This is a genomic window from Pseudoxanthomonas sp. OG2, assembly GCF_014192765.1.
GTDB lineage: Bacteria > Pseudomonadota > Gammaproteobacteria > Xanthomonadales > Xanthomonadaceae > Pseudoxanthomonas_A > Pseudoxanthomonas_A beigongshangi.
The window spans coordinates 1,158,844-1,213,311 of the sequence record NZ_JACHYM010000001.1 but is presented as its reverse complement, the minus strand read 5'-3'; the positions used below and the strand labels follow the sequence as shown (position 1 = coordinate 1,213,311).

The 54,468-nt window shown below is 67.1% G+C and carries 55 protein-coding genes, 5 tRNA genes and 1 pseudogene (1 of these 61 only partly in view); 40 read left to right on the top strand and 21 right to left on the bottom strand.

The genetic code is table 11. The features are described from left to right. The 4 genes and pseudogenes from FHW78_RS05790 to FHW78_RS05775 all read left to right on the top strand — a co-directional run. Positions 1-138: the final stretch of a M1 family metallopeptidase gene (locus tag FHW78_RS05790; RefSeq protein WP_183638777.1), read on the top strand. Its footprint begins 2,568 nt before the window's first position; 138 of the gene's 2,706 nt are visible here — the last part of the coding sequence; its start codon lies off the left edge, out of view; the stop codon is at positions 136-138. A 37-nt stretch (positions 139-175) separates the two neighbouring features. Then, positions 176-1,027, top strand: a complete 852-nt coding sequence (prmC, locus tag FHW78_RS05785; RefSeq protein WP_183638775.1) for a peptide chain release factor N(5)-glutamine methyltransferase — start codon at positions 176-178, stop codon at positions 1,025-1,027. A gap of 71 nt (positions 1,028-1,098) precedes the next feature. Then, positions 1,099-2,040 carry a prolyl aminopeptidase gene (gene pip, locus FHW78_RS05780; RefSeq protein WP_183638773.1) on the top strand — a complete coding sequence of 314 codons (942 nt, stop codon included), beginning with the start codon at positions 1,099-1,101 and terminating at the stop codon, positions 2,038-2,040. A gap of 74 nt (positions 2,041-2,114) precedes the next feature. Further along, positions 2,115-2,324: pseudogene (locus FHW78_RS05775) on the top strand (alkylphosphonate utilization protein); the annotation flags it as partial. Between the two features lie 72 nt (positions 2,325-2,396). Here FHW78_RS05775 and FHW78_RS05770 read toward each other — a convergent pair. Continuing rightward, the gene (locus tag FHW78_RS05770) at positions 2,397-2,876 is read right to left on the bottom strand and encodes a multidrug/biocide efflux PACE transporter (RefSeq protein ID WP_183638769.1); all 480 of its coding nucleotides are present in this window, start codon (positions 2,874-2,876) and stop codon (positions 2,397-2,399) included. Positions 2,877-2,961: 85 nt separating this feature from the next. Here FHW78_RS05770 and FHW78_RS05765 point away from each other — a divergent pair, with 85 nt between their 5' ends. Further along, on the top strand, positions 2,962-3,840 hold the full coding sequence (locus FHW78_RS05765) for a LysR family transcriptional regulator (protein WP_183638767.1): 879 nt from the start codon (positions 2,962-2,964) through the stop codon (positions 3,838-3,840). 11 nt (positions 3,841-3,851) lie between these two features. Here FHW78_RS05765 and FHW78_RS05760 read toward each other — a convergent pair whose 3' ends face one another. From FHW78_RS05760 to FHW78_RS05750, 3 genes are read right to left on the bottom strand one after another with little or no spacing between them, the layout of a single operon-like run. Further along, entirely contained in the window at positions 3,852-4,418 is a 567-nt protein-coding gene (locus FHW78_RS05760) for an NUDIX hydrolase (RefSeq protein WP_183638765.1), read from the bottom strand. A gap of 60 nt (positions 4,419-4,478) precedes the next feature. Then, a complete protein-coding gene (locus FHW78_RS05755) occupies positions 4,479-5,402 on the bottom strand; it encodes a 5'-3' exonuclease H3TH domain-containing protein (protein ID WP_183638762.1) in 924 nt (307 codons plus the stop codon). After that, the gene (locus FHW78_RS05750) at positions 5,392-5,976 is read right to left on the bottom strand and encodes a nitroreductase (protein WP_183638760.1); all 585 of its coding nucleotides are present in this window, start codon (positions 5,974-5,976) and stop codon (positions 5,392-5,394) included. Before FHW78_RS05750 ends, FHW78_RS05755 begins: the two co-directional genes overlap by 11 nt. A gap of 152 nt (positions 5,977-6,128) precedes the next feature. Between FHW78_RS05750 and FHW78_RS05745 the strand changes: the two genes are divergently transcribed. Beyond that, on the top strand, positions 6,129-8,414 hold the full coding sequence (locus FHW78_RS05745; protein ID WP_183638758.1) for a DUF1631 domain-containing protein: 2,286 nt from the start codon (positions 6,129-6,131) through the stop codon (positions 8,412-8,414). A gap of 69 nt (positions 8,415-8,483) precedes the next feature. Continuing rightward, entirely contained in the window at positions 8,484-9,572 is a 1,089-nt protein-coding gene (locus tag FHW78_RS05740) for an NAD(P) transhydrogenase subunit alpha (protein WP_183638756.1), read from the top strand. 27 nt (positions 9,573-9,599) lie between these two features. Here FHW78_RS05740 and FHW78_RS05735 read toward each other — a convergent pair whose 3' ends face one another. The 4 genes from FHW78_RS05735 to FHW78_RS05720 all read right to left on the bottom strand — a co-directional run bounded on the left by FHW78_RS05735 (position 9,600) and on the right by FHW78_RS05720 (position 11,327). Beyond that, the gene (locus FHW78_RS05735; protein WP_183638754.1) at positions 9,600-10,052 is read right to left on the bottom strand and encodes a DUF3106 domain-containing protein; all 453 of its coding nucleotides are present in this window, start codon (positions 10,050-10,052) and stop codon (positions 9,600-9,602) included. 4 nt (positions 10,053-10,056) lie between these two features. Next, positions 10,057-10,416 (bottom strand): hypothetical protein, encoded by a 360-nt coding sequence (locus FHW78_RS05730; RefSeq protein WP_183638752.1) that lies wholly within the window; start codon positions 10,414-10,416, stop codon positions 10,057-10,059. Continuing rightward, entirely contained in the window at positions 10,413-10,919 is a 507-nt protein-coding gene (locus FHW78_RS05725; protein ID WP_183638750.1) for an RNA polymerase sigma factor, read from the bottom strand. The genes FHW78_RS05730 and FHW78_RS05725 overlap by 4 nt, the downstream gene beginning before the upstream one ends. Before the next feature lie 72 nt (positions 10,920-10,991). Beyond that, positions 10,992-11,327 carry a hypothetical protein gene (locus tag FHW78_RS05720; protein WP_183638748.1) on the bottom strand — a complete coding sequence of 112 codons (336 nt, stop codon included), beginning with the start codon at positions 11,325-11,327 and terminating at the stop codon, positions 10,992-10,994. Positions 11,328-11,500: 173 nt separating this feature from the next. Here FHW78_RS05720 and FHW78_RS05715 point away from each other — a divergent pair, with 173 nt between their 5' ends. After that, entirely contained in the window at positions 11,501-11,806 is a 306-nt protein-coding gene (locus FHW78_RS05715) for an NAD(P) transhydrogenase subunit alpha (RefSeq protein WP_141455841.1), read from the top strand. Next, the gene (locus FHW78_RS05710) at positions 11,806-13,263 is read left to right on the top strand and encodes an NAD(P)(+) transhydrogenase (Re/Si-specific) subunit beta (RefSeq protein ID WP_183638746.1); all 1,458 of its coding nucleotides are present in this window, start codon (positions 11,806-11,808) and stop codon (positions 13,261-13,263) included. Before FHW78_RS05715 ends, FHW78_RS05710 begins: the two co-directional genes overlap by 1 nt. A 65-nt stretch (positions 13,264-13,328) precedes the next feature. Here FHW78_RS05710 and FHW78_RS05705 read toward each other — a convergent pair whose 3' ends face one another. Further along, positions 13,329-13,748, bottom strand: coding sequence for a hypothetical protein (locus FHW78_RS05705; RefSeq protein ID WP_183638744.1), 420 nt, complete (start codon positions 13,746-13,748; stop codon positions 13,329-13,331). Positions 13,749-13,856: 108 nt separating this feature from the next. Here FHW78_RS05705 and sufT point away from each other — a divergent pair, with 108 nt between their 5' ends. Together sufT and FHW78_RS05695 are read left to right on the top strand one after the other, a co-directional pair. Continuing rightward, complete coding sequence (sufT, locus tag FHW78_RS05700) at positions 13,857-14,408, top strand: putative Fe-S cluster assembly protein SufT (protein WP_141455844.1); 552 nt, start codon at positions 13,857-13,859, stop codon at positions 14,406-14,408. Positions 14,409-14,458: 50 nt separating this feature from the next. Beyond that, positions 14,459-15,565, top strand: a complete 1,107-nt coding sequence (locus FHW78_RS05695; protein WP_183638742.1) for a branched-chain amino acid aminotransferase — start codon at positions 14,459-14,461, stop codon at positions 15,563-15,565. A gap of 75 nt (positions 15,566-15,640) precedes the next feature. On the opposite strand, the gene FHW78_RS05690 is transcribed toward FHW78_RS05695, so the two are convergent. Then, positions 15,641-16,504, bottom strand: a complete 864-nt coding sequence (locus FHW78_RS05690) for a DMT family transporter (RefSeq protein WP_183638740.1) — start codon at positions 16,502-16,504, stop codon at positions 15,641-15,643. Between the two features lie 125 nt (positions 16,505-16,629). On the opposite strand from FHW78_RS05690, the gene FHW78_RS05685 reads away from it, so the two are divergent. Further along, positions 16,630-18,018 carry a PLP-dependent aminotransferase family protein gene (locus tag FHW78_RS05685; protein ID WP_183638738.1) on the top strand — a complete coding sequence of 463 codons (1,389 nt, stop codon included), beginning with the start codon at positions 16,630-16,632 and terminating at the stop codon, positions 18,016-18,018. Between the two features lie 24 nt (positions 18,019-18,042). Here the strand turns inward: FHW78_RS05685 and FHW78_RS05680 are convergent, their stop codons facing one another. From FHW78_RS05680 to wrbA, 4 genes are read right to left on the bottom strand one after another with little or no spacing between them, the layout of a single operon-like run. After that, the gene (locus FHW78_RS05680) at positions 18,043-18,528 is read right to left on the bottom strand and encodes an asparaginase domain-containing protein (RefSeq protein ID WP_183638736.1); all 486 of its coding nucleotides are present in this window, start codon (positions 18,526-18,528) and stop codon (positions 18,043-18,045) included. Position 18,529: 1 nt separating this feature from the next. Further along, positions 18,530-19,309 carry a hypothetical protein gene (locus FHW78_RS05675; protein ID WP_183638734.1) on the bottom strand — a complete coding sequence of 260 codons (780 nt, stop codon included), beginning with the start codon at positions 19,307-19,309 and terminating at the stop codon, positions 18,530-18,532. After that, positions 19,306-19,644: a DUF2069 domain-containing protein gene (locus FHW78_RS05670; protein ID WP_183638732.1), complete on the bottom strand. Its 339-nt coding sequence runs from the start codon at positions 19,642-19,644 to the stop codon at positions 19,306-19,308. The genes FHW78_RS05675 and FHW78_RS05670 overlap by 4 nt, the downstream gene beginning before the upstream one ends. Then, the gene (gene wrbA, locus FHW78_RS05665) at positions 19,641-20,240 is read right to left on the bottom strand and encodes an NAD(P)H:quinone oxidoreductase (RefSeq protein ID WP_183638729.1); all 600 of its coding nucleotides are present in this window, start codon (positions 20,238-20,240) and stop codon (positions 19,641-19,643) included. Before wrbA ends, FHW78_RS05670 begins: the two co-directional genes overlap by 4 nt. Positions 20,241-20,331: 91 nt before the next feature. Between wrbA and FHW78_RS05660 the strand changes: the two genes are divergently transcribed. The 3 genes from FHW78_RS05660 to FHW78_RS05650 are packed head-to-tail and all read left to right on the top strand — an operon-like array spanning position 20,332 to position 22,447. Beyond that, positions 20,332-21,609 carry a YihY family inner membrane protein gene (locus FHW78_RS05660; protein ID WP_183641165.1) on the top strand — a complete coding sequence of 426 codons (1,278 nt, stop codon included), beginning with the start codon at positions 20,332-20,334 and terminating at the stop codon, positions 21,607-21,609. Next, the gene (locus FHW78_RS05655; protein WP_183638727.1) at positions 21,606-22,181 is read left to right on the top strand and encodes a TlpA disulfide reductase family protein; all 576 of its coding nucleotides are present in this window, start codon (positions 21,606-21,608) and stop codon (positions 22,179-22,181) included. The genes FHW78_RS05660 and FHW78_RS05655 overlap by 4 nt, the downstream gene beginning before the upstream one ends. Next, complete coding sequence (locus tag FHW78_RS05650; protein ID WP_183638726.1) at positions 22,181-22,447, top strand: acylphosphatase; 267 nt, start codon at positions 22,181-22,183, stop codon at positions 22,445-22,447. The genes FHW78_RS05655 and FHW78_RS05650 overlap by 1 nt, the downstream gene beginning before the upstream one ends. A gap of 69 nt (positions 22,448-22,516) precedes the next feature. On the opposite strand, the gene FHW78_RS05645 is transcribed toward FHW78_RS05650, so the two are convergent. From FHW78_RS05645 to hemA, 7 genes are all read right to left on the bottom strand, one after another. Beyond that, entirely contained in the window at positions 22,517-23,221 is a 705-nt protein-coding gene (locus FHW78_RS05645; RefSeq protein ID WP_183638724.1) for a hypothetical protein, read from the bottom strand. A gap of 132 nt (positions 23,222-23,353) precedes the next feature. After that, positions 23,354-24,130, bottom strand: coding sequence for a polyphosphate kinase 2 (gene ppk2, locus FHW78_RS05640; RefSeq protein ID WP_183638722.1), 777 nt, complete (start codon positions 24,128-24,130; stop codon positions 23,354-23,356). Next, positions 24,127-24,477, bottom strand: a complete 351-nt coding sequence (locus FHW78_RS05635) for a helix-turn-helix domain-containing protein (RefSeq protein ID WP_183638720.1) — start codon at positions 24,475-24,477, stop codon at positions 24,127-24,129. Before FHW78_RS05635 ends, ppk2 begins: the two co-directional genes overlap by 4 nt. A 14-nt stretch (positions 24,478-24,491) precedes the next feature. After that, a complete protein-coding gene (gene moaB / locus FHW78_RS05630) occupies positions 24,492-25,010 on the bottom strand; it encodes a molybdenum cofactor biosynthesis protein B (protein ID WP_183638718.1) in 519 nt (172 codons plus the stop codon). Positions 25,011-25,111: 101 nt separating this feature from the next. Beyond that, positions 25,112-25,564 (bottom strand): GNAT family N-acetyltransferase, encoded by a 453-nt coding sequence (locus FHW78_RS05625; protein WP_183638716.1) that lies wholly within the window; start codon positions 25,562-25,564, stop codon positions 25,112-25,114. After that, a complete protein-coding gene (gene prfA / locus FHW78_RS05620) occupies positions 25,561-26,646 on the bottom strand; it encodes a peptide chain release factor 1 (protein WP_183638714.1) in 1,086 nt (361 codons plus the stop codon). The genes FHW78_RS05625 and prfA overlap by 4 nt, the downstream gene beginning before the upstream one ends. Beyond that, a complete protein-coding gene (gene hemA / locus FHW78_RS05615; RefSeq protein WP_183638712.1) occupies positions 26,624-27,904 on the bottom strand; it encodes a glutamyl-tRNA reductase in 1,281 nt (426 codons plus the stop codon). Before hemA ends, prfA begins: the two co-directional genes overlap by 23 nt. A gap of 67 nt (positions 27,905-27,971) precedes the next feature. On the opposite strand from hemA, the gene FHW78_RS05610 reads away from it, so the two are divergent. The 25 genes from FHW78_RS05610 to tuf (FHW78_RS05490) all read left to right on the top strand — a co-directional run bounded on the left by FHW78_RS05610 (position 27,972) and on the right by tuf (FHW78_RS05490) (position 53,914). Then, entirely contained in the window at positions 27,972-29,639 is a 1,668-nt protein-coding gene (locus FHW78_RS05610; protein ID WP_183638710.1) for a tetratricopeptide repeat protein, read from the top strand. Next, on the top strand, positions 29,636-30,277 hold the full coding sequence (gene lolB / locus FHW78_RS05605; RefSeq protein ID WP_183638708.1) for a lipoprotein insertase outer membrane protein LolB: 642 nt from the start codon (positions 29,636-29,638) through the stop codon (positions 30,275-30,277). Before FHW78_RS05610 ends, lolB begins: the two co-directional genes overlap by 4 nt. Further along, the gene (gene ispE, locus FHW78_RS05600) at positions 30,274-31,143 is read left to right on the top strand and encodes a 4-(cytidine 5'-diphospho)-2-C-methyl-D-erythritol kinase (RefSeq protein ID WP_183638706.1); all 870 of its coding nucleotides are present in this window, start codon (positions 30,274-30,276) and stop codon (positions 31,141-31,143) included. Before lolB ends, ispE begins: the two co-directional genes overlap by 4 nt. A 5-nt stretch (positions 31,144-31,148) precedes the next feature. Further along, positions 31,149-31,224 (top strand) — tRNA-Gln (locus FHW78_RS05595). Between the two features lie 81 nt (positions 31,225-31,305). Continuing rightward, positions 31,306-32,265 carry a ribose-phosphate diphosphokinase gene (locus FHW78_RS05590; RefSeq protein WP_141455864.1) on the top strand — a complete coding sequence of 320 codons (960 nt, stop codon included), beginning with the start codon at positions 31,306-31,308 and terminating at the stop codon, positions 32,263-32,265. Between the two features lie 151 nt (positions 32,266-32,416). Continuing rightward, positions 32,417-33,043, top strand: coding sequence for a 50S ribosomal protein L25/general stress protein Ctc (locus FHW78_RS05585; RefSeq protein ID WP_183638704.1), 627 nt, complete (start codon positions 32,417-32,419; stop codon positions 33,041-33,043). A 53-nt stretch (positions 33,044-33,096) separates the two neighbouring features. Further along, positions 33,097-33,678, top strand: a complete 582-nt coding sequence (pth, locus tag FHW78_RS05580) for an aminoacyl-tRNA hydrolase (RefSeq protein WP_183638701.1) — start codon at positions 33,097-33,099, stop codon at positions 33,676-33,678. A 71-nt stretch (positions 33,679-33,749) separates the two neighbouring features. Beyond that, positions 33,750-34,841, top strand: a complete 1,092-nt coding sequence (gene ychF, locus FHW78_RS05575) for a redox-regulated ATPase YchF (RefSeq protein ID WP_183638699.1) — start codon at positions 33,750-33,752, stop codon at positions 34,839-34,841. A 110-nt stretch (positions 34,842-34,951) separates the two neighbouring features. Then, positions 34,952-35,037: transfer RNA gene (locus tag FHW78_RS05570), tRNA-Tyr, on the top strand. Between the two features lie 37 nt (positions 35,038-35,074). After that, positions 35,075-35,148: transfer RNA gene (locus tag FHW78_RS05565), tRNA-Gly, on the top strand. 52 nt (positions 35,149-35,200) lie between these two features. After that, positions 35,201-35,276: transfer RNA gene (locus FHW78_RS05560), tRNA-Thr, on the top strand. Positions 35,277-35,321: 45 nt separating this feature from the next. Further along, positions 35,322-36,512 carry an elongation factor Tu gene (tuf, locus tag FHW78_RS05555; RefSeq protein ID WP_183638687.1) on the top strand — a complete coding sequence of 397 codons (1,191 nt, stop codon included), beginning with the start codon at positions 35,322-35,324 and terminating at the stop codon, positions 36,510-36,512. A gap of 98 nt (positions 36,513-36,610) precedes the next feature. Beyond that, positions 36,611-36,686, top strand: a tRNA-Trp gene (locus tag FHW78_RS05550). Between the two features lie 69 nt (positions 36,687-36,755). Continuing rightward, complete coding sequence (secE, locus tag FHW78_RS05545) at positions 36,756-37,145, top strand: preprotein translocase subunit SecE (protein ID WP_141455869.1); 390 nt, start codon at positions 36,756-36,758, stop codon at positions 37,143-37,145. Positions 37,146-37,158: 13 nt separating this feature from the next. After that, positions 37,159-37,716 (top strand): transcription termination/antitermination protein NusG, encoded by a 558-nt coding sequence (gene nusG / locus FHW78_RS05540; protein ID WP_141455870.1) that lies wholly within the window; start codon positions 37,159-37,161, stop codon positions 37,714-37,716. Positions 37,717-37,912: 196 nt separating this feature from the next. Beyond that, entirely contained in the window at positions 37,913-38,341 is a 429-nt protein-coding gene (gene rplK, locus FHW78_RS05535) for a 50S ribosomal protein L11 (RefSeq protein WP_141455871.1), read from the top strand. A gap of 3 nt (positions 38,342-38,344) precedes the next feature. Further along, positions 38,345-39,043 (top strand): 50S ribosomal protein L1, encoded by a 699-nt coding sequence (gene rplA / locus FHW78_RS05530; RefSeq protein WP_141455872.1) that lies wholly within the window; start codon positions 38,345-38,347, stop codon positions 39,041-39,043. Between the two features lie 462 nt (positions 39,044-39,505). After that, positions 39,506-40,030, top strand: coding sequence for a 50S ribosomal protein L10 (rplJ, locus tag FHW78_RS05525; protein WP_183638697.1), 525 nt, complete (start codon positions 39,506-39,508; stop codon positions 40,028-40,030). Positions 40,031-40,092: 62 nt separating this feature from the next. Next, a complete protein-coding gene (gene rplL, locus FHW78_RS05520; RefSeq protein WP_183638695.1) occupies positions 40,093-40,464 on the top strand; it encodes a 50S ribosomal protein L7/L12 in 372 nt (123 codons plus the stop codon). Between the two features lie 312 nt (positions 40,465-40,776). Then, a complete protein-coding gene (gene rpoB, locus FHW78_RS05515) occupies positions 40,777-44,928 on the top strand; it encodes a DNA-directed RNA polymerase subunit beta (protein ID WP_183638693.1) in 4,152 nt (1,383 codons plus the stop codon). Between the two features lie 113 nt (positions 44,929-45,041). Continuing rightward, on the top strand, positions 45,042-49,268 hold the full coding sequence (gene rpoC, locus FHW78_RS05510; RefSeq protein WP_183638691.1) for a DNA-directed RNA polymerase subunit beta': 4,227 nt from the start codon (positions 45,042-45,044) through the stop codon (positions 49,266-49,268). Positions 49,269-49,503: 235 nt separating this feature from the next. Then, complete coding sequence (gene rpsL, locus FHW78_RS05505) at positions 49,504-49,878, top strand: 30S ribosomal protein S12 (protein WP_141455877.1); 375 nt, start codon at positions 49,504-49,506, stop codon at positions 49,876-49,878. An 18-nt stretch (positions 49,879-49,896) separates the two neighbouring features. Beyond that, positions 49,897-50,364 carry a 30S ribosomal protein S7 gene (gene rpsG, locus FHW78_RS05500; protein ID WP_141455878.1) on the top strand — a complete coding sequence of 156 codons (468 nt, stop codon included), beginning with the start codon at positions 49,897-49,899 and terminating at the stop codon, positions 50,362-50,364. A 170-nt stretch (positions 50,365-50,534) separates the two neighbouring features. Next, on the top strand, positions 50,535-52,625 hold the full coding sequence (gene fusA / locus FHW78_RS05495; protein WP_183638689.1) for an elongation factor G: 2,091 nt from the start codon (positions 50,535-50,537) through the stop codon (positions 52,623-52,625). A gap of 98 nt (positions 52,626-52,723) precedes the next feature. Further along, the gene (gene tuf, locus FHW78_RS05490; protein WP_183638687.1) at positions 52,724-53,914 is read left to right on the top strand and encodes an elongation factor Tu; all 1,191 of its coding nucleotides are present in this window, start codon (positions 52,724-52,726) and stop codon (positions 53,912-53,914) included. The last annotated feature ends 554 nt before the right edge of the window (positions 53,915-54,468 follow it).

Sequence of the window (54,468 nt, the reverse complement as noted above, 5' to 3'; positions counted from 1 at the left end):
CTGTCCCGGTTCGGTGAACGCATGAAGACGGTCGAAGGCGGCCCGCGCGCGCTGAAGCAGGAAGCGGAGAACATCGGCCTGTGCGCCGACCTGCGCGACGCGCAGCGGGCCAAGGGCTTCGGCGGCGCTTTGCAGTAAGCTGCGCGCCCGCGCTGGGCGGGCCGCAGGTCGCGCGATGGGCAGTTCCGGACAACCCGATGTAAGCCAATGCCTGTCACGGGCGGTCGGCCGTCTTCCCGCCGGGGACGGCCGCCATGTCGCCGAGCATCTGCTCTCGCACGTGCTCGGACGGGATCGCGCCTGGCTGTTCGCGCACGCGCGGGATCCGCTGGGTGCGGAGGAGATGGCGCGCTTCGAGGCGTTGCTGGAACGTCGCATCGCCGGCGAACCGGTCGCTTATCTGACTGGAAGGCGCGGTTTCTGGACATTGGACCTGGCGGTCGGCCCGGACACCCTGATTCCGCGCCCGGAAACCGAACTGCTGGTGGAACTGGCGCTGGCCCGCCTGCCGTTGGAAGGCGCGCCGGACGTGGCCGATCTCGGCACCGGCAGCGGTGCGATCGCGCTGGCCGTTGCCAGCGAGCGCCCGCAGGCACGGATCGTCGCCACCGACGCCAGCGCGGGCGCGCTGGCGATGGCCGGACGCAACGCGCGCGAACACGGCATCGGCAATGTCCGCTTCCTCCAGGGGGACTGGTGGCTGCCGCTGGCAGGCGAGCGCTTCGATCTGGTGGCGAGCAATCCGCCCTACATCGCCGAGGCCGATCCCCATCTGGAGCAGGGCGACCTGCGCCACGAACCGATGACCGCGCTGGCATCGGGCATCGATGGCCTGGACGCGATTCGCATCATTGTCGCTGGCGCCCCGCGTCATCTGCGCGAGGGTGGCTGGTTGCTGCTGGAACACGGCTGGGACCAGGGCGCCGCGATCCGCGAGCTGTTGCTGCAAGCGGGTCTGGCCGAAGTTGCCACCGAGCGGGATCTGGAAGCGCGCGATCGCGTCACGCTCGGGCGCTGGCCGGGCTGAGCCGACCCGGCGCGGCAGCGGGAAAAGGCCGCGCCGGCTAGAATGGGCGCCTGTTTTCCGCGGGAATCGCCATGCGCACGCTCTATCCGGACATCGAACCCTACGACACCGGCACGCTGAAGGTCGACGATCGCCACACGCTGTATTACGAGCAGTGCGGCAATCCGGACGGCAAGCCGGTGGTCCTGCTGCATGGCGGTCCCGGCGGCGGCTGCAGCCCGAAGATGCGTCGTTTCCACGACCCGGGGAAGTACCGGATCATCCTGTTCGATCAACGCGGTTCCGGGCGCTCGACGCCGCACGCGGATCTGGTCGACAACACCACCTGGGATCTGGTCGCCGACATCGAGAAACTGCGTGAGCGCCTGGGCGTCGCGCGCTGGCAGGTATTCGGTGGCAGCTGGGGTTCGACCCTGGCGCTGGCCTACGCCGAAGCGAATCCTCAGCACGTCACCGAACTGGTCCTGCGCGGCATCTTCATGCTGCGTCGCTGGGAACTGGAGTGGTTCTACCAGGAAGGCGCCTCGCGCCTGTTCCCGGATGCCTGGGAGCACTACCTGGCGGCGATTCCGCCGGTCGAGCGCCACGACCTGATTTCGGCCTACCACCGTCGCCTGACCTCCGACGATCACGCGGTGCGGCTGGCGGCCGCGCGCGCGTGGAGCGTATGGGAAGGCGCGACCAGCTTCCTGCGGGTCGACGCGGATTTCGTCAGCGGCCACGAGGATGCCGAATTCGCGCTGGCCTTCGCCCGCATCGAGAACCATTACTTCGTCAACGGTGGTTTCTTCGAGGTCGAGGATCAACTGCTGCGCGACGCATCGCGCATCGCCGACATTCCCGGCGTCATCGTGCATGGCCGCTACGACGTGGTGTGCCCGGTGGCCAATGCGTGGGAACTGCACAAGGCGTGGCCGAAGGGCCGGCTGGAGATCACGCCGACCTCGGGCCATTCCGCCTTCGAGGAAGAGAACATCGACGCGCTGGTGCGGGCCACCGACGCGTTCGCCTGAATTCTGCCCCACGGGGCGTTTTGCCGGCGGGCCGCGGCCCGCCTCATGGAGATGAAATGTCGGAAGAAGAAATCGTGGTCAAGGACAGCAATGGCACGGTGCTCGCCAATGGCGACTCGGTCACGCTGATCAAGGACCTGAAGGTGAAGGGCACCTCGGTGACGCTCAAGCGCGGCACCCTGGTCAAGAACATCCGCCTGACCGACGACGAGGAACTCATCGAGTGCAACGTCGACAAGGTCAAGGGCCTGGTGCTGCGCACCGAGTTCCTCAAGAAAGCCTGATCCGGTCCGCCGTGGCGGATGGATCGAAGAAAGCCCGCGCCGGATGGCGCGGGCTTTTCGTTTCAGGCGGGCTCAGGTCCGGCCGCGCGCAGCGGCTTCCAGGTTCGGGGCCGCGTCCCGCGCCAGCCAGCGCTCACGCAGCACGTCGTAGGCCCAGTTGAAGCCCAGCGTGTAGGGCAGGAAGAACAGCAGCAGGCCGATATCGAGCACGAACGCCTGCACCAGCCCGATCGACAGCCACCAGGCGGCCAGCGGCACGGTCGCGACAATCAGACCCAGTTCGAACAGCAGCGCGTGGATGACGCGGACCTTGGGGGTCCGCTCGAAGCCCCAACGCTGCTGGGCGCGGTCGAAAGCCGCGGTGTAGGCCATGTTCCACAGCATCGCCAGGGTCGAAACCGCCAGGGTCAGCGCGCCGGTGTGCAGCAGCGACTTGCCCAGCAGCCAGGCCAGGGCCGGCGCGGACAGAGCAATGGCCAGGCCTTCGAAGGCCAGCGCGTGGAGGACGCGTTCCTTGAGGCTCTTTTCGGGGGCGGCGTGATTCGGGTTCATGGCAAGCTCCTGCAAAACAACAGGCGAGCATTCTCATCGGCTGATAGGATGGGTTGAAGTTGGAATCCATCGGGAAAGCCGATATATGAATCCCTCACCGGAATCCCTGCAGGCGTTTGCCCAGACCGTCGCCCTGGGCTCGTTCAGCGCCGCCGCGCGCCGGCTGGGCAAGAGCCAGTCCACGGTCAGCGAAGCCATCGCCCGGCTGGAAATCGACCTGGGCGTCACCCTGTTCGACCGTTCCGGCCGGCAACCCCGGCTGACCGAGGCCGGGCAGGTGCTGGCGGGCCGGGTCGAGCAGGTGCTGGCCGCGTCCGATCGCCTGCAGCGGGTGGCGGCGGAACTGGCGGGCGGGCGCGAGGCGCGGGTGACCCTGGGGCTGTCCGATGCCTACCAGTCGGCCGGTTACGAAGCGCTGCTGGCGGAAATGGCCGAGCGTTACCCGGACCTGGAGTTCGAATGCCTGCTGGCCGAGCGCGAGGACCTGATCGAATTGGTGGATGAAGGCCGCGCCACCCTTGCCGTGCTGGCCGCCCGCGAGCACTACGCGCCGGAACTGGGCTGGGCGACGGTGGCCGAACGCGCCGAATTCGACCTGTTCGTCGCCCACGATCATCCGCTGGCGAAGTTGCCGCGGGTGCGGGTCGAGGATCTGGCGGGCTGGCGCCTGCTCGCATTGAGCACGGTGGGCCAGCCGGAGGCGCGGGACGATGCGCTGCCCGCGGGCGACGGCCGCTGGACCGCGCCGAACTACCTGCTGCTGCTGGAAATGGCGGTGCACGGCTTCGGCTGGGCCGAACTACCGCGCTGGCTGGTCAACGGCTACGCCGGTGGCCGCCTGCGGGAACTGAAGGTGGCGGGCTGGCCGCGCAGCCAGGCGGTGGACATCATCTGGTCGAGGCGGCGGCCGCTGGGGCCCGCGGCCAGCTGGATGCTGGAACGCCTGCTGGCCGAACCGGCCTGAAACGACCGCGGCTAGCCGCGCGGGGTGCCGTCCAGGTTGTGCTCGATCATCCACAGGCCGGCCCAGAGCTTGGCGTCCAGTTCGTAGCCCTCGCGCAACTTCGCGGTCAGCCAGGCCGCCGCCTGCGCGCGCGGGATTTCGTGGACGGTGATGTCCTCGTCGCCATCGCCGCCGCCCGGGCCGACCTTGCGCAGGCCGGTGGCACGCACGAAGGCGACCTTCTCGCTGCTGCTGCCGGAAGAGGTGGGACCGATCAACAGGACTTCCGCGTGCGCGGCGGTCCAGCCGGTCTCCTCTTCCAGTTCGCGGATGGCCGAGACCTCGATGGATTCGCTGGCATCGATGTCGCCGACCAGCCCGGCCGGCATCTCGATGGTGCTGGCCTGCAGCGGTACCCGGAACTGCTCGACGAACAACACCCGGTCGTCGGGAGTCACCGCGATGATGATCGCGGCCAACCCGCCGCTGTGGGTGCGCTCGGAATACTCCCAGGTACCGCGCTCGACCATCCGCAGGTAGCGGCCTTCGTAGACGGTGCGGGGTGCGGCGGTCTTGCGGTGTCGGGAAGCGTCATCCATGCGGCGATGCTAACGGCTGGCGATGACGTTTTGTAGGCGCCGGAGGGCGCCGCGCCGCGATCAGGCGACCGAAAGGCCCGCCGCTTCCAGCAGGCGCCGCCGGGTCATCGGCCCGAATCGCAGCGCTTCGGCCAGGGCGTGCAACACATCGCCGTCGGCGGCGGCGCGGCCGAACCCGGCTTCCTGCGTGCCCAGCGGCGCGTCCAGCGCGATGGTGGTCAGCTCGCGCCACAGCAGCGCGTGTTCGCGCTGTTCGCGCAGGCGCGCGGCGATGCCGGCGGCGCCACGCAGGCGCAGGAACGGCACCTCGTCGATGCGCGCGAGCAATGTGTCCAGGCTGCCGAAATGGGCCAGCAGCACCGCGGCGCTCTTGGCGCCGATGCCGCTGACGCCGGGAATGTTGTCGACCGCGTCGCCGGTCAGCGCCAGGTAATCGGCGATCTGCCGCGCTTCCACGCCGTGGCGCGCCTTGACCCCGGCCATGCCCCAGCGCTGGCCGCGGGCGAAATCCCACTGCTCGTCGTGTTCCCACAGCAACTGCGACAGATCCTTGTCGGCCGAGACGATCACCCCGCGGAAACCGGTGGGGCGCGCGCCGTGCAGCGCGCTGCCGATCAGATCGTCGGCCTCGTATTCGGCATGCGCCAGCACGCTCAAACCGAGCGCGGCGCACAACGCCTTGCAATGGCCGAACTGCCGGCGCAGTTCCTCGGGCGCCGGATCGCGATTGGCCTTGTAGGCCGGATAGATGCGGTTGCGGAAACAACTGTCGAGCGCTTCGTCGAAGGCGATGGCGATGTGCCGCGGACGTTCCTTCTCCAACAGTTCCAGCAGGAAGCGGGCGAAGCCGTGGACCGCGTTGGTGGGCCAGCCGTCGGCGTCGTGGAACTCGTCCGGCATCGAATGCCAGGCGCGGAACACGTACAGGCTGGCATCGACCAGGTAGAGCGGACGCGCCGGCGCGAGGTCGGCGTCAGCGGCCATCGGGCTGCCAATGGCTGAGCAGGTCGGCCGGATCCGGCCGTTCCCGCTCGGGCGCCTCCATCCGCGGCGTGCCGATATGGATGAAGCCGACGATGCGTTCGTTCGCGCCCAGGCCCAGCAGTGTGGCGACGGCTTCGTCGTAGGCCATCCAGCCGGTCAGCCACTGCGCGCCGAATCCCAGCGCCTGCGCGGCCTGCAGCAGGGCGAAGCAGACGCTGCCCGCGGTCAGCAACTGCTCCTGCTCGGGCACCTTGTGGCCGGGCGTGATCCGGGCGATCACGGTGACGATGTCGGGCGCATGGGAGAAGCGCGCGCGATCCTTCTCCACCGCCGCGGCCGGTGCCTCCGGATCGCGCGCCAGGGTGCGCTCGGCCAGCGCATCGCCCAGGGCGAGCCGGGCCGGACCCGAGATGTGCAGGAACCGGTACGGCACCAGCTTGCCGTGATCCGGCACGCGCACCGCGGACTGCAGCATGCGGCGCAGGGTGGCCGGGTCGGGTCCGGGTTCACCGAGCTGGCGGGACGGTACCGAGCGGCGATCGTCGAGGAACTGGAGGGGGGAGGCGGCAGACATGCCGGCAAGTTTAACTTGTCATTCCCGTTGCACCGCGCCAAAGTGCCGATCTGGTCACGCCAGGTTCGCACTGGATTTCCTACGATGTGTGAGTCGCCTGACCTTAACGGGTCGTTTGCAACTTTCGCCTGCCAAGGCGGGGAACCTTGCGCATGACGAACAGCCCTCACGCCACTGCCAGCAGTGGACACGACCCGCGCCTGCTCGGCCAGGCGCGTGATGCCGTGCTGCCGCCGTTGGCGGATGCGTTCATCCAGGCGCTGGGCCGTTTCGACGACGCGCTGTTCGATCGCGCCGAGCGCGCCGGTCCCTCGCAGATGGCCTTCCTCGACGCGATGCGCGAACTGCGCCGCCGGCGCGAGGAAATCATCGGGCGTTTCCGCAATGCCCTGCTCGAAGCCTGGCGTTCGCTGGAAGCCGGCCAACCGCTGTCCGCGGAGGAGATCCTGATACGCGGCGACAGTTCCGGACTGAGCCTGGTCACCGAGCAGGAACTGGAATCGCGCCTGGCCGCGCGCAATCTGGCGGCGGTGCTGGCGCGTGACTGCAAGCCGGTGCTGAGCCGGCTGGAGCGTCGGCTGTCGGTGCTCGCCAGCGTCAAGCTGGACGGCGAACACAATCCCATCGGCGCCGAACACATCGGCGCGGCCATCCACACCGCCTTCGGCACCAGCGATCTGGCGCTGGAGGTCCGGCTGGTGGTGGTCAAGCTGTGCGAACGCGAACTGGTGCCGCTGGTAGCCCGCATCTACGAGGCGCTCGACCAGCGCCTGGTCCGGGTTGGGGTGGCGCCGGACCTGCCGGCGGGCCCGAAACCGGCCCCGACGCCGGTCCCGCGTCCGGAAACCTTCGACAGCGAGCCGCTGATCCAGGACGAGGAGATGCACGCGCCCGCCTGGGCCGCGCGTTTCGTCAACCGGATGGCCGGCTTCCGCGAAATGCACGGCGGCTCGGGCGGCCGTGCCGAAACCGAAGAGGGCAGCTACGGGCAGGCGCCCGGCACCCAGACCGTGCTGCTGGAAGCGTTGCACCACCTGCTGCAGGAGTCCCGCAGCCAGCGCGGTCCGGAGTCGGCGCGTGGCGCGCTCGGCACCCGCGATCTGTCGCAGCGGGAAATGCTGTCGGTCCTGTCGCTGCTGCAGTCCACCCCGAGCGCGACCCTGCGGGCCGCGATTGGCGACACCGGCGAATCGCTGGCGCAGCGGCTGAAGAACGAAGTACTCAGCAGCGCCACCCAACTGGGCGTGGATCCGTCCACCGCCCGGCTGGCCCCGGTCGACGAGGACGCCATCGATCTGGTCGGCATGCTGTTCGACGTCATGCTGGACGAGCGTGATCTGGAAGGGCGGCCGCGCGAACTGATCGGCCGGCTGGTGGTGCCGTTCGTGAAGGTGGCGCTGCTGGACCGGCGCATGTTCGTGCAGAAGACCCATCCCGCCCGCCGCCTGCTCAATGCGCTGGCCGAGGCCTGCGAAGGCAACAACGGCGAGAGCGCGGCCGAGCGCACCCTGCTGACCAAGGTCGAGGAAGTGGTGGATCGGCTGGTGGCCGAGTTCAACGAGAACCTGGCCATCTTCCTGACCCTGGAGGAAGAATTCCGCGCCTTCCTGGACCAGCACCGCCGCCGCATCGAGATCGCCGAGCGCCGGGCCGCCGAGATCCAGCGTGGCCAGGAGCGCCTGGAAACCGCGCGCACGCGCATGAACGCCGAGCTGTCGGCCCGCGTCGATGGCCGCGAGTTGCCGGGCGCGATCGAGGAGTTCCTGCGCCAGCCGTGGGCCCACCACGTCACCATGACGCTGCTGCGCGAAGGCGAGGACAGCAACGCATTGCGCGACGCGCTGACGCTGGCCGACGGCATCCTCGAGGAACTGACCGAGGCCCAGCGCCAGATCATCGGCAAGCCCTGGCTGCAGGCCTGGCGTCCCGGACTGGTGCAGGTGTTCGCCAGTGTCGGCATGAATGCCGATGCCGCCCACGGCGCCGTGGACGCGCTGCACGACACCCTGCAGGCGATCGCCGCATCGCGCCCGGACCTGCAGAAATCGCTGCCGGAGCTGCCGCAGGTCATCCTGCCCAAGCCGGCGGAGGACGAGAACACGCCGATCCAGATCGTCGGCGGGATCGACACGCTCGAATTCGATCATACCGACGCCGATCACTTCCGCCTGCTGGCCATCGGCACGTGGCTGGATTTCATCGACAAGGACAACAAGGTGCAGCCGGGCAAGCTTTCGTGGGTGAGTCCGATTTCCTCGCGCCTGCTGTTCGTCAATCGCCGTGGCGTGCGCTTCTGCGTGGCCTCGCCGGAAGAACTGGCGGCAATGGTGCGCCTGGGCCGGCTGCGCCGGCACATCGAGGAAGATGCGTTCGACAGCGCCATGCAGGGCGTGATCGATCGGCTGGAGCCGGCCGCCCGCCCCGGCGGCACGCCCTGATCCCGCGCCGCCCGGCCGCGCGCCGCATTTGCTAGCATCGGCTCCGACACAAACGGCACCGGAGTAGGCATGGCGGTCGAGGTTCTGGTCCTGAAGGAAACCGCAGCGGGCGAACGGCGCGTGGCCGCCACCCCGGAAACGGTCAAGAAAATGGTCGCCGCGGGCGCCCAGGTGCGGTTCGACCCCGGTGCCGGACGCTCGGCCGGTTTCCTCGACGAGGCCTACGCCGGCGCGGGTGCGCGTCCGGCCGATGGCGATACCCTGGCCAATGCCGACGTGGTGCTGTGCGTGCAGCCGCCCGCACCGGACACGCTGACCCGGTTGAAGACCGGCGCGGTGCTGATCGGCATGCTGCATCCGCAGGCCGACGCCGCGCGTGCCGAAGCCATCCAGGCGCGCGGCCTGCTGGCCTTCCCGCTGGAGCGCCTGCCGCGCACCACCCGTGCGCAGGCCATGGACGTGCTCAGTTCGCAGGCGGGCATGGCCGGCTACAAGGCCGTGCTCATCGCCGCCCAGCTCGCTCCGCGCTTCTTTCCGATGCTGACCACCGCGGCCGGCACCATCCGTCCGTCGAAGGTGCTGATCGTCGGCGCCGGCGTGGCGGGCCTGCAGGGCGTCGCCACCGCCAAGCGCCTTGGCGCGCAGGTGGAGGGCTTCGATGTGCGCCCGGAGACCCGCGAGCAGATCGAATCGCTGGGCGGCCGCTTCCTGGACCTGGGCGTGAGCGCGGCCGGCGAGGGTGGTTACGCGCGCCAGCTGACCGACGACGAGCGCCGCGAACAGCAGCGCCGGCTGGCGGAACATCTCAAGGGCGTGGATGTCATCGTCTGCACCGCCGCGGTGCCGGGGAGGCCGGCGCCGAAGATCATCACCACCGCGATGGTCGAGGGGATGAAGCCGGGCAGCGTGATCGTGGATCTGGCCGCGGAGACCGGCGGCAACTGCGAGGCCACCCGGCCCGGCGAAACGATCGAGCACCAGGGCGTCACCGTCGCCGGACCGCTCAATCTCGCCAGCATGGGCGCGGTGCACGCCAGCGAGATGTACGCGCGCAACGTGCTGAACTTCGTCTCGCTGTTCCTCAAGGACGGGGCGATCAGCTTCGATTGGCAGGACGAACTGCTGGCGAAGACCCGCTGGCCCGAACCGGCGGCCTGAGGCCGCCGGCGAGGCGTCGCCGCCGGTTCAGGGGCGCGCGGTCTCGTCCTTGGGACGATGTTGTTCCAGCCAGGCGCGGCGCTGCTCCGGGGTCATCTTCTTCCAGTCCTCGCGCAGCTTCTCGCGCTGCTCCGGCGGCATCTCGCGCATGCGCAGGAACAGGGCCCGCGCGCGATCGCGCTGCTCGGGATTCATGTGTTCGAAACGACGCATGCCGCGGCGTGCCTGCGTGCGCTGTTCGGGGGTCATCTGCTGCCAGCGGCGTCCGTGCTCCATCATCCGCGAGCGGCCCTGGGGATCGGCGTTCCAGCGATCCCGCAGCGGCGCGATCAGGGTTTCACGCTGCTGCGGCGTCAGCTTCTCCCATTCCGGCAGCGGCGCGGGCGCCGGGACCGCCTGCTGCGCCAGCGCCTGGCCGGTCCACAGCAACGACAGGCCCAGCAGCGACAACAGGGAACAACGCAGGGTTCGGGTCTTCATCGGTTCACTCCATCGCCAGCGGCGGCGCCTCGGAGGAGGCCAGCCACAGGTACAGATCGGGATTTTCGTCGAGCAGGGTGTTGGCGGGAAGCGCCGCGTCCGGCGTGGCCGCGGTGATCGCCGGTTCCGGGGATTCCGGCGCCGGCGCGGGGGACGACGGCAGCCATTGCAGGCCGATCATCACCGCCAGCACCGCGCTGAACGCGGTGGCGGTCAGCCACGGCCAGGCGCGCCGCTGCGACGCCGGCGCCGAGTGGCGGGCCGCGCGCAGGCGTGCCAGGGTCCGCGGGGACACCTGCGCGAGCGCCGCGGCATGCGCCTGGCGCGCGCGGGCGTCGAAATCATGTTCGTGGGCGGGGTTCATCGGAATTCCTCCAGTTGCTTCTGCAGCGCATCCCGCGCGCGCGACAGATGGGTCTTCACCGAGCCTTCCGAACAGCCCATCGCGCGGGCGGTGTCGGCGACATCGAGTTCTTCCAGCACGCGCAGGGTGAAGGCTTCGCGCTGGCGGGCGGGTAGGCCGCGCAGGGCCTGCACCAGCCGCGCGTAGGCCTCGCGCTGTTCGTGCGACTGCGACGGTCCGTGCGCGGCGTCGGCCCAGTCCAGCGAGGCCTCGCCTTCGCCTTCTGCCTCCGGCCGCAACCAGCGCAGGCGGAAGCGCTGCCGGCGCTGCACGTCGACGATCTTCCGCCGCAGGATGCTCCAGAACAGCGGTGTCCACTCGGCGGCGGGCCGCTCGCGGTAGCCGAGCATCTTCATCATCGCGTCCTGCACCGCGTCCAGCGCGTCGTCGCGGCTGCGCAGTCCGGCCTCGGCGAAACGGAACGCGCGGGTGCCCAGTCCGGCCAGGAACTGATCAAGCGACATTGCCGGCGACGCCGCCACTGGCGGCGTCGCGACATCGGTTTCTTGTCCGGGGCCGGTACTCACCAGCACAGCTTAGCTCCGGCGGTCCCAGCGGCGCTCGATCCGGTCGCCGCGGCGGTCCAGGCGCGCCTCGATGCGATCGCCCCGACGGTCGAGCTGGCGGTCGATGCGCTCGCCGCGCGCGTCCAGGCGGGCGGCGGCGCGCGGGTGGCCGTGCGCGGCGGCCCGATCGGCGCGGCGATCGAAGTGCCGCTCGATGCGATCGCCGCGGACATCGAGGCGATGTTCGATGCGCTCGCCACGCACATCGAGGCGGTGGTTGGCCCGATCGCCGGGATCGGCGGCGAAGGCCGGGGTGGCGATGGCGGACAGCAGTACGGCCAGGCACAGCGGGATGCGGTGGTTCATGGCGGTTGCCTCGTGGCGGGTGGTGGAACGGAGATGCTTGCGACAGGGGAAACGCCCCGCCGGCGCGCGCGTTGACAGGCGCGCGGCGGGGTTCCGCCGGGTTCAGGTGCGGTTATGATGCGGAAACGCCGCGGCGCGACCCGTCGGCGCAACGACAATCTGGGAGTGCGTGGATGAACGACGGTTTCGTGGCCTTGTACATCTTCATGCTGGCGGCCATCGCCGGGCATGTGATCATTTCCCGGGTGCCGGTCATCCTGCATACGCCGCTGATGTCCGGCTCCAACTTCATCCACGGCATCGTGCTGATCGGCGCGATGGTGGTGCTGGGGCACGCGGACACCACCCTGGAGAAGGTCATCGGCTTCATCGCCGTGCTGCTGGGCGCGGGCAACGCCGCTGGCGGCTACGTGGTGACCGAGCGCATGCTGGAAATGTTCAAGTCCAGCAAGCCGCAGCCGGGCAAGGAGGGCAAGTGATGAGCTGGACCCTGCCCGAACTGTTGTCCTTCCTGGTCAAGGCCAGCTACCTGGTCGCCGCGACCCTGTTCCTGCTCGGCCTGCAACGCATGGCTTCGCCGCTGACCGCGCGCAGCGGCATCCGCTGGGCCGGGTTGGGCATGTTGATCGCCACGGTGGCGACGTTCTTCCTGCCGGACCTGCACAACATCCCGCTGATCATCGCGGCGGTGGCGATCGGCAGCGCGGTGGCCTGGGTATCCGGCAAGCAGGTGCCGATTACCGACATGCCGCAGATGGTCGCGCTCTACAACGGCATGGGCGGCGGTTCGGCGGCGGCGATCGGCGCGGTTGAACTGCTGCGCTTCTCCTTCCTGGTCCATCGCGACACCACGCACTGGAGCGAGTCGGCGATCGCCGCGCTGGCCGCGCGTCAGCCGGATGCGACGACCCTCGCGCTGGCGGTGATCGGTTCGGCGATCGGCGCGGTGTCGCTGTCCGGTTCGGTCATCGCCTGGGCCAAGCTCGACGGACGGCTGGACAAGCGGGTGGTGTTCCCCGGCCAGCAGGCGTTCAACCTGCTGGTGTTCATCGCGATGCTGGCGCTCGGTGGCTGGGCGGCCTATACCTTGTCGGTCCCGTACATCATCGCGTTCTTCGTGGTGGCGCTGGCGCTGGGCGTGCTGATGACCCTGCCGATCGGCGGCGCCGACATGCCGGTGGTGATCTCGCTGTACAACGCCTTCACCGGCCTGGCCGTCGCGTTCGAGGGTTACGTGCTGGGCAACGAGGCGCTGATCATCGCCGGCATGATGGTCGGCGCGGCGGGCATCCTGCTGACCCGGCTGATGGCCAAGGCGATGAACCGGCCGATCCGCAACGTGCTGTTCTCCAATTTCGGCGGTGGCGGGCAGGCGCAGGAGATCTCCGGTTCGCAGAAGCCGATCGAGGCCGGCGACGTCGCCGCGATGATGGCCTTCGCCGAGCGCGTGGTGATCGTGCCCGGCTACGGCATGGCGGTGGCGCAGGCGCAGCACAAGATCTGGGAACTGGCGCAGAAGCTGATCGATCGCGGGGTGAAGGTGAAGTTCGCCATCCATCCGGTCGCCGGCCGCATGCCCGGGCACATGAACGTGCTGCTGGCCGAAGCCGGCGTGCCCTACGATCTGATCGCGGACATGGACGACATCAACCCGGAGTTCGCCAACACCGACGTGTCGCTGGTGATTGGCGCCAATGACGTGGTCAACCCGGTGGCGAAGACCGACCCCGCCAGCCCCATCTACGGCATGCCGATCCTCGACGTGGTCAACAGCAGGAACACCATCGTCATCAAGCGCGGCAAGGGCACCGGTTTCGCCGGCATCGAGAATGCGCTGTTCTACGCCGACAACACCCGCATGCTGTACGGCGACGGCGCGGAGATGGCCAGTGCACTGGTCAGCGAGCTGAAGGCACTGGACGGCGGCGGCCACTGAGCCGCCGCCCTTTCGCACGGGGCTTCAGCGCAGGACACGCCGCGTGATCCCGTCCGGGTCGCGCGCTACTTCGCCAGCCAGGCCGCCAACAGCGGAGACACCAGCAGGCACGCCCAATCCAGTGTGCCGTTGGCGAGCTGGGCCAGGGTCCAGGCATGGGAGAGCCCCAGCCGCAGCGCCGATTCCCAGGGCAGCAGGCCGAGCACGAAGCCGAGCTGGCTGGCGATGATGAACCAGTTCGCCAGCACCGCCATCGCCACCGTCGCCAGCGCGGCCACCAGTGCGCGGCGGCCACCCGGGCGCACGCCGGCAAAGCGCAGGAGCACGGCCGCGTCCAGCGCCGCCAGCAGCGCCATCCAGCCGGACTGTCGTCCCAGGTAGAGCGCCAGCAGCACCCAGATCAGGCTGAAGCACAGGCCACCGAGCAGCAGGATGATCGGGGCCAGCCAGCGGGAGGATGGCGTGGAAGGGACGGCGGGCGGCATGAAGGCTCCGGCAGGGGGCCGCCAAGGATAAGGCCTGCCGGCCCCGCCCGGGCTGCCGCGATACAATGTCGGCCTTGCGCGCCCCCCACGCGCCCCCATGTGAACGGCATGTATTCCCGCAGCAGCGAACCCGTCCAATTCGAGCGTGACTGTCCCGCGGTGCTGGTACCGCAGGGCGAGAGCGTGACCCTGCCGGCAGGCACCTACGGCTACATCACCCAGGCGCTGGGTGGCAGTTACACGGTCTTCGTGGAAGGCAACCTGTTCCGCATCGCCGGCAAGGATGCCGATGCGATTGGCAAGGAGCCGACCGAGCCGCTCAGCCTGCCGGACAACGCCAGCGACGACGAAGTCGAGCAGATGGTGTGGCAACAGCTGCGCACCTGCTTCGATCCGGAAATCCCGTTCAACATCGTCGATCTGGGCCTGGTCTACGAGGCCCGGCTCAACCATCGCGACGATGGCCAGCGCGAGGTCGAGGTGAAGATGACCCTGACCGCGCCCGGCTGCGGCATGGGCGAGATCCTGGTCGACGACGTACGCAGCAAGCTGGAGATGATTCCCACCATCGCCGAGGCGGACGTGGAACTGGTGTTCGACCCGCCGTGGGGCCGCCACATGATGTCGGAAGCCGCCAAGCTGGAAACCGGCATGCTCTGAGCGCCTGCGCGCTTTTCCCTTTTTTCGCAGTGGAATACAGGAAGCAAGTGATGAACGTCGCCAACGCCGCCCCCCTGGTCTACCGGGTCGAACGCTCCGCCCAGGCCCGCAGCACCGCCGAGCGCGAGAAGATCCTCGCCGCGCCGGGTTTCGGCCTGCATTTCACCGACCACATGGTCGCCATCGAGTGGGACAAGGCGCAGGGCTGGCATGACGCGCAGGTGCGTCCCTACGGTCCGCTGGCGCTGGATCCGGCCGCGTCCGTGCTGCACTACGGCCAGGAAATCTTCGAGGGCATCAAGGCCTATCGCCACGCCGACGGCTCGATCTGGACCTTCCGCCCCGACGCCAACGGCGCGCGCCTGCAACGTTCCGCACGCCGCCTGGCGATGCCGGAACTGCCGGTGGCCGAGTTCACCGAATCGTTGCGCCAGCTGATCGCCGTGGACGCCGACTGGGTGCCGGACGCGCCGGAGACCAGCCTGTACTTCCGTCCCTTCATGATCGGCACCGAAGCCTTCCTCGGCGTGCGCGCCGCGCAGAAGGCCGGCTACTACGTCATCGCCAGCCCGGCCGGCGCGTACTTCGCCAAGGGCGTGGCGCCGGTGTCGATCTGGCTGTCCACCGATTACGCGCGCGCCGCCAAGGGCGGCACCGGCGCGGCCAAGTGCGGCGGCAACTACGCCGCCTCGCTGCTGCCGCAGCAGGAAGCGCAGGCGCAGGGCTGTTCGCAGGTGCTGTTCCTGGATCCGGTCGAGGGCAAGTACCTGGAAGAACTGGGCGGCATGAACGTGTTCCTGGTCTACAAGGACGGCACGATCGTGACCCCGGAGCTGTCCGGCAGCATCCTGGAAGGCGTGACCCGCTCCAGCATCCTGCAACTGGCGCGCGATCGCGGCCACAAGGTCGAGGAGCGCAAGGTGTCCATCGACGAATGGAAGCAGGGCGTGGCGTCGGGCGAGATCGCCGAAGTGTTCGCCTGCGGCACCGCCGCGGTGATCACCCCGATCGGCGAGCTGAAGGGCCGCGATTTCTCGGTCGGCGACGCGAGCGCGCCGGCCGGTGAAGTGACCATGGCCATCCGCAAGGAACTGACCGACATCCAGTACGGCAAGATTCCGGATCGACACGGCTGGCTGGTCAAGCTGCGCGACTGAGGCGCGGCGCCAGCGACATGACGAAAAGGCCGGGCATCGCCCGGCCTTTTTCGTTTGCTGGAATCGCCATGGCGGTCAGGTCGCGAACTTCTTCGCGCCCGCCACGCAGGCGACCACGCCCAGGGTTACCGCGAGCATCGTCCAGCTTACCGCTTCGCCGAGCAGCAGCGCGGCCAGGGCGAGCCCGAAGAACGGCTGCAGCAGTTGCAGCTGCCCGACCGCGGCGATGCCGCCCTGCGCCAGCCCGCGATACCAGAACACGAAGCCGATCAGCATGCTGAAGAGCGAAACGTAGGCCAGCCCGATCCAGGCCGGCGTACCCACCGGGGCAAAGGAATCCGGTCGCGACGCGAACGTGATGGGCAGAACCACCGGCAGCGACAAAGCCAGCGCCCAGCAGATCACCTGCCAGCCGCCGAGCCGGCGGGACAGCCGCGCGCCCTCGGCATAGCCCAGGCCGCAGACGAGAATCGCGGCCACCATCAGCAGATCGCCGGCCCAAGAGGCTTCCGCATCGTGCATGAGCGCATAGCCGGCCACGCACAGACTGCCCAGCACCGAGAACAGCCAGAACACCGGTCGCGGACGCTCGCCGCCGCGGATCACCCCGAAGATCGCGGTGCTCAGCGGCAACAGGCCGACGAACACGATCGTGTGCGCCGAAGACACGTGTTGCAGGGAGAGCGCGCTCAGCAGCGGATAGCCGACCACCACGCCCAGCACCACCACCGCCAGCGAGGGCAGGTCGGTCCGATCCGGGCGCGGCTGGCGGAACGCCCGCAGCAGCAGCAGCGCGAGCAGGCCGGCGATCGCGGCGCGGGCGGCGGTCAGGAACACCGGATCCAGATCCAGCACCGCCACCCGGGTGGCCGGCAGCGAGCCGGCGAAGATCACCACGCCGATGAAACCGTTGATCCAGCCGCTGCTCGCCTTGTCCATTGCCTGACTCTCGGGGAATGCGGCCAGTGGACCATGCCGGCGCCGTCATCCCCAGATACAATCCAGTACAGTTGCAAGTAACTGTTATGCCTTGTTGGGCCGTACGGTTGAGAGGAGGGAGCGCGATGGGCCGGCAGTCGGGCAGTACCCGCATCGATCAGGTGATGGCGGCCATTCGGGCGCGGATCGCCGCGCGCGCCTATGGGCCTGGCACGCGGTTGCCTTCGGTGCGCGCGCAGGCGAAGGCGATGCAGGTCTCGGTGTCCACCGTGGTGGAAGCCTACGAGCGCTTGGCCGCCGAGGGCGTCATCGGTTCGCGGCCGGGTTCGGGCTTCTATGTCGCCGGACCCGTCGCGCCGCTGGCGCTGGCGCGGATGGGGCCGCGGCTCGACCGGGAAGTGGATCCGATGTGGATTTCGCGTCAGTCGCTGGAAACCGACGCGGCGATGCTCAAGCCTGGCTGCGGCTGGCTGCCGGCGGCGTGGATGTACGAATCGGGCATGCGCCGCGCGCTGCGCGCGGTGGCGCGGGCCGACACGGTGTCGCTGGCCGACTACGCCACGCCGCTCGGTGCGCCGGCACTGCGGCAACTGCTGGCGCGGCGACTGGCGGGCAACGGGGTGGAGGCGTCACCGGATCAGATCATGCTGACCGATTCGGGCACCCATGCCATCGATCTGATTGCGCGCTTCCTGCTCGAACCCGGCGACACCGTGCTGGTCGACGATCCCTGCTACTTCAATTTCCACGCGTTGCTGAAGGCGCATCGGGTCAAGGTCGTCGGCGTGCCATACACGCCCGCCGGGCCGGATCTGGAAGCATTCGCCACCGCCCTGCAGGCGCAGGCGCCCCGGCTCTACATCACCAATTCGGGACTGCACAACCCGACCGGCGCGGTGCTGTCGCCGGTGGTCGCGCACCGATTGCTGAAGCTGGCGGAGATGTCGAACCTGGTGATCGTCGAGGACGACATCTTCGCCGATTTCGAAACCGCTCCGGCGCCGCGGCTGGCCGCGTTCGACGGCCTGTCGCGGGTGATCCAGATCGGCAGCTTCTCCAAGACCCTTTCGGCGTCGCTGCGCTGCGGCTTCATCGCCGCGCGCCCGGACTGGCTCGACGCGCTGGCCGACCTCAAGCTCGCCACCGGTTTCGGCGGCAGCCGGCTGGCCGCCGATGTCCTGCTGGCGGCGCTGACCGACAGCGGCTATCGCCGGCACATGGAGGGCGTGCGGTTGCGCCTGGCCGATGCGCGCGGGCGGATCATCGCGAAGCTGGGTGAAGTCGGCATCACGCCGTGGCTGACGCCGCAGGCCGGCATGTTCCTGTGGTGCCGGCTGCCGGCCGGCGTCGATGCGGCGCAACTGGCCCGCGACTGCCTGAAGGACGGCATGGTGCTGGCGCCCGGCAATGCCTTCAGCCAGTCGCCGGAGGCGGGGCGCTTCATGCGCTTCAACGCCGCGCAGTCGCTGGACCCGCGGATCCATGCCGCGCTGAAGCGCGCGCTGGCAGGCTAGCGGTGCGTTGCCACGCGGCCCGGATCAGGCCGCTTCGAAACGGTTGGCGGCGACGTTCTTGCGGACTTTGGCCGGATCCCAGATGCGGCCGTTCATGGCGATGTAGACGCCCGGCGGCAGCGACTGCACCGCGCCGACCGCGCAGCCGATGTTGAACTCCGCGTCCGAGCCGCGAAAGCGGGCCGGATTGAGCGCGCCGGTCATCACGATGGTCTTGTCCGGAATGGACTTGAGCACATGGCCGGTCTGCACCATCGAGTCGGTGCCGTGGGTGATCAGCACGTGGCGGGCCGGCTGCGCGGCGACGGTGGCGCGGATCAGTTCGCGGTCCTCGTCGGTGATGTGCAGCGAGTCCTTGCGGATGATCGGTATGACGGTGAAGCGGAACGCCACCCCGAGTTCCTTCAGGATCTGGCCGATCTGTGGATCGCCGATCTGGTAGTCGGACTTGTCGTCGAAATAGATCTTGTCGATCGTGCCGCCGGTGGTGACGATCAGAAGTTCTTCCATCTCAGGGCTCCTGCGCGGCCGCGGCTTCCGCGGCGCGCGCTTCTTCGGGGGTGACCAGGTGGTAGTCGTCGCCGTACACCTCGCACAGCGCCAGCCACGCCGCGCCCGGGGGCGCGACAACCCGCCAATTATCGCCGTTCCTGCGGCTGAAGGTGCAGCGGGCGGGCGCATCCCCGTCCTCGCTCGCGATATCGGCGCCAATGGTGATCATCAGCGCCATGTTGTCGTAGTCGCGCAGGCGCGGCGGACCGCCCAGCGGCCAGGCGTGGTATTCCCAGGCGCAGCAGCTGGCGCGCCCGGATTCGACCAGATGGCCGTCGAGTACGCGCAGGTCCGCGTAGCCGCCGCTGAAGAAATGGAAGAGTTTGCCGGTCGCCGGATCCTGGCGATAGAGATCGCCCAGGCAGTTCGGGCCGGCTCCACACATGCCGCGTGCTTCCACTTCGAAGAAGCCGTCCTGATCGATGTCGATTAGGTCGACGTCGCGCAGGGGTTCTTCCATGGCGTCGGTTCCCAGCGTCAGCGCCGGCTGGAACCGCGAGCCGCCCGGAGCGGCAATCGCCACCTCGTAGCGGGCCGGCGACACCCTGCCATCGGCACCGGCCGCATCGCATCGAACCGCCAGGCGCAGACGCGAGCCGTCCGCCTGGGTGACAACCTGTTCGCGAGGTCGGCATTCGTTGCCGCCTTCATCGGCGAACGCGGGCGAGGCCGCGCACAGCGTCAGCAGAAACAACACCGCCCAGCGCAGCAGGCCGCCTTGTCCACCGCGCGTGATCACGGCGCGGCCCTGCGGCCGAAGCGGGCGCGCAGCGCCGGCCAGCTGGTGGCCAGCACGATGCCCACCGACAACACGATGCCGCCCCACGCATAACCCGCCTCGGCCGGCCGCGACCACGCGACCATGACCGCATGGGCGAACCAGAACAGGGCGAACACCCCCGCCCAGAACGGCGCCCGCGGCCGGCGCAGGAAATGCCCCAGCGACAGCAGGAACGGCGGCAGGCAGAACACCAGCAGCACCGCCAGATAGTGGCGGTCACCGCGGAACCACAGTGCGTACAGCGCCGACAGTGCCAGCAGCATCAGCGCGGACGGGATGCGCGGACGCGTCATCGCTGGCCCTCCAGCCGGCGTGCGACATCGGCCACGCGACGGCCGAGCGCGCGCGCCAGCGCGGCTTCATCGTCGCTGAGCACGGGGTCGTCGCTGCCGCCGGCCACGTGGCTGGCGCCGTAGGGCGAACCGCCGGTGCGGGTGGTGCTCAGCAATGTCTCGGTGAACGGAATCCCGACCAGCACGCAGCCATGGTGCAGCAGCGGCAACTGCATCGACAGCAGGGTCGATTCCTGGCCGCCGTGCTGGGTGGCGGTGGAAGTGAACACCGCGGCGGGTTTGTCGACCAGGGTGCCGCTGGCCCATTCCGCGCCCAGGCCGTCGATGAAATGCTTGAGCGGCGCGGCCATGTTGCCGAAGCGGGTGGGGCTGCCGAGGATGAGGCCGGCGCATTCGGCCAGGTCGCGCGCTTCCACGTAGGGCGCGCCTTCCTCGGGGACCGGAGGCGCGGCCTGCTGGGTCACCGGCGCCACGGGCGGCACCGTGCGCAGGCGTGCCGCCATGCCCTCGACCTCGCCGATGCCGCGCGCGATCTGCCGGGCCAGGCGGGCCACCGATCCGCCGCGGCTGTAGTAGAGCACCAGGATCTCGGCCATGCATCGGTCCATTCGCGTCAGGGCCGCCTAGTATCCCCCGGGGAACGCGGCGATGTCGCGTCGCGGACGCATCGGTTACCCTTTCGGCGTCATGGAGCCACTGGATTCCGTCAATCGCTGGACCGACCGCCTGCGCGACCGCGCGCGCGCCGGTACCTTCTTCCGTTTCCTGGCCAAGCGTTTCCTCGACGATCGGCTGTTCCAGGCGGCGGCGTCGCTGGCCTACACCACCCTGTTCGCGCTGGTGCCGCTGGCGATGGTGGTGTTCGGGGTGTTGTCGGCCTTCCCGGTGTTCGATCGCTGGAGCGACCAGCTCAGCGACTACATCTTCTCCAACTTCGTGCCCAATGCGGCGCGTTCGGCGGAGATCTACATCAAGCAGTTCTCCGCCAGCGCGGGCCAGCTCACCGCGGTCGGCGTGATCGTGCTGGTGATTTCACTGCTGATCACGCTCAACAGCGTCGAGGCGACCTTCAACCGGATCTGGCGGGTGGCCTCGTCGCGGCCGAAGTTCGGGCGTTTCCTGGTGTACTGGACGGTGCTGACCCTGGGCGCACTGGTGGCGGCGGCGTCGCTGGCGATGTCGGCCCGCTTCTTCGCCCTGCCGCTGTTCGCGACCAGCGAGGGCCAGGTGCTGCGCACCTTCGTGCTGACGCTGGCGCCGCTGCTGATCGAGTTCGCCGCCATCACCATGATCTACCGCGTGGTGCCGCACCGGACCATCAAGCTGCGCTATGCGATGGCCGGCGCATTGCTCGCCACCGTCCTGCTGGAACTGGTGAAGTGGGGCCTGGGCCTGTACCTGGGCAGCTTCAATACCTATCAGAAGATCTACAGCACGTTCGCCGCGGTACCGATCCTGCTGATGTGGATCTACCTGTGCTGGGTGGCGATCCTGATGGGGGCGTCGCTGGCGTCGGCGATGGCGGCCTTCCGCTACCAGCCGGTATCGATGCGGCTGCCGCTCGGCTACGAAATCTATGGGCTGCTGCGCATGCTGGGCCGCTTCAACGAAGCCCGCGCGCAGGGCCAGGGCCTGCACAGCGACCAGATCCTGGCGCTGGAGCCGATGCTGACCGATTCGCTGATCCAGCAGATGCTCGGCCAGTTGGCCGACATCAACCTGCTGCGGCGGGCGGAGGAGGGCGAATGGTTGCTGGCGCGGGATCTGGACGACATGACCCTGGCCGAGCTCTACGAGGCGTGCCAATTGCGCATTCCGATCGCCGAGGCGCACCTGCCGTGTCGCGACGATTCGCTCGGCATCGCCGCGCGCCGCACGCTGGACGAATTGCGGGTGCCGCTGCGCGAACTGCTCAAGCGCCGGGTCAGCGACATCTATCTGGATTCCAACGAGGACAATCGATGAGAGTGGTGCTGACAATCCTGCTGGCGGGCACGCTGGCGCTGGCCGGCTGCAAGCCTTCGACGCCGGCCGCCCCCGCTGCGACAGGTGAACCAAAACCGGCCGCGGAAGCGCCCGCGGCCGATGCCGGCAACGGCATGCAGATCCGGGAAACCACCGCCGATCTGCCGACACTGGCGGTCGATACCATCGATGGCGGACGGTTCGAACTGTCCGCGCAGCGCGGCAAATGGGTGGTAGTCAACTTCTGGGCCACCTGGTGCGCGCCCTGCCTGAAGGAGATGCCGGAACTGTCGGCGCTGGATGCGATGCGCGAGGACGTGCAGGTCATCGGCCTGGCCTACGAGGACATCACCGCCGCCGACATGCAGGCGTTCCTGAAGGAACACCCGGTGGTCTATCCGATCGCGATCCTCGACGTGATGGCGCCGCCGGCCGATTTCGCGACGCCGCGCGGCTTGCCCACCACCTATTTGATCTCGCCCGAAGGCAAGGTGGCCAAGGCGTTCGCCGGCCCGGTCACCGCGCGTGATCTGGAAGCCCTGATGGCGCAGTCGGCGGGCAAGCCGGGCTGATGGACGCGGTCCGCTTCCTGATCGAAGGCAAGGTGCAGGGCGTGTTCTTCCGCGCCTCCACCCGCGAACAGGCACGCCGGCTGGGTCTGGCGGGGATGGCGCGGAACCTGCCGGACGGGCGCGTGGAAGTGATCGTGGCCGGCGAGCCGGAGGCCATCGAAACGCTGGCGGGCTGGCTGCACCACGGTCCACCGCAGGCGCGCGTCACGCGGGTGGAACGCTTGCCGTGGACCGCGCCGGTGCCGCCGGGATTCGAAGTCGGCTGAAGCGCGTTCGCAAACAAAAAAGAGGCGGCCAGGTGGCCGCCTCTTTCGTTTGCGTCGGTTCGGTCCGGCTTACTTCTTGCCCTGGCCGTTGCCCTTGTCCTTGTCCTTGTCCTTGCCACCCTGTCCTTGTCCCTTGCCCTTGCCGCCGCCGCTCTGCGCCGGAGGACCGTGTTCGCCGCCGCGTCCCTTGTCGGAGGCCGCGTGGCCGTTGCCCTGCGCCGGACGCGAGCTCTTGCCGCCGCCGTTGCCGTTGCCGGCATTCGCCGGCTTGCCCTTGCCCGGACCATGCTTGGACCAGTCGACATGCACGTTGCGATCCACCGCGACCGGATAGCCCCAGCGGTCATAGGTGCGCGAGAAGCCGTTCTTCAGCGCATGGAACTGCGACGAGCCGGGCTTGATGCCCATGCGCTTGGCGATGGCGCCCCAGCCCTGGCCGGGATTGCGCTCGTACTCATGGACGACATCGATGCAGGGAAGGCGCAGGATGTGCGCGATGGCGCAGGCGTAGTAGATGTCGCCCGCCGACCAGCGCCGGCCGAACAGGTCCGTCACCAGCGAGCGCGGTGCACCGTAGTAGCCGGTCATCTCGTCGATGAAGGGCTCGCGGTAGCGCGAACCGTAGTCGTTGATCTCGATCAGGCGGGTGTCGACCCACGCATCGCCCGTGCGGAAGTTGTAGCCGACCACCTGCGCATTCGCGGCCGAAGCGGTGGCGAGCAGCAGGCCGGCGCACAGCGCCAGCAGCGGTCTGGAATGGCGGATGGTGTTCATGGGGCACTCCATTGGCGGATGTGATTCAGGTGCGGCGAGTCTTGGGAGAACGGACTGAATCGGCAGTGAAACAGGTCACGTAACTCACATTCCACATGGGAAACGTTCAGCCGCGCGGAACGAGCGCGCGGATCAGATCGGAAACGGCGCGATCGGCTTGAGCACGCCGTACTTCTCTTTCTGCGGTTTGCCCTTCAACGGCGGAAGGCCGAAGGTCTCCAGCGGCACCTGGGTGTCTGGCAGGCGATCCAGCAGGTCGCGGATCAGGGTCAGCCGGCCGCGTCGCTGATCGTTGAAGTCGACCAGCGTCCACGGCGCGTCGGTGGTGTGCGTGGCTTTGAGCATCGCCTCGCGGGCGGCGGTGTAGTCGGCGTATTTCTCGCGCGCCTTCAGATCGATGGGCGAGAGCTTCCAGCTCTTGAGTGGTTCCTCGGCGCGTTCTGCGAAGCGCTCCTCCTGGCGCGACTGATCCACCGCCAGCCAGTACTTGAACAGCAGGATGCCGTCGTCCACCAGCAGCTTCTCGAAGATCGGGACCTGGGCCAGGAACCGGCGGTACTCGGTGGCGGTGCAGAAGCCCATCACCTTTTCCACCCCGGCGCGGTTGTACCAGCTGCGATCGAACAGCACGATTTCACCCGCCGCCGGCAGGTGTGCGATGTAACGTTGCAGGTACCACTGGGTACTTTCGCGTTCACCGGGTTTGGGCAGTGCGACCACATGGCACTGGCGCGGATTGAGGTGTTCGCGGATGGCGTTGATGGCACCGCCCTTGCCGGCGGTATCGCGGCCTTCCATCAGCACCACGATGCGCGCGCCCGCGTGCGCGGCCCAGCGTGCCATCGCCGCCAGTTCCAGTTGCAACGGCTTGAGCAACTGTTCGTATTCCTTGCGCTTGAGTTCTTTCATGGGGCCTTCTTCCGGCGGTTCTGGCGGGAGGTGCCGGCCATGCCGCGCGCCACTTCCAGCAGCGCGCCCTGCTGGCGGGAATTCAGTTCGCGGTACGCGGCCAGGAGATCGTGTTCGCCGCGCGTGCGCGCCGGATCCAACTGGGTGGCCAGTTCCGCCAGCAACGCGCCCGCCGGCACGCCGAACGTGCGGGCGAGGGCGGCCAGCTGATCCTTGCCGGGCAGCTTGTCGCCGCTCATCCACGATCGGACGGTCGCGGCGCCGACCCGGGGAATGGCGGTGGCGATGTCGGCGGCGCTGAGTCCGCTGGCCTTGGCGAGCATGCGCAGGGTGGCGTCGATGGACATGGCCGTTCCTGTAGTCATTCCTTGAGGCGGGGCCGCAGGGTGGCGAGGTTGCAGGGCCGGGTGCGGGCGTCGAGTTGCGCGGAGATGATGCGTTCCCAGGCCGTGCGGCAGGCCGAGGTGGAGCCGGGCAGGCAGAACAGGAAGGTGCCGTTGGCCAATCCGGCGAAGGCGCGCGACTGCAGCGAGGAGGTCCCGATTTCCTCGAAGCTGATCGCGCGGAACAACTCGCCGAAGCCCGGCATCTCCTTGTCGAGCAGCGGCAGCAGGGCTTCCGGCGTGGAATCGCGGCCGGTGAAGCCGGTGCCGCCGGTGACGAGGATGCCGTCCACCTCCGGATCCGCGATCCAGCGCGAAACCAGTGCACGCAGCTGGTAGCGGTCGTCCGGAAGCAGGCTGCGCTCGGCGATCCGGTGGCCGGCGTCGGTGGCGGCGTTGGCGAGGTAGTCGCCGCTGCCGTCCTCGGCCAGGGTACGGCTGTCGGAGACGGTCAGCAGGGCAAGGCGCAGGGGCAGGAAGTCGTTGGCATGGCTCATGCCGGCAGCGTAAGGGCTGGCCGGCGCGGCTTTCAATGGTGCCCGTTCACGACCGGCACGCATCCCCCGCCATCGCGGCGGTATCCGCGCCGCAAAAGGCCTCAGGCATCCAGCGGAAGGCGGAACCGCAGGGTGCCGTCGTACGGCTCCCAACCCAGGTGCCGGTACAGCGCCTGGGCGGTGCGGTTGTCGTGATCGGTTTCCAGCTCCAGGCGCGCGGCACCCGAATCCCGGCCGAATGCCGCCGCAGCGTCCAGCAACGCCCGCGCCACGCCCTGACGGCGGGCCTCGCGGACGACGTAAAGGTCGTTGAGCACCCAGACGCGTACCGCGCGCACGGAGGAGAACGAAGGAAACAACTGGGTGAATCCCAGCAGGCGTCCGCCGTCCTCGGCGACGAAGATCACCGACTCCTCTCGCGCCAGCCGCTCGTGGATGAACGTCGACGCCAGCGTGGCGTCCGGGGCCTGCTCGTAGAACTGCCGGTACAGATCGAACAGTGGCGCGATCGCGCCCGCGTCGGCCAGGGTCGCGCGTCGTACCGTGATGCTCATGCCGCCTCCGTCAGTCGGGCCAGTTCGTCGGCCTGGTATTCGCGGGTCAGGCGATCCACCAGCGGATCCAGATCGCCTTCCATGATGTTGGGCAGATCGTACAGGGTCAGGCCCTCGACCCGGTGATCGGTGATCCGGCCCTGCGGGAAGTTGTAGGTGCGGATGCGCTGGCTGCGGTCGCCGCTGCCGACCTGCAACCGCCGCGAGGCGGCCTGGGCGGCCTGCTGCTTGCTGCGCTCGGCGTCGAGCAGTTGCGCCTTCAGCCGCTTCATCGCCTTGTCGCGGTTGGCGTGCTGGCTGCGCTCGGTCTGGCACTCGACCACCACGCCGGAAGGCACGTGGGTGATGCGGATGGCCGATTCGGTCTTGTTGACGTGCTGGCCGCCGGCGCCGGAAGAGCGGAAGGTGTCGATCCGCAGATCCGCCGGATTGATCGCGATGTCCTCGACCTCGTCCACGTCGGGGATGATCGCCACGGTGGCCGCCGAGGTATGGATGCGGCCCTGCGATTCGGTTTCGGGCACGCGCTGCACGCGATGGGTGCCGGATTCGAACTTGAGCCGCGAGAACGCGCCGCGCCCGCTGACCTTGGCCACGATTTCCTTGTAGCCGCCATGCTCGCCGGGATTGTCGGACTCGATCTCCACCCGCCAGCCCTGGCGCTCGGCGTATCGCGCGTACATGCGGAACAGATCGCCGGCGAAGATCGCCGCCTCGTCGCCGCCGGTACCGGCGCGCACTTCCAGGAACAGGTTGCCGTCGTCGCGGTTGTCGCGCGGCACCAGCAGCAGCGACAGTTCGTCTTCCAGCTCGGCCAGGCGCGCGCGCGCGGCGGCGATTTCCTCTTCCGCCAGATCGCCCAGGTCCGGATCCCCGCGCATCGCCTCGGCCGAGGCCAGGTCGCGCTTGGCCTTGGCTTCCTCCGCCAGCGCCAGCGCCACCGGTTCCAGTTGTGCGAACTCGCGCGAATAGTTGCGGAAGCGATCGTTGTCGCCGGCCACGCCGGGGTCGGCCAGCAGGCGTTCCAGTTCCTCGCGGCGTTCGGCCAGCGCTTCGAGTTTACGGCGCAGCGTCGGCGTCATCGGGTTTCTTGGGATGGGAGTAGGGCGCCTTTTCCGGAAACAGGCGATCGGCGGCGCGCGCCAACTCGGCGTCGCCGGTCAGCGCGGCCTCGCGTAGCGCGGCGGTCGGCGGATGCAACAGCCGGTTGGTCAGCGAGTGGGCCAGGAATTCCAGCACCGCGTCCGGATCGCGACCGTTGGAGAGTTGCTGGCGGGCCTTGGCCAGCACGTCGTCGCGTGCCTGCTCGCCATGCGCGCGCAGGCGCTTGAGCGGCTCCTGGCGGCTGCTGGCATGCAGGGTTTCCACGAAGCGGGCGACCTGCAGTTCGATGATCGCCTCGGCGGCGTCGGCGGCCTCGCGGCGGCTGCGGCGGTTGTCTTCCACCGCGCGCTCCAGATCGTCGACCGTGTACAGGTAGGCGTCGTTGAGCTCGGCCACGTCGGCGGCGATGTCGCGCGGGACCGCCAGATCGAACAGCAGCATCGGCTTGTGCCGGCGGCGCGCGAGCGCCTGTTCGACATGCGCGCGGAGCAGGATTGGCTCGCGCGCGGCGGTCGCCGAAAACACCACGTCGGCTTCGGCCAGGTGGCGTTCCAGTTCGCCCAGCGGCAGGGCGTAGCCGCCGTGCCGGCTGGCCAGTTCCTGCGCGTGAGCAAGCGTCCGGTTGGCGATCAGCAGCCGCCGCACCCGGCCTTCACTGAGGTGCTTGGCGGCGAGTTCGATGGTTTCGCCGGCGCCGACCAGCAGCACGGTCGAGTCGCTGAGGCGGGCAAAGGAATCCTGCGCCAGGCGCACCGCGGTGGAGGCCACCGACACCGGATTGGCGCCCACGCGGGTGTCGGTGCGGGCGCGCTTGGCCACCGCGAAGGTTTGCTGGAACAGCCGGTCTAGGCGACTGCCCAGCGCGCCGTGCTCGCGCGCGTTGGCCCAGGCGTCCTTCACCTGGCCGAGAATCTGCGGTTCCCCCAGCACCATCGAGTCCAGCCCGGTCGCGACCCGGAACAGGTGGCGCACGGCGTCGGCGTCGCGATGGCGGTAGAGATAGGCTTCCAGCCCGTCGGCATGGGTCGCCAGCCAGTTCGCGAGCACCTGCCCATCATGGGCCACCGCGTACAGCTCGGTGCGGTTGCAGGTGGACAGCAGCGCGGCTTCCTCGACCTGCGGCAGGGCGCGGAGCGCGGACAGCGCGGACGGCAACGCGCCGGCGTCGAACGCCACGCGTTCGCGCAGTTCGACCGGCGCGGTCTGGTGATTCAGTCCGAGGACCCACAACGTCATCGTTCAGGTGCTTGCGCTAAGCTGCTGGCTGGTAAGTGGCCGCTATTTTACGGCCCACGTGAGTCTCATGCCCGCAATATTGCGTCTCAGCCTGGTGCTTTCCTTGCTGTTGGCCCTGTCCGGCCCCGCGTTGGCCTCGCGCAAGGCGCCGCCGGCGCGGGACGATGCCCTCACCACGGTGATGGCGGGCGAGTTCGCGCTCCAGACCGGGCAGCTGTCGGAAGCCTCCCGCTGGTACCTGCAAGCGGCCCGCGCCACCGAGGATGCCGGGCTGGCCGAACGTGCCACCCGCATCGCCCTGCTTTCCAACGACGACGCCGGCGCCACCGAGGCGCTCAAGCTGTGGCGCGCCCGCGCGCCGAAGTCGCTGGCCATGCGCGGTGCCGAAGCCACCCTGGCGCTGCGCCGGGGCGACGCCCGCGCAGCCCGCCGGGAACTGGGCACGCTGATGGCCTCGCCCGACGAGATGGGCTGGCGCTACGCGCTGACCGCGCTGGGCAGTGGCGGCAAGGATCCGGAGCTGCCGGCGAAACTGCTGGGCGAACTGGTCGACGGCAACACCATTCCCGCCCAGTTGCAGGCCTGGCTGGCGTTCGCCGGATTGGCCCAGCAGCTGGAGCAGCCGGAACTGTCGCGCCGGATCGTCGGCAGCGTGGTGGACCGCTTCCCGCAGGAGCCGCGCGTGGTGCTGCTGCACGCGGCCCAACTGCGGCGGTCCGGTGACGAAGCCGAGGCGCGCAAGGTGCTGGGCGGGCTGGGACCGGACGTACTGGAAAAGCCCGAGCTGCGGTTGGCAGTGGCGGCCGAGTACGAGGCGCTGGGGGATTCGGTGGCCGCGGCGGCCACCCTGGCGAAGGGGCCGCAGGACGATCAGAGCTACGCGCTGCGGGCCTCCCTGCTGGCCAAGGCCGACAACACCACCGCGCTGACCGCGCTGTACGACGAACTGCGCCGCGAGGCCAGCCAGCCCGACGGCGGTCGGCGGTTGCTGCTGGGACAGATGGCCGAGTTCCTCAAGCGTCCGCAGGAAGCGCTGGACTGGTACCGCAGCGTGCCGGCCGGCAGCGCCCGTTCCGAGGCGCGCCTGCGCGCCGCCAACACCCTCTACGAACTGGACGACAAGGCCCAGGCGTTCCAGGAACTGCGCACCCTGCAGGGCGACGCCTCGGCCGACGACGACGCCCGCCGCAATGCCTATCTGCTGGAAGCCGAGCTGCGCCAGAAGAACGGGGACGACAACGGCGAGCTGGATGTGTTCGCGCGCGGTCTGGCGGCCTATCCGGACGACATCGAGGTCCTCTATGCGCGCGGCCTGGCCTGGGAACGGCGGGATCGGATCGATCGCGCAGAGGCCGATTTCCGCAAGATCCTGGTCATCGATCCGGAGAACACCGCCACCCTCAACGCACTCGGCTACACCCTGGCCGATCGCACCCAGCGCTACCGGGAAGCGCTGGAGCTGATTGATCGCGCGCGCGTGGCCGAGCCGGAGAACGCCGCCATCATCGACAGCTACGGCTGGGTGCTGTACCGGCTGGGACGGTTGCCGGAAGCGCTGGTGCAACTGCGCCGTGCCTTCACCCTGCAGAAGGATCCCGAGATCGCCGCGCACGTCGGCGAAGTGCTGTGGGTGATGGGGCAGAAGGACGAGGCGCGCAAGTATTTCGACGAGGCGCGCAAGCTCGACCCTGAAAACCGCTCGCTGCAGCGGGCGCTGGAGAAGACCGGAGCATGAAGTGGAACTGGCGTGGCCCGCTGCTGGCGGCCTGTGTGTTGATGCTGGCCGCCTGCGCCAGCGGGGGTGGCCGCAAATCCGCGCCGCCGCCACTGGATGATCCCGAGGACGTGGCCGCCGCGCAGGCGCGCCAAGCCACCCGCGAAGCGTGGTTGCGCGGGCAACCGGAATGGGGATTCGAGGCGCGGGTGGCGGTCAGCCAGGCCGGCAAGGGCGGCAGCGGCCGGCTCGACTGGCGCCAGCAGGGCGCGCAGTACACCGCTTCGTTGAGCGCCCCGGTCACCCGCCAGAGCTGGCGCCTCAGCGCCGGCGCCGACGGCGCGCGGCTGGAAGGGCTGGAAGGCGGCCCCCGCCAGGGCGAAGACGCCGATCTGCTGCTGCGCGAAGCCACCGGCTGGGACATTCCGGTGCAGACCCTCTCGGAATGGGCGCGCGGCCTGAGCGGGCAGGGCAGCCCGGAGTTCGGTCCCGAGGGCCAGCTGCAGGCGTTGCGCCAGGCTGGCTGGACCATCCGCTACACCGAGTGGCTGCCGGCCGCCGGCGCTCAGCCCGCGATGCCCCGGCGAATCGAGGCCGAGCGCGGCCAGGCCCGGGTCCGCCTGATCGTGGATCGCTGGGATCTCGGGGCCGCGCCGTGACGGCATCCTCTCCGGAGGACGGCTGGTCGGCCTGGCCCGCACCGGCCAAGCTGAACCTGTTCCTCCACATCACCGGCCGCCGGCCGGACGGCTATCACCTGCTGCAGTCGGTGTTCCGGATCCTGGATTGGGGCGACACCGTGCACCTGCGGGTGCGGCCGGATGGCGCGATCCGCCGGGTGGGAGCTTCCGTTCCCGGCGTGGCCGAGGCCGATGACCTGTTGGTGCGCGCGGCTAACTTGCTAAAAAAAGAGGCCAATTGCGCGCAAGGAGCGGACATCTCCGTTGAAAAGCGCATTCCAGCCGGCGGTGGCTTTGGCGGCGGCTCGTCCGACGCGGCGACGGTGCTGGTCGTGCTCAACCGGCTCTGGGGTACCGGCCTGCCGGTGGAGCGACTGGCGGCGCTGGGCCTGCGGCTGGGCGCGGACGTACCGGTGTTCGTCCGCGGGCACAACGCCTGGGCCGAGGGTGTCGGTGAACAGCTCACCCCCATCGCGCTGCCTCCGGCCTGGTACGTGCTGGCCGACCCCGGCGTCCATGTCCCCACCGCGGCACTTTTCCAGGCCCCTGATTTGACGCGAAACGCGCCACCCGCGAAAATGTCGGACTTCGTTTCGGGACACCTGCTCGGCAATGCGTTCGAGCCGGTACTGCGCCGCCGGGAACCCGCCATCGAGGCCGTGTTCCAGGCCTTGGCGCGTATCGGCACGCCGCGGCTGACCGGATCCGGCAGCGGTTGCTTCGTCGAGTTCGCACAGCGGACCCAGGCGGAAGCGGCGCTGGCGGAACTGTCCGGCCTGCGGGCCTGGCTGGCGCCGGGCGCGCCGCGCTCGCCGCTGCAGGATGCGCTCGAATCGGAAACCTAACGCCTAGGGGCGTCGCCAAGTGGTTAAGGCACCGGGTTTTGATCCCGGCATTCGTAGGTTCGAATCCTTCCGCCCCTGCCAATCCGCGGTTTTCCTGCAGCGCCCGCGAGGGACTGCGCCGCGACTTCCCGCCGCCGCCAGAAGCCACGCCGAGAGAGAAAAATGCAAGACGACCGCAACCTGCTTGTCTTCTCCGGCAACGCCAACAAGCCGCTGGCCGACAGCATCTGCCGCGAACTGGGCGTGCGTCCGGGCAAGGCGCTGGTGTCGCGCTTCTCCGACGGCGAAGTGCAGGTGGAAATCGAGGAGAACGTCCGCCGGCAGGAAGTGTTCGTGGTCCAGCCCACCTGCGCCCCGGCCGCGGAAAACCTGATGGAACTGCTGGTGCTGATCGACGCGCTCAAGCGCGCATCGGCCGCCAGCGTCACCGCGGTGGTGCCGTACTTCGGCTACTCGCGCCAGGATCGCCGCCTGCGTTCCTCGCGCGTGCCGATCACCGCCAAGGTGGCGGCCAAGATGTTCAGCGCGGTCGGTACCGATCGGGTGCTGACGGTGGACCTGCACGCCGACCAGATCCAGGGCTTCTTCGATATCCCGGTCGACAACGTGTACGCCTCGCCGCTGCTGCTGGCCGACATCTGGCGCGCCTACGGCACCGACAACCTGATCGTGGTCTCGCCCGACGTGGGCGGCGTGGTGCGCGCGCGCGCCGTCGCCAAGCGCCTGGACGATGCCGACCTGGCCATCATCGACAAGCGCCGTCCGCGCGCCAATGTCGCCACCGTGATGAACATCATCGGTGACGTGGACGGCAAGGACTGCGTGCTGGTGGACGACATCGTCGACACCGCCGGCACCCTGTGCGCCGCCGCAGCAGCGCTGAAGTCGCGAGGCGCCAAGAAGGTGGCTGCGTACTGCACCCACGCCGTGCTCTCGGGCCCGGCGGTGGACAACCTGAACAAGTCGGTGCTGGACGAGCTGGTCGTCACCGACACCATCCCGCTTTCGCCGGAAGCGAAGGCGTGCGGCCGCATCCGCCAGCTCAGCGTGGCGGAACTGCTGGCCGAAACGGTTCGCCGCATCGCCTTTGGCGAGTCGGTGAGCTCGCTGTATGTGGATTGACGGCCGGGATTCGTGATTGGGGATTCGGGATTGGCGTTTGCGAATCCCGAATCCCGAATGCCAAATCCCGGCATTCAAACGGCTCTCCTGGTCGCGGGGGAGTCTTCAAGGCCGCCGCGAGGCGGTTCATCAACCTAGGTAGTTAGCAAACATGGCAAAGACACACGAAATCAAGGTCCAGCGCCGCGAAGACGAGGGTAAGGGTGCGAGCCGCCGCCTGCGTCACGCCGGCAACGTTCCCGCCATCGTCTACGGTGGCGAACTCAAGCCGGTCAGCATCCAGCTGAACCACAACGAAGTCTGGCTGGCCAGCCAGCACGACTGGTTCTATTCCTCGATCCTGGACCTGAGCCTCAATGGCGACATCCAGAAGGTGCTGCTGCGTGACATGCAGCGTCACCCGTACAAGCAGCAGATCATGCACCTGGACTTCCAGCGCGTGAACGAGAACGAGACCCTGCGCACCGCGGTGCCGCTGCACTTCATCAACCAGGACACCTCGCCCGCCGGCAAGTCGGCCGACGTGGTCGTGACCCACGAACTGAACGAAGTCGTGGTCGAGTGCCTGCCGAAGGATCTGCCGGAGTTCATCGAGCTCGACCTGTCGAACCTGGCCGTGGGCGCCGTCGTGCACCTGTCGGAGATCAAGCTGCCGGCCGGCGTGGAAATCCCGGAACTGAAGCTGGGCAAGGAACACGACGTCGCCGTCGTGATCGCCAAGCACGGCAAGGAAGAAGCCGAGGCTCCGGCCGAAGGCGCTGAGAAGGAAGAGAAGTAATCTTGCGCCACGGTGCGTCCGCGTCAGCGGGCGCACCGGCGTGAGGCACTGCGATGGCAGGTCTTCGTCTCATCGTCGGACTGGGCAATCCCGGTGCCGAGCACGCCAGAACCCGGCACAACGCCGGGTTCCGTTTTGTCGACACCCTGGCCGAGGCACAGGGCGTGCGGTTCGGCCTGGAAAGCAAGCTGTTCGGTGAAACCGCCAAGGTCGTGGTCGCCGGCCAGCCAGTCTGGCTGCTCAAGCCGGCCACCTACATGAACCTGAGCGGCAAATCGGTGACCGCCGCCCTGCGCTATTGGAAGATTGCGCCGGAAGAGGCGCTGCTGGCCCACGACGAACTGGACCTGGCGCCCGGCGTGGCGCGGCTGAAGTTCGATGGCGGCCACGGCGGCCAGAACGGCCTGCGCGACACCCTCCAGTTGCTGGGGCACGGCAAGTTCCACCGCCTGCGCATCGGCATCGGCCATCCCGGCCACAAGGACAAGGTGACCGGCTGGGTGCTGGGCAAGCCGGGCAAGGACGACGAAATCCTGATCGGCCGCGCCATCGACGACGCCATCGACGTGCTCCCGCTGGCCGTGCAGGGCGATTTCAACGAGGCCATGAAGCGGCTGCACACGAGCAGGGATTAGGCATTGGGGATTCAGGATTCGGAAAAGCACTTTTCGAATCCCGAATCCCGAATTCCCAATCCCGGATATTTATGGGCATCAAATGCGGCATCGTCGGCCTGCCCAACGTGGGCAAGTCGACCCTGTTCAACGCGCTGACCAAGGCGGGCATCGCCGCGGCCAATTTTCCGTTCTGCACCATCGAGCCGAATGTCGGCGTGGTGCCGGTACCGGATCCGCGACTGAACCAGCTGGCCGAAATCGTCAAGCCGCAGAAAGTGCTGCCGACCGCGGTCGAGTTCGTCGACATCGCCGGGCTGGTAGCCGGCGCGGCCAGTGGCGAGGGCCTGGGCAACAAGTTCCTGGCCCACATCCGCGAGGTCGACGCGATCACCCACGTGGTGCGTTGCTTCGAGCACGGCGACATCGTCCATGTGTCCGGCAAGGTGGATCCCATCGCCGATATCGAGACCATCGACACCGAACTGGCGCTGGCCGACCTGGATAGCGTCGAAAAAGCGCTCAACCGCGCCGAACGTTCGGCCAAGGCCGGCGAAAAGGATGCCATCGCCCGCAAACCGGTCCTGCAGAAGCTGCATGCCGGCCTGAGTGAAGGCCAGCCGGGCCGCGCGCTGGGCCTGGACGAGGAGGAGCGGGCGCTGGTCCGCGACCTGTTCCTGCTGACCCTCAAGCCGGTGATGTACGTGGCCAACGTGCTGGAGGACGGCTTCGAGAACAACCCGCACCTGGAGGCCGTGCGCGCCCGCGCCGCCACCGAGGGCGCCGAGGTGGTGCCGGTCTCGGCCGCCATCGAGGAAGAGCTGGCCCAACTGGACGACGCCGATCGCGACACCTTCCTGGCCGACCTCGGCCTGGATGAACCGGGCCTCAACCGGGTGATCCGCGCGGCCTACAAGCTGCTCGGCCTGCAGACCTACTTCACCGCCGGGGTCAAGGAAGTCCGGGCCTGGACGGTCAAGGCCGGGGCCACCGCGCCCCAGGCGGCGGCGGTCATCCATACCGATTTCGAGAAGGGCTTCATCCGCGCCGAGACCATCGCCTTCGACGATTTCATCAAGTACAAGGGTGAGGCGGGCGCGCGCGACGCCGGCCGGCTGCGCCTGGAAGGCAAGGAATACCGGGTGCAGGAAGGCGACGTGCTGCACTTCCGCTTCAACGTCTGATAAAAAAGTTGGCGTTTCGCGTTGACAGCCAGTCTGCTTCAGGCCAAAATCGCTGGCTGTTTCACCCCGGTTTGATTTGGCCCCTCCGGCCGGCTCTTCCGGGTGGCTACGGAGGGATACCCAAGCGGCCAACGGGGGCAGACTGTAAATCTGCTGGCTTACGCCTTCGGTGGTTCGAATCCACCTCCCTCCACCAAAATTTGAGTTGTTTTGTGTTGTAGTGGTCTCCCGGCGCGGGAGTAGTTCAACGGTAGAACCTCAGCCTTCCAAGCTGATGGTGCGGGTTCGATTCCCGTCTCCCGCTCCACTTGAACGCCCAGCGCGGGACCTGCGGTAACCGAAGCGACAAACAGTTTCACGCTCACGTAGCTCAGTCGGTAGAGCACCTCCTTGGTAAGGAGGAGGTCGATGGTTCGATTCCATTCGTGAGCACCACCTTTCCAACTCCATTTCAACGATCCACCTCGAGAAGAAGCAGCCATGGCAAAGGGTAAATTCGAACGCACCAAGCCGCACGTGAACGTGGGCACGATTGGTCACGTTGACCACGGCAAGACGACGCTGACGGCGGCGCTGACGAAGGTGGGTGCCGAGCGCTTTGGCGGCGAGTTCAAGGCGTACGACGCGATTGACGCGGCGCCGGAAGAGAAGGCTCGCGGCATCACGATTTCGACGGCGCACGTGGAATACGAAAGCCCGACGCGCCACTACGCGCACGTGGACTGCCCGGGTCACGCGGACTACGTGAAGAACATGATTACCGGTGCGGCGCAGATGGACGGCGCGATTCTGGTGTGCTCGGCCGCGGACGGCCCGATGCCGCAGACGCGCGAGCACATCCTGCTGTCGCGCCAGGTGGGCGTGCCGTACATCGTGGTGTTCCTGAACAAGGCGGACATGGTGGACGACGCCGAGCTGCTGGAACTGGTGGAAATGGAAGTTCGCGAGCTGCTGACCAAGTACGAGTTCCCGGGCGACGACACCCCCATCATCCACGGTTCGGCGCGCCTGGCGCTGGAAGGCGACCAGTCGGAGATTGGCGTGCCGGCCATCCTGAAGCTGGTGGAAGCGCTGGACACGTTCATTCCGGAGCCGCAGCGTGACGTGGACAAGCCGTTCCTGATGCCGGTGGAAGACGTGTTCTCGATTTCGGGCCGTGGCACGGTGGTGACCGGTCGTATCGAGCGCGGCATCATCAAGGTGGGCGACGAAATCGAAATCGTCGGTATCCGTCCGACCCAGAAGACCACGGTCACGGGCGTGGAAATGTTCCGCAAGCTGCTGGACCAGGGCCAGGCGGGCGACAACGCGGGCCTGCTGCTGCGCGGCACCAAGCGTGACGACGTGGAGCGTGGCCAGGTGCTGGCCAAGCCGGGTTCCATCACCCCGCACACCGAGTTCGAAGCCGAGGTGTACGTGCTGTCGAAGGACGAGGGTGGCCGTCACACGCCGTTCTTCAAGGGTTACCGCCCGCAGTTCTACTTCCGGACCACGGACATCACCGGTGCGGTGACGCTGCCGGAAGGCACCGAGATGGTGATGCCGGGCGACAACATCAAGATGACCGTGCAGCTCATCAACCCGGTGGCGATGGACGAAGGTCTGCGTTTCGCCATTCGCGAAGGCGGTCGTACCGTCGGCGCCGGCGTCGTGGCCAAGATCATCAAGTAAGCTGCTGTTCCGGCGAATCGCTTCGCCGGACCTCGCGAACGGCGGGCCGGAACCTCGGTCCGCCTTCGCCGTCTAAGGGAAACCTTTAGCAAATCGATACGCCAGTAGCTCAATTGGCAGAGCAGCGGTCTCCAAAACCGCAGGTTGGGGGTTCGAGTCCCTCCTGGCGTGCCACACCGGCGGAGTCTTCCGCACAGGGCCGGCATGCATGGCCGGCCCCTTAGAGCAAAGAGCGACACTGACTTGAACAGCAAGGTCGAACAATCCAAAGGCGGCGCATCCGCCGGCGACATCGCCAAGTACGTGCTGGCCGCTGCCCTCGTGGTCGCGGGCCTGGTGGCGTGGTGGTGGTTCAATGGCCAGTGGGCCACGCCGCTGCGTTCGCTGGCGGTCGCGGCCGGCCTGGTCCTGGGCACGGTCGTGTTCCTGACCACCGGCAAGGGCCGGGACACCCGGGAATTCCTGTCCGAATCGCGGTTCGAGTTGCGCAAGGTGGTCTGGCCGACCCGCCAGGAAGCGACCCGCATGACCTGGGTGGTGGCGATCGTCGTCATCATCCTGAGCCTGCTGCTGGCAGGCTTCGATTTCGCCATCAAATGGGCGATCGAGTTGTTCCTGGACTACGGCCGCTGAGGAGGATGTCGCAGTGAAGCGTTGGTACGTGGTTCACGCCTATTCGGGCTTCGAGAAGTCGGTTGCACAGGCGCTGCGGGATCGCATCGTCCGCAACGACATGCAGGAAAAGTTCGGCGACGTCCTGGTTCCGACCGAGGAAGTGGTCGAGATGCGCTCCGGCCAGAAGCGCCGTTCCGAGCGCAAGTTCTTCCCGGGCTATGTCCTGGTCCAGATCGAGACCCATGACGAGGCGGGCATCCCGCGCATGGACAACGAGAGCTGGCATCTGGTCAAGGAAACCAGCAAGGTGCTGGGCTTCATCGGCGGCACCGCCGATCGCCCGCTGCCGATCCGTGACGAGGAGGCCGCCGCCATCCTGGACCGCGTTCAGGAAGGTGTGGAAAAGCCCCGTCCCAAGGTGCTGTTCGAGCCGGGCGAGATGGTCCGGGTCATCGACGGCCCGTTCAACGACTTCAACGGCGTGGTCGAGGAAGTCAACTACGAAAAGAGCCGCCTGCGCGTGGCGGTGCTCATTTTCGGCCGCTCCACCCCCGTGGAGCTGGAATTCGGCCAGGTCGAGAAGGCCTGACCCCCTCCCGGCGTGCCCCCGGCACGACCAGGAAAACCCTGATATACTGCGCGGCTCCCTGTCCAAAGGAGCCGGGCAGGGCACCCGCCGCCGCAAGGCGGCTTCCGTGCGTCTACAACGCGAAGCCGGGACGCGTGATTTTCCCGGTCCGATGGGGAGCCTGCAAAACAGGCGCTAGCACCCGGAGAGAACTCAAATGGCTAAGAAAGTTGTTGGTTACATCAAGCTGCAGGTGAAGGCCGGCCAGGCCAACCCCTCGCCGCCGGTCGGTCCGGCCCTGGGCCAGCGCGGCCTGAACATCATGGAATTCTGCAAGGCGTTCAACGCCGCCACGCAGAAGCTGGAACCGGGTCTGCCGATTCCGGTGGTCATCACCGCCTATTCCGATCGTACGTTCACCTTCATCACCAAGACGCCGCCGGCGACCATCCTGCTGAAGAAGGCCGTGGGCATCCAGTCCGGCTCCAAGCGCCCGAACACCGAGAAGGTGGGCAAGGTGACCCGCAAGCAGCTGGAAGAGATCGCCAAGGCGAAGGAACCCGACCTGACCGCGGCCGACCTGGACGCAGCAGTTCGCACGATCGCGGGTTCGGCCCGCTCCATGGGCCTGACGGTGGAGGGTTAAGAGATGGCACAGACCAAGCGACAGAAGGCCATCCTGGCCGCAGTGACCCCGGGCAAGGCATATGCCATCGACGAGGCGCTGAAGATCATCAAGTCCGCCACCAAGGCCAAGTTCGTCGAGTCCGTCGACGTCGCCGTGCGCCTGGGCGTGGACGCCAAGAAGTCCGACCAGCAGGTTCGCGGTTCGACCGTGCTGCCGGCCGGTACCGGCAAGTCGGTGCGCGTGGCGGTGTTCGCCCCGGCCGGCGCCAAGGCTGACGAAGCGGCCGCCGCCGGCGCCGAAGCCGTCGGCATGGACGACCTGGCCGAGAAGATGCTGGCCGGCGACATCAACTACGACGTGGTCATCGCCACGCCGGACGCGATGCGCGTGGTCGGCAAGCTGGGCACCGTGCTGGGCCCGCGCGGCCTGATGCCGAACCCGAAGGTCGGCACCGTGTCCCCGAACCCGGCCGAAGCCGTGAAGAACGCCAAGTCGGGTCAGGTGCGCTACCGCACCGACAAGGCCGGCATCATCCACTGCACCATCGGCAAGGCCAGCTTCGAGGACGAAGCGCTGAAGAACAACCTGCAGGCCCTGCTGGCCGATCTGGTCAAGGCCAAGCCGGCCACCGCCAAAGGTCAGTACCTGCAGAAGATCTCGGTCAGCTCGACCATGGGTCCCGGCGTCACCGTCGACCAGTCGTCGCTCAACCTGAAGTGATGAACCGGCCCGCGCGCCTGGCGCGCGGGCCTGCCGGTTCATCATCCCTGCGAAAGCAGGAATCCATTGGAATCTTGAAGATTCCTGGATCCGGCCCACGCAAGGAAACGCAACAAGGCAGCGTTCGCGAGGACGTTGCCGAACATTTGAGGGCAATCGCAACGGAATCCGTTCCCGAGCGATAGCCGTCAAAGACCGCAGGTGCGGTCCGCGCGCATCGACGACGGGCACGGAAGCTCGTGTTGGCAGGGAATCGCCGTCGATGGAAGCGGGATCGCTTAATCCGGACCCGAAAGGGGACGCGCCTGCGCAGATGGTGCCGCCTTCTGGAAATTTCCTGGTGCAGATTCATGCCAGTCAGAAAGGCCACCGCCGGGGCTCGCGCCCCCGGTACCCAGGATGGGTGCCGTCCAGGACCGCAAGCGGCAGGAGCCGCGAGCGGAATCAACAAGTGAGGAGTGTATGGCTCTCAATCTGTCCCAGAAGCAAGAAGTAGTCGCCGAACTGGCAGACGTCGCCGCCAAGGCGCACTCCCTGGTCGCCGCCGAATACGCAGGCATCACGGTCACCCAGATGACCGCGATGCGCAAGAAGGCGCGTGAGACCGGCGTGTTCCTGAAAGTTGTCAAGAACACCCTGGCTTCCCGTGCCGTCGAAGGTACCGAATACGAGTGCGTCAAGGAAAAGCTCGTCGGTCCGCTGCTGTATGCGTTTTCGACGGAAGAACCCGGCGCTGCCGGGCGTCTGATCAAGGAATTCGCCAAGGGCAACGACAAGCTACAGGCCAAGGTGGTCTCGGTGGGCGGTCAGCTGTATCCGGCCAGCCACGTTGACGTGCTGGCGTCGCTGCCGACCCGTGATCAGGCCCTGGCCATGCTGGCCCGCGTCCTGGCCGAACCGGCCGCTATGTTCGCCCGTGCCGTCAAGGCCGTGGGCGACAAGCAGGGTGGCGGCGAAGCCGTCGCCGAAGCTGCGGCCGAAGCCTGAGTTCGACGTCTTAACGGTTCACTGAACCCTTTCCCAAGATAAATTTCCAAAAGGTAAACACAATGTCCCTTTCCAACGAACAGATCGTCGACGCCATTGCCGGCAAGACCCTGATGGAGGTGATGGAGCTGGTCAAGGCCATCGAAGAGAAGTTCGGCGTCTCCGCCGCCGCCCCGGTCGTCGCTGCTGCCGGTCCGGCCGCCGCCGCCGCCCCGGCCGAAGAGCAGACCGAGTTCACCGTCACCCTGAAGACCGCCGGCGACAAGAAGGTCGAAGTCATCAAGGCCGTCCGCGCCATCACCGGCCTGGGCCTGAAGGAAGCCAAGGACCTCGCCGAGGCCGGTGGCGTCCTGAAGGAAGCCGCTTCGAAGGAAGACGCCGAGAAGATGAAGAAGGACCTCGAGGCCGTCGGCGCCACCGTCGAAGTGAAGTAAGCAACATCCGTCGCCACGCAACATCGGCGGCAAACCGAGGCCGGGGGCGCAAGCCCCTGGCCTTCGGTCGTTGTTTGAAAGGCCGGGATTGGTGATTCGGGAGTAGGGATTGGAAGAGCAAAACAGCGCTGTTCCGAATCCCGAATCCCCAATCCCGAATCCCCGCCTCCAATCGAGTTTGTAGTTGGAAGCAGCAGCAGAAGGCGTGCTGGTGCCGGCAATACCAGCGGCTTCCAACTGAAAATTCTCCCGTTCGAAAGAATGTTCCCCCGGGGTCGCGGACGCGCGGCCCCCGATGCCAAAGGCACTCCCATGACGACATACTCGTTCACCGAGAAGAAGCGCATCCGCAAGGACTTCGGCAAACAGCGTTCGATCCTCGAAGTCCCCTTCCTGCTTGCCATCCAGGTCGACTCCTACCGCGAATTCCTGCAGGAATTCACCGAGCCGTCCAAGCGCGAGGATCGCGGCCTGCACGCCGCCCTCAAATCGGTGTTCCCGATCTCCAGCTACAGTGGCAATGCCGCGCTGGAATACGTTGGCTACAAGCTGGGCGAACCGGTGTTCGACGAGCGCGAGTGCCGCAACCGTGGCTTGAGCTACGGTGCCCCGCTGCGCGTCACCGTGCGCCTGGTCATCTATGACCGCGAATCGTCCACCAAGGCGATCAAGTACGTGAAGGAGCAGGAGGTCTATCTGGGCGAAATCCCGCTGATGACCGAGAACGGCACCTTCATCGTCAACGGCACCGAGCGCGTCATCGTTTCCCAGCTGCACCGCTCGCCGGGCGTGTTCTTCGACCACGACCGCGGCAAGACCCACAGCTCGGGCAAGCTGCTGTACAGCGCCCGCATCATCCCTTACCGCGGCTCCTGGCTGGACTTCGAGTTCGATCCCAAGGACGCGCTGTTCACCCGTATCGATCGTCGCCGCAAGCTGCCGGTGACCATCCTGCTGCGCGCGCTGGGCTACTCCAACGAGGAGATGCTCAACGAGTTCTTCGACATCAACACTTTCCACATCCTGCCCGAAGGCGTGCAGCTGGAACTGGTGTCCGAGCGCCTGCGTGGTGAAACCCTCAACTTCGACCTGGCTGACGGCGACAAGGTCATCGTCGAAGCCGGCAAGCGCATCACCGCGCGCCACGTGAAGCAGCTGGAGCAGTCCGGCATCTCCGCGCTGGCGGTGCCCGACGAGTACCTGGTCGGCCGCATCCTGTCGCACGACGTGATCGACGGCAACACCGGCGAACTGCTGGCCAACGCCAACGACGAGATCACCGAAGAGCAACTGGTCAAGTTCCGCAAGGCCGGCGTCGACGCGGTCGGCACCCTGTGGGTGAACGATCTGGATCGTGGTCCGTACCTGTCCAACACCCTGCGCATCGATCCGAGCCGCACCCAGCTGGAAGCGCTGGTCGAGATCTACCGGATGATGCGTCCGGGCGAGCCGCCGACCAAGGACGCCGCGCAGAACCTGTTCCACAACCTGTTCTTCACCTTCGAGCGCTACGACCTGTCCAATGTCGGCCGGATGAAGTTCAACCGCCGTGTCGGCCGCAAGGAAGTCACCGGCGAGGCCGTGCTGTACGACAAGAAGTACTTCGGTTCGCGCACCGACGAAGAGGCCAAGCGCCTGGTCGCCGAACTGGGCGACACCTCGGACATCCTGGACGTGATCAAGGTCCTGACCGAGATCCGCAATGGCCGCGGCACCGTCGACGACATCGACCACCTGGGCAACCGCCGCGTGCGTTCGGTCGGTGAAATGGCCGAGAACGTGTTCCGCGTGGGCCTGGTCCGCGTCGAGCGCGCGGTCAAGGAGCGCCTGTCGATGGCCGAGTCCGAGGGGCTGACCCCGCAGGAGCTGATCAACGCCAAGCCGGTGGCCGCCGCGATCAAGGAGTTCTTCGGCTCCTCGCAGCTGTCCCAGTTCATGGATCAGAACAACCCGCTGTCGGAAGTGACCCACAAGCGCCGCGTCTCGGCGCTCGGCCCGGGCGGTCTGACCCGCGAGCGCGCCGGCTTCGAAGTGCGCGACGTGCACCCGACCCACTACGGCCGCGTCTGCACCATCGAGACTCCGGAAGGCCCGAACATCGGCCTGATCAACTCGCTGGCCGTGTACGCCCGCACCAACAATTACGGCTTCCTGGAAACCCCGTACCGCAAGGTCGTGGACGGTACCATCACCGACGAGATCGAGTACCTGTCGGCGATCGAGGAAAACGAGTACGTCATCGCCCAGGCCAATGCGCTGCATGACGCCAAGGGCCACCTGACCGAGCAGTTCGTGCCGTGCCGCTACCAGGGCGAGTCGCTGCTGAAGCCGCCGAGCGAAGTGGACTACATGGACGTCTCGCCGATGCAGACCGTGTCGGTCGCGGCGGCGCTGGTGCCGTTCCTGGAGCACGACGACGCCAACCGCGCGCTGATGGGCGCCAACATGCAGCGCCAGGCCGTGCCGACGCTGCGTGCGCAGAAGCCGCTGGTCGGTACCGGCATCGAGCGCGCCGTGGCGCGCGACTCGGGCGTGACCGTCAACGCGCGTCGCGGTGGCGTGGTCGAGCAGATCGACGCGGCCCGCATCGTGGTCAAGGTCAACGAGAGCGAGATCTCCGGCGAGCACGATGCCGGCGTGGATATCTACACGCTGATCAAGTACACCCGCTCCAACCAGAACACCTGCATCAACCAGCGTCCGCTGGTGAACGTGGGCGACGTGGTGGCGCGCGGCGACGTGCTGGCCGACGGTCCCTCGACCGACATCGGCGAACTGGCCCTGGGCCAGAACATGCTGATCGCGTTCATGCCGTGGAACGGCTACAACTTCGAAGACTCCATCCTGCTTTCCGAGCGCGTGGTGGAAGAGGATCGCTACACCACGATCCACATCGAAGAGCTGACCTGCGTCGCGCGCGACACCAAGCTGGGTCCGGAGGAAATCTCGGCCGACATCCCGAACGTCTCCGAGCAGGCGCTGAACCGCCTGGACGAGAGCGGCGTGGTGTACATCGGCGCCGAAGTGCGCGCCGGCGACATCATGGTCGGCAAGGTCACCCCGAAGGGCGAGAGCCAGCTGACTCCGGAAGAGAAGCTGTTGCGCGCGATCTTCGGCGAGAAGGCGTCCGACGTTAAGGACAGCTCGCTGCGCGTGCCGCCCGGCATGGACGGCACCGTCATCGACGTGCAGGTCTTCACCCGAGACGGCATCGAGAAGGACAAGCGCGCGCGCCAGATCGAGGAAAGCGAGATCAAGCGCGTCAAGAAGGACTTCGACGACCAGTTCCGCATCCTGGAAAGCGCCATCTATGCCCGCCTGCGTTCGCAGCTGGTCGGCAAGGTCGCCAACGGTGGTCCGGGCCTGAAGAAGGGCGACACCGTCAATGACGTCTACCTGGACGGCCTGAAGAAGGCCGACTGGTTCGCCATCCGCATGAAGGACGACGACGCCTCCGACGCCATCGAACGCGCCCAGAAGCAGATCCAGGCGCACGAGAAGGAGTTCGAGCGCCGCTTCGCCGACAAGCGCGGCAAGATCACCGCCGGCGACGACCTCGCCCCGGGCGTGCTGAAGATGGTCAAGGTCTACCTGGCCGTGAAGCGCCGCATCCAGCCGGGCGACAAGATGGCCGGCCGTCACGGCAACAAGGGCGTGGTGTCGACCATCGTGCCGGTCGAGGACATGCCGTACATGGCCACCGGCGAGACCGTGGACATCGTGCTGAATCCGCTGGGCGTGCCGTCGCGTATGAACATCGGCCAGGTGCTGGAAGTCCACCTGGGCTGGGCCGCCAAGGGACTGGGCCGGAAGATCCAGGCCATGCTGGAAGCCCAGGCCAAGGTCGCCGACCTGCGCAAGTTCCTGGACCAGATCTACAACCACGAAAAGAAGCTGGGCGAAGATCGCGTCGACCTGTCGCAATTCAGCGACGAGGAACTGATCAACCTCGCGCGCAACCTGACCGACGGCGTGCCGATGGCCACCCCGGTGTTCGACGGCGCGGCGGAAGCGGAAATCAAGCACATGCTGGAACTGGCGGATCTGCCGATCAGCGGCCAGACCCAGCTGTTCGATGGCCGCACCGGCGAAGCGTTCGATCGCCACACCACGGTCGGCTACATGCACATGCTGAAGCTGAACCACCTGGTGGACGACAAGATGCACGCCCGCTCGACCGGCCCGTACTCGCTGGTCACCCAGCAGCCGCTGGGCGGCAAGGCGCAGTTCGGCGGCCAGCGTTTCGGCGAAATGGAAGTCTGGGCGCTGGAAGCCTACGGCGCGGCGCACACCCTGCAGGAAATGCTGACGGTCAAGTCGGACGACGTGCAGGGCCGCAACCAGATGTACAAGAACATTGTCGACGGCGAACACGAGATGGTCGCGGGCATGCCGGAATCCTTCAACGTGCTGGTGAAGGAAATCCGCTCCCTGGCCATCAACATGGAACTGGAAGACAACTGAGGTTCGGGATTGGTGATACGGGATTCGGGATTGGCAAGCGATTGCCTCCCGAATCTCCCGGATCCCCGCTCTGACGAATCCCCAATCTCGAATTCCGAATCCCGGAGAAAACCATGAAAGATTTGCTCAACCTCTTCAACCAGCAGCGCCAGACGCTGGATTTCGACGCGATCAAGATCGCGCTGGCTTCGCCGGACCTGATCCGTTCCTGGTCCTACGGTGAAGTGAAGAAGCCGGAAACGATCAACTACCGTACCTTCAAGCCGGAGCGCGATGGCCTGTTCTGCGCCGCCATCTTCGGCCCGATCAAGGACTACGAGTGCCTGTGCGGCAAGTACAAGCGCATGAAGCACCGCGGCGTGGTCTGCGAGAAGTGCGGTACCGAAGTCACCCTGGCCAAGGTGCGCCGCGAGCGCATGGGCCACATCGACCTGGCCTCACCGGTCGCGCACATCTGGTTCCTCAAGTCGCTGCCCTCGCGCATCGGCCTGATGCTGGACATGACCCTGCGCGACATCGAGCGCGTGCTGTACTTCGAAGCCTACGTGGTCACCGAACCCGGCCTGACCACCCTGGAACGCCGCCAGCTGCTCACCGAAGAGCAGTACATGCAGGCGCGCCAGGAGCACGGCGACGACTTCGACGCCGCGATGGGCGCCGAGGCGGTCTATGACCTGCTGCGCACCATCGACCTGCAGGCCGAGATGGTCAACCTGCGCGAGGAAATCGCCAGCACCAACTCCGAGACCAAGCTCAAGCGCCTGACCAAGCGCATCAAGCTGATCGAGGCGTTCCTGGAGTCGGGCAACCGTCCGGAATGGATGGTCATGACCGTCCTGCCGGTGCTGCCGCCGGATCTGCGACCGCTGGTGCCGCTGGATGGTGGTCGCTTCGCGACCTCCGACCTGAACGACCTGTACCGCCGCGTCATCAACCGCAACAACCGCCTGCGTCGCCTGCTGGAGCTGAACGCCCCGGACATCATCGTGCGCAACGAAAAGCGCATGCTGCAGGAATCGGTCGACGCGCTGATGGACAACGGCCGCCGCGGCCGCGCCATCACCGGCACCAACAAGCGCCCGCTCAAGTCGCTGGCCGACATGATCAAGGGCAAGCAGGGCCGCTTCCGCCAGAACCTGCTCGGCAAGCGCGTTGACTACTCCGGCCGTTCGGTCATCGTGGTCGGCCCGTACCTCAAGCTGCACCAGTGCGGCCTGCCGAAGAAGATGGCGCTGGAGCTGTTCAAGCCGTTCGTGTTCGCCAAGCTGCAGCGTCGCGGCCTGGCCACCACCATCAAGGCCGCCAAGAAGCTGGTCGAGCGTGAAGAAGCCGAAGTCTGGGACATCCTGGAAGAGGTCATCCGCGAACACCCGGTGCTGCTGAACCGTGCGCCGACCCTGCACCGCCTGGGCATCCAGGCGTTCGAGCCGGTGCTGATCGAAGGCAAGGCGATCCAGCTGCATCCGCTGGTCTGCACCGCGTTCAATGCCGACTTCGACGGTGACCAGATGGCCGTGCACGTCCCGCTGTCGCTGGAAGCGCAGCTGGAAGCCCGCGCGCTGATGATGTCGACCAACAACATCCTGTCGCCCGCCAACGGCGAGCCGATCATCGTGCCGTCGCAGGACGTCGTGCTCGGCCTGTACTACATGACCCGCGCCCTGGAGAACAAGAAGGGCGAAGGCATGGCGTTCGCCAACATCTCCGAGGTCAAGCGCGCCTACGACAACCGCGTGGTCGAGCTGCACGCCAAGGTCAAGGTCCGCATCACCGAGGTGGTGACCGACGAGGACGGCAGCAAGCAGCGCAAGTCGTCGATCGTGGACACCACGATCGGCCGCGCGCTGCTGGCCGACATCCTGCCGGAAGGCCTGCCGTTCGCGCTGGCCAACACCGAGTTGAACAAGAAGGCCATCAGCCGCCTGATCAACTCCAGCTACCGCATGCTGGGCCTGAAGGACACGGTCGTGTTCGCCGACAAGCTGATGTACACCGGCTTCGCCTACGCGACCCGCGCCGGCGTCTCCATCGGCATCGACGACATGCTGATCCCGGCCGAGAAGAAGGGCATCCTGGGCGAAGCCGAGCAGGAAGTGCTGGAAATCCAGGAGCAGTACCAGTCGGGCCTGGTCACCGCCGGCGAGCGCTACAACAAGGTGGTCGACATCTGGTCGCGCACCAACGAGCGCATCGCCAAGGCGATGATGGACACGATCGGTACCGACAAGGTGCAGAACGCCAAGGGCGAGACCATCAACGAAAAGTCGATGAACTCGCTGTACATCATGGCCGACTCCGGCGCGCGTGGTAGCCAGGCGCAGATCCGCCAGCTGGCCGGCATGCGCGGCCTGATGGCGCGCCCCGATGGTTCGATCATCGAGACGCCCATCAAGGCGAACTTCCGCGAAGGCCTGAACGTGCAGGAGTACTTCAACTCCACCCACGGTGCCCGAAAGGGTCTGGCCGATACCGCGTTGAAGACGGCGAACTCGGGTTACCTGACCCGCCGCCTGGTCGACGTGGCGCAGGACGTGGTGATCACCGAAGTGGACTGCGGCACCAGCGAAGGCCTGACCATGACTCCGATCGTGGAAGGCGGCGACGTGGTCGAGCCGCTGCGCGATCGCGTGCTGGGTCGTGTCGTGGCCGAGGACGTGTTCCTGCCGGGCAACGACGAGGATCCGATCGTCACCCGCAACACCCTGCTGGACGAAGCCTGGGTGCAGAAGCTGGAAGACGCCAGCGTGCAGTCCATCAAGGTGCGTTCCACCATCACCTGCGAATCCGAGTTCGGCGTGTGCGCGCACTGCTACGGTCGTGACCTGGCCCGCGGCCACATCGTCAACATCGGTGAAGCGGTCGGCGTCATCGCCGCCCAGTCGATCGGCGAGCCCGGCACCCAGCTGACCATGCGTACGTTCCACATCGGTGGTGCGGCTTCGCGTGCGGCGGCGGTGGACAACATCACCGTCAAGACCACCGGCTCGATCAAGTTCAACAACCTGAAGTACGTCGAGCACGCCAACAGCAGCCTGGTCGCGGTCTCGCGTTCGGGCGAACTGTCGGTGCTGGACGGCCACGGTCGCGAGCGCGAGCGCTACAAGCTGCCCTACGGCGCCACCATCAACGTCAAGGACGGCGACCAGATCACCGCCGGCCAGGCCGTGGCGAACTGGGATCCGCACAACCACCCGATCGTCTCGGAAGTGGCCGGTTTCGTCCGCTTCGTGGACTTCGTCGATGGCGTCACCGTCATCGAGAAGACCGACGAGCTGACCGGCCTGGCCTCGCGCGAGATCACCGATCCGAAGCGCCGCGGTTCGCAGGGCAAGGATCTGCGCCCGATCGTCCGCATCGTCGACAAGGACGGCAAGGACCTGAACATCCCGGGCACCGATCTGCCGGCGCAGTACCTGCTGCCGCCGCGCTCGATCGTCAACCTGCAGGACGGCGCCCCGGTGGGCGTGGGCGACGTGGTCGCCAAGATCCCGCAGGAAGCCTCGAAGACCCGCGACATCACCGGTGGTCTGCCGCGCGTGGCCGACCTGTTCGAAGCGCGCAAGCCGAAGGATCCGGCGATCCTGGCCGAGCGCTCCGGCGTGATCAGCTTCGGCAAGGACACCAAGGGCAAGCAGCGTCTGATCATCAAGGACACCGATGGTTCGGAGCACGAGGAGCTGATTCCGAAGTTCCGCCAGATCATCGTGTTCGAAGGCGAGCACGTGACCAAGGGCGAAACCATCGTGGACGGCGAGCCGAGCCCGCAGGACATCCTGCGCCTGCTGGGCGTGGAACCGCTGGCGGCCTATCTGGTGAAGGAAATCCAGGACGTGTACCGCCTGCAGGGCGTGAAGATCAACGACAAGCACATCGAGGTGATCACCCGCCAGATGCTGCGCAAGGTCGAGATCACCGATACCGGCAACAGCAAGTTCCTGTCCGGCGAGCAGGTCGAGAAGCAGCGCCTGATCGAGGAGAACGTCAAGCTGGCCGCCCGCAACGAACTGCCGGCCAAGTACGACCCGGTCCTGCTGGGCATCACCAAGGCCTCGCTGGCGACCGAATCGTTCATCTCGGCGGCTTCGTTCCAGGAGACCACCCGCGTGCTGACCGAGGCGGCCGTTCGCGGTACCCGCGACAGCCTGCGCGGCCTGAAGGAAAACGTGATCGTCGGCCGCCTGATCCCGGCCGGTACCGGCTTGGCCTACCACAACCAGCGTCGCCGCAACGCCTCCGGTCTGACCGAGGCGGAAGTGGATGCGCTGGCCGGCAGCCCGGCCGAAGCTTCGACCCCGGCCCCCGCGGCCGAGGAAGCCGGCGAGGAGTCCAGCGCCAGCTAAAAACGGCAAGATGGCGGCCTCTCAGGGCCGCCCCAGACCACGAAATGAGGGGCAGGGAGCCCCTCGTTTTCGGCCCAGGAAGGGCGGGATCGCAAACCTGTAGAGGCCCCCGGCATACACCGCATTGACGGTGTCGCCGGGTGCCAGCTATACTTTTCCGTCTCGGTGGGCCGGTTCGCGGCCTGCCGTCGTTTTCACGCAACAAGGCTCCGGCCTTCACCCAAAGAATCCAAACATGGCAACCATCAACCAGCTGGTCCGCAAGCCGCGGCAGGCAACCACTTACAAGAGCGCCTCGCCGGCGCTGGACAAGTGCCCGCAGCGTCGCGGCGTGTGCACGCGCGTCTACACCACCACCCCGAAGAAGCCGAACTCGGCGCTTCGCAAGGTGGCCAAGGTGCGCCTGACCAACCAGGAAGAAGTCATCAGCTACATCGGTGGCGAAGGTCACAACCTGCAGGAGCACTCCGTGGTGCTCGTGCGTGGCGGTCGTGTGAAGGACCTGCCGGGCGTGCGTTACCACACCGTCCGCGGTTCGCTCGACGCCTCCGGCGTCGCCAAGCGTCGCCAGGGCCGTTCCAAGTACGGCGCCAAGCGCCCGAAGGCTTAAGGTTAAGGAAGAAGAACTATGTCGCGTAAAGGCTCAGCTCCCCAGCGTGAAGTCCTGCCGGATCCCAAGCACGGCAGCCAGACGATCGCCCGTTTCATCAACATGGTCATGCTCAGCGGCAAGAAGTCCGTCGCCGAGAAGATCGTCTATGGCGCCATGGATGTCATCGGCGAAAAGAACCCGAATGCCCTGGAACTGGTCGAGAAGGCGCTGGACAACGTCGCCCCGACCGTCGAGGTGAAGTCCCGCCGCGTCGGCGGTGCGACCTACCAGGTGCCGGTCGAAGTGCGTTCCAGCCGCCGTCTGGCGCTGGCGATGCGCTGGTTGATCGAATCCGCCCGCAAGCGCGGCGAGAACTCGATGCCGCGCAAGCTGGCCGCCGAACTGCTGGACGCCTCGGAAAACCGCGGTGGCGCCATCAAGAAGCGTGAAGAGACCCACCGCATGGCGGAAGCGAACAAGGCGTTCGCCCACTACCGCTGGTAACAAGCCAGGCCCCCTTGCAACCGGGGGCCATCGGCACCATCTAGGTGCCCCAAGCGGCCTGTCCGCAGAACCCGAAGGCCGCCGCAAGGCGGCATTCGGCCATATAGAAGATCGCCCTCCACGGAGGACCGGATTCCCGTCGGTTCTCCCATCAGAAAAGAGAGACTGTCGTGGCTCGCACCACTCCCATCGAGCGTTACCGCAACTTCGGCATCATGGCCCACATCGACGCGGGCAAGACCACCACGTCCGAGCGCATCCTGTTCTACACCGGCAAGAGCCACAAGATCGGTGAAGTGCACGAAGGTGCCGCCACGATGGACTGGATGGAGCAGGAGCAGGAGCGCGGTATCACCATCACTTCCGCCGCCACCACGGCGTTCTGGAAGGGTATGGACGGCTCGTTCCAGGAACACCGCTTCAACATCATCGACACCCCCGGGCACGTCGACTTCACCATCGAAGTCGAGCGTTCGCTGCGCGTGCTCGACGGCGCGGTGTTCGTGCTGTGCTCGGTCGGTGGCGTGCAGCCGCAGTCCGAGACGGTGTGGCGCCAGGCCAACAAGTACTCCGTGCCGCGCATGGCGTTCGTCAACAAGATGGACCGCACCGGTGCCAACTTCGACAAGGTCGTCGGCCAGCTGAAGTCGCGCCTGGGCGCGTACGCCGTGCCGATGCAGGTGCCGATCGGTGCCGAGGACGGCTTCGAGGGCGTGGTCGACCTGCTGAAGATGAAGGCCATCCACTGGGATGTCGCCTCGCAGGGCACCAAGTTCGAATACCGCGACATCCCGGCCGAGCTGAAGGAAAAGGCCGAGGCGGCGCGCGCGTTCATGATCGAAGCCGCGGCCGAAGCCTCGGAAGCGCTGATGGACAAGTACCTCAACGACGGCGAGCTGTCGGAAGCCGACATCATCGCCGGTCTGCGCGAGCGCACCCTGAAGGTGGAAATCGTGCCGGTGTTCTGCGGTTCGGCGTTCAAGAACAAGGGCGTGCAGGCCATGCTGGACGGCGTGGTCAACCTGCTGCCGTCGCCGGCGGATCGTCCGCCGGTGCAGGGCATCGACGAGAACGAGAAGGAAGACAGCCGCAAGGCGTCCGACACCGAGCCGTTCTCGGCGCTGGCGTTCAAGATCATGACCGACCCGTTCGTCGGCTCGCTGACCTTCTTCCGCGTCTACTCGGGCGTGCTGAATTCGGGCGACCAGGTGTACAACCCGGTCAAGTCGAAGAAGGAGCGCGTGGGCCGCATCCTGCAGATGCACTCCAACCAGCGTGATGAAATCAAGGAAGTGCGCGCGGGCGACATCGCCGCGGCGGTGGGCCTGAAGGACGTCACCACCGGCGACACCCTGTGCGCGCAGGATCACATCATCACCCTGGAGCGCATGGTGTTCCCGGAGCCGGTGATCTCGATGGCGGTCGAACCGAAGACCAAGTCGGACCAGGAAAAGATGGGCATCGCGCTGGGTCGCCTGGCCCAGGAAGATCCCTCGTTCCGCGTGCGCACCGACGAAGAGTCCGGCCAGACCATCATCTCCGGCATGGGCGAGCTGCACCTGGACATCATCGTCGACCGCATGAAGCGCGAGTTCAACGTTGAAGCCAACGTCGGCAAGCCGCAGGTGGCCTACCGCGAAACCATCCGCAAGAAGGTCAAGCAGGAAGGCAAGTTCGTGCGCCAGTCGGGCGGTCGCGGCCAGTACGGCCACATCGTCATCGAGATGGAACCGCAGGAACGCGGCGTCGGCTTCTCCTACGAGAGCGCGATCGTCGGCGGCGTGGTGCCGAAGGAATACGTCACCGCCGCGGGCAAGGGCATCGAGGAAGCGATGAAGAACGGCGTGCTCGCCGGCTTCCCGGTGGTCGACGTCAAGATCGTCGCGGTCGATGGCTCGTTCCACGACGTGGACTCCAACGAAATGGCGTTCAAGGTCGCCGGCTCGATGGCGTTCAAGGAAGCCTTCAGCAAGGCCAGCCCGGTCCTGCTCGAGCCGATGATGAAGGTCGAAATCGTCACTCCGGAGGAATACCTGGGTGACGTGATGGGCGACGTGAGCCGTCGTCGCGGCATCCTGCAGGGCCAGGACGACAGTCCGTCCGGCAAGGTGATCAACGCGATGGTGCCGCTGGGCGAAATGTTCGGCTACGCCACCACGCTGCGCTCGATGTCGCAGGGTCGCGCCACCTTCACGATGGAGTTCGACCACTACGCCGAAGCGCCGGCCAACATCGCCGACGCGGTCGTCAAGAAGAATTAATGCAGGGAAACGGGATTCGGGATTCGAGATTCGCAAGAGCATGAATCCCGTTTTTCCCCAATCCCCCGTCTCAAATCCCCAATATCGGAGTTTTCAAAATGGCAAAGGGTAAGTTCGAGCGCACCAAGCCGCACGTGAACGTGGGCACGATTGGTCACGTTGACCACGGCAAGACGACGCTGACGGCGGCGCTGACGAAGGTGGGTGCCGAGCGCTTTGGCGGCGAGTTCAAGGCGTACGACGCGATTGACGCGGCGCCGGAAGAGAAGGCTCGCGGCATCACGATTTCGACGGCGCACGTGGAATACGAAAGCCCGACGCGCCACTACGCGCACGTGGACTGCCCGGGTCACGCGGACTACGTGAAGAACATGATTACCGGTGCGGCGCAGATGGACGGCGCGATTCTGGTGTGCTCGGCCGCGGACGGCCCGATGCCGCAGACGCGCGAGCACATCCTGCTGTCGCGCCAGGTGGGCGTGCCGTACATCGTGGTGTTCCTGAACAAGGCGGACATGGTGGACGACGCCGAGCTGCTGGAACTGGTGGAAATGGAAGTTCGCGAGCTGCTGACCAAGTACGAGTTCCCGGGCGACGACACCCCCATCATCCACGGTTCGGCGCGCCTGGCGCTGGAAGGCGACCAGTCGGAGATTGGCGTGCCGGCCATCCTGAAGCTGGTGGAAGCGCTGGACACGTTCATTCCGGAGCCGCAGCGTGACGTGGACAAGCCGTTCCTGATGCCGGTGGAAGACGTGTTCTCGATTTCGGGCCGTGGCACGGTGGTGACCGGTCGTATCGAGCGCGGCATCATCAAGGTGGGCGACGAAATCGAAATCGTCGGTATCCGTCCGACCCAGAAGACCACGGTCACGGGCGTGGAAATGTTCCGCAAGCTGCTGGACCAGGGCCAGGCGGGCGACAACGCGGGCCTGCTGCTGCGCGGCACCAAGCGTGACGACGTGGAGCGTGGCCAGGTGCTGGCCAAGCCGGGTTCCATCACCCCGCACACCGAGTTCGAAGCCGAGGTGTACGTGCTGTCGAAGGACGAGGGTGGCCGTCACACGCCGTTCTTCAAGGGTTACCGCCCGCAGTTCTACTTCCGGACCACGGACATCACCGGTGCGGTGACGCTGCCGGAAGGCACCGAGATGGTGATGCCGGGCGACAACATCAAGATGACCGTGCAGCTCATCAACCCGGTGGCGATGGACGAAGGTCTGCGTTTCGCCATTCGCGAAGGCGGTCGTACCGTCGGCGCCGGCGTCGTGGCCAAGATCATCAAGTAATGAATCGACGGGGCGGGCCGAAAGGCCCGCCCCGTTTTGTCGGTTCTTTTCCTGGCGAAAGCCGGGGCCATTGAACCGGCAAGGCCAGAAGTACCCCGGCGGGGCAGGGATTCCAGCCTCCGCCGGTCTCCGGTAATAAAAATTCGCCGGATTTGCTGCAAACCAGCAAAAACATCGCTATAATGCGCGCCCCCAGATGGCCCAGCCATCCCGGGATATCGCAATACCCGCGCCGGTTCCCCCTGGGAGGTATGCCGGCGCTACCGCGAAAAGAAGCGCAGGGAGTGCTTCGTGTTCGCCAGACAAGGAGAGTCGCGTGCCTGCCGCCCGGTTTCAGGGGTGGACGCCCCGCTATTGACGGGGCCAGTCATGCGTCCTATACTTTTCTGTCTGGGCGGGCCGGTTTACCGGCCTGCCCAGTTTTTCAGGATGAAACCCCAGGCCGCTCAGGCTCACCGTGACCGCGCTTTCCGGCGGTTCCGGAACGGGGCTGAACGTCTGGACCCTACCGGGGCAAGGCATCCCAGAAGCCGCGCCCGTCGCTCTTTAACGAA

What these genes read in the sequence shown, in the direction of transcription:
- prmC (WP_183638775.1), top strand. Translation starts at nt 176, where the DNA reads ATGGGCAGTTCCGGACAACCCGATGTAAGCCAATGCCTGTCACGGGCG.
- pip (WP_183638773.1), top strand. Translation starts at nt 1,099, where the DNA reads ATGCGCACGCTCTATCCGGACATCGAACCCTACGACACCGGCACGCTG.
- FHW78_RS05770 (WP_183638769.1), bottom strand. Translation starts at nt 2,876, where the DNA reads ATGAACCCGAATCACGCCGCCCCCGAAAAGAGCCTCAAGGAACGCGTC.
- FHW78_RS05765 (WP_183638767.1), top strand. Translation starts at nt 2,962, where the DNA reads ATGAATCCCTCACCGGAATCCCTGCAGGCGTTTGCCCAGACCGTCGCC.
- FHW78_RS05760 (WP_183638765.1), bottom strand. Translation starts at nt 4,418, where the DNA reads ATGGATGACGCTTCCCGACACCGCAAGACCGCCGCACCCCGCACCGTC.
- FHW78_RS05755 (WP_183638762.1), bottom strand. Translation starts at nt 5,402, where the DNA reads ATGGCCGCTGACGCCGACCTCGCGCCGGCGCGTCCGCTCTACCTGGTC.
- FHW78_RS05750 (WP_183638760.1), bottom strand. Translation starts at nt 5,976, where the DNA reads ATGTCTGCCGCCTCCCCCCTCCAGTTCCTCGACGATCGCCGCTCGGTA.
- FHW78_RS05745 (WP_183638758.1), top strand. Translation starts at nt 6,129, where the DNA reads ATGACGAACAGCCCTCACGCCACTGCCAGCAGTGGACACGACCCGCGC.
- FHW78_RS05740 (WP_183638756.1), top strand. Translation starts at nt 8,484, where the DNA reads ATGGCGGTCGAGGTTCTGGTCCTGAAGGAAACCGCAGCGGGCGAACGG.
- FHW78_RS05735 (WP_183638754.1), bottom strand. Translation starts at nt 10,052, where the DNA reads ATGAAGACCCGAACCCTGCGTTGTTCCCTGTTGTCGCTGCTGGGCCTG.
- FHW78_RS05730 (WP_183638752.1), bottom strand. Translation starts at nt 10,416, where the DNA reads ATGAACCCCGCCCACGAACATGATTTCGACGCCCGCGCGCGCCAGGCG.
- FHW78_RS05725 (WP_183638750.1), bottom strand. Translation starts at nt 10,919, where the DNA reads ATGTCGCTTGATCAGTTCCTGGCCGGACTGGGCACCCGCGCGTTCCGT.
- FHW78_RS05720 (WP_183638748.1), bottom strand. Translation starts at nt 11,327, where the DNA reads ATGAACCACCGCATCCCGCTGTGCCTGGCCGTACTGCTGTCCGCCATC.
- FHW78_RS05715 (WP_141455841.1), top strand. Translation starts at nt 11,501, where the DNA reads ATGAACGACGGTTTCGTGGCCTTGTACATCTTCATGCTGGCGGCCATC.
- FHW78_RS05710 (WP_183638746.1), top strand. Translation starts at nt 11,806, where the DNA reads ATGAGCTGGACCCTGCCCGAACTGTTGTCCTTCCTGGTCAAGGCCAGC.
- FHW78_RS05705 (WP_183638744.1), bottom strand. Translation starts at nt 13,748, where the DNA reads ATGCCGCCCGCCGTCCCTTCCACGCCATCCTCCCGCTGGCTGGCCCCG.
- sufT (WP_141455844.1), top strand. Translation starts at nt 13,857, where the DNA reads ATGTATTCCCGCAGCAGCGAACCCGTCCAATTCGAGCGTGACTGTCCC.
- FHW78_RS05695 (WP_183638742.1), top strand. Translation starts at nt 14,459, where the DNA reads ATGAACGTCGCCAACGCCGCCCCCCTGGTCTACCGGGTCGAACGCTCC.
- FHW78_RS05690 (WP_183638740.1), bottom strand. Translation starts at nt 16,504, where the DNA reads ATGGACAAGGCGAGCAGCGGCTGGATCAACGGTTTCATCGGCGTGGTG.
- FHW78_RS05685 (WP_183638738.1), top strand. Translation starts at nt 16,630, where the DNA reads ATGGGCCGGCAGTCGGGCAGTACCCGCATCGATCAGGTGATGGCGGCC.
- FHW78_RS05680 (WP_183638736.1), bottom strand. Translation starts at nt 18,528, where the DNA reads ATGGAAGAACTTCTGATCGTCACCACCGGCGGCACGATCGACAAGATC.
- FHW78_RS05670 (WP_183638732.1), bottom strand. Translation starts at nt 19,644, where the DNA reads ATGACGCGTCCGCGCATCCCGTCCGCGCTGATGCTGCTGGCACTGTCG.
- wrbA (WP_183638729.1), bottom strand. Translation starts at nt 20,240, where the DNA reads ATGGCCGAGATCCTGGTGCTCTACTACAGCCGCGGCGGATCGGTGGCC.
- FHW78_RS05660 (WP_183641165.1), top strand. Translation starts at nt 20,332, where the DNA reads ATGGAGCCACTGGATTCCGTCAATCGCTGGACCGACCGCCTGCGCGAC.
- FHW78_RS05655 (WP_183638727.1), top strand. Translation starts at nt 21,606, where the DNA reads ATGAGAGTGGTGCTGACAATCCTGCTGGCGGGCACGCTGGCGCTGGCC.
- FHW78_RS05650 (WP_183638726.1), top strand. Translation starts at nt 22,181, where the DNA reads ATGGACGCGGTCCGCTTCCTGATCGAAGGCAAGGTGCAGGGCGTGTTC.
- FHW78_RS05645 (WP_183638724.1), bottom strand. Translation starts at nt 23,221, where the DNA reads ATGAACACCATCCGCCATTCCAGACCGCTGCTGGCGCTGTGCGCCGGC.
- ppk2 (WP_183638722.1), bottom strand. Translation starts at nt 24,130, where the DNA reads ATGAAAGAACTCAAGCGCAAGGAATACGAACAGTTGCTCAAGCCGTTG.
- FHW78_RS05635 (WP_183638720.1), bottom strand. Translation starts at nt 24,477, where the DNA reads ATGTCCATCGACGCCACCCTGCGCATGCTCGCCAAGGCCAGCGGACTC.
- moaB (WP_183638718.1), bottom strand. Translation starts at nt 25,010, where the DNA reads ATGAGCCATGCCAACGACTTCCTGCCCCTGCGCCTTGCCCTGCTGACC.
- FHW78_RS05625 (WP_183638716.1), bottom strand. Translation starts at nt 25,564, where the DNA reads ATGAGCATCACGGTACGACGCGCGACCCTGGCCGACGCGGGCGCGATC.
- prfA (WP_183638714.1), bottom strand. Translation starts at nt 26,646, where the DNA reads ATGACGCCGACGCTGCGCCGTAAACTCGAAGCGCTGGCCGAACGCCGC.
- hemA (WP_183638712.1), bottom strand. Translation starts at nt 27,904, where the DNA reads ATGACGTTGTGGGTCCTCGGACTGAATCACCAGACCGCGCCGGTCGAA.
- FHW78_RS05610 (WP_183638710.1), top strand. Translation starts at nt 27,972, where the DNA reads ATGCCCGCAATATTGCGTCTCAGCCTGGTGCTTTCCTTGCTGTTGGCC.
- lolB (WP_183638708.1), top strand. Translation starts at nt 29,636, where the DNA reads ATGAAGTGGAACTGGCGTGGCCCGCTGCTGGCGGCCTGTGTGTTGATG.
- FHW78_RS05590 (WP_141455864.1), top strand. Translation starts at nt 31,306, where the DNA reads ATGCAAGACGACCGCAACCTGCTTGTCTTCTCCGGCAACGCCAACAAG.
- FHW78_RS05585 (WP_183638704.1), top strand. Translation starts at nt 32,417, where the DNA reads ATGGCAAAGACACACGAAATCAAGGTCCAGCGCCGCGAAGACGAGGGT.
- pth (WP_183638701.1), top strand. Translation starts at nt 33,097, where the DNA reads ATGGCAGGTCTTCGTCTCATCGTCGGACTGGGCAATCCCGGTGCCGAG.
- ychF (WP_183638699.1), top strand. Translation starts at nt 33,750, where the DNA reads ATGGGCATCAAATGCGGCATCGTCGGCCTGCCCAACGTGGGCAAGTCG.
- tuf (WP_183638687.1), top strand. Translation starts at nt 35,322, where the DNA reads ATGGCAAAGGGTAAATTCGAACGCACCAAGCCGCACGTGAACGTGGGC.
- rplK (WP_141455871.1), top strand. Translation starts at nt 37,913, where the DNA reads ATGGCTAAGAAAGTTGTTGGTTACATCAAGCTGCAGGTGAAGGCCGGC.
- rplA (WP_141455872.1), top strand. Translation starts at nt 38,345, where the DNA reads ATGGCACAGACCAAGCGACAGAAGGCCATCCTGGCCGCAGTGACCCCG.
- rplJ (WP_183638697.1), top strand. Translation starts at nt 39,506, where the DNA reads ATGGCTCTCAATCTGTCCCAGAAGCAAGAAGTAGTCGCCGAACTGGCA.
- rplL (WP_183638695.1), top strand. Translation starts at nt 40,093, where the DNA reads ATGTCCCTTTCCAACGAACAGATCGTCGACGCCATTGCCGGCAAGACC.
- rpoB (WP_183638693.1), top strand. Translation starts at nt 40,777, where the DNA reads ATGACGACATACTCGTTCACCGAGAAGAAGCGCATCCGCAAGGACTTC.
- rpoC (WP_183638691.1), top strand. Translation starts at nt 45,042, where the DNA reads ATGAAAGATTTGCTCAACCTCTTCAACCAGCAGCGCCAGACGCTGGAT.
- rpsL (WP_141455877.1), top strand. Translation starts at nt 49,504, where the DNA reads ATGGCAACCATCAACCAGCTGGTCCGCAAGCCGCGGCAGGCAACCACT.
- rpsG (WP_141455878.1), top strand. Translation starts at nt 49,897, where the DNA reads ATGTCGCGTAAAGGCTCAGCTCCCCAGCGTGAAGTCCTGCCGGATCCC.
- tuf (WP_183638687.1), top strand. Translation starts at nt 52,724, where the DNA reads ATGGCAAAGGGTAAGTTCGAGCGCACCAAGCCGCACGTGAACGTGGGC.